Here is a 45,226-nt window from a genome sequence, read left to right on the forward strand (position 1 = left end):
TGTCGTTGCTGATCTTAAGCCTGTTTATAAGGCTATCAATCAAGAACAGGGGTATGAAAAGTTACTGGAATTTGAAGATAAATGGGGTAAAAAATATCCGCTATCAGTAAAGAGCTGGTTAGATAATTGGACGAATCTTTCTACATATTTTGAATATTCTGCAGAAATCAGAAAGGTCATTTATACCACTAATGCAATTGAAGGAATGCATCGCCAAATCCGCAAAATAACTAAAACAAAGGGTGCCTTCACTTCAGATCAGTCACTGCTAAAGCTCGTATACCTAGCCTACAGAGACTTCTCTAAAAAGTGGACTATGCCTATGTGGAACTGGGGCTTGACAATGTCACAACTACATATTAAATTTGGTGATAGATTGAAAGCCTTCGGCGACTTCTTCTTAGGTGGAGGCTGAAGGAGCCTCCACCTAAGAAGAAGTGATGTTGACACAGTTCACTTTACACTCCCTCAAAAAGAGGTATTAGTATCAATTAAAGTTAAACCAGCTTTTGATTGATACTAATACTTCTTTTGTATTTAAAGAGCTTCTATTTCTTCCATGGACAGCGCAGTAAACCCGGCAATTTTATCAATATCAAAGTTCTCTTCTTTCATTTTCCTTGCGATGGCCAGTGCAGTTTCATACTTCCCTTTTTCCATTCCCTGCGCTAAACCTTTTTCCATCCCTTGTTCCAATCCTTCTTCTCTTCCTTTTTCCGTTCCTATGCGTTCTGCAAATTTAATCCGGCCGTAATCATCTTCTTCCCGCTGTAAAATCGAGTCATGTATAAATTGTTGTTCTGGTGATAGTTTTTTCATTTCAGCGATATTAAAGATTTTTTCAAAAACACGTTTATCCAGATACTTAGGAATCTGATTCAGGCTGTGCATGTGTTTAAGCAGATAAACCCATTTGTCCAGCTCATTTTCCAGTTCATCTTCTTTCTTCTCAAACTTAGGCAGTTCCAGGAACTTAAATCCCAGTCCATTGTGGAATACTTTACCAGTACCTGTATTCATCAGTGAAATGCTTTGCAAATAATGGTCACTCAGGCAATTCCTCATATTAAAATCCAGTATTGCAACCAGGAAAACCTCTTTCAGTTTAACATCCCATTGACGGTTACCCTTTAGCTTTTGCTGATGAATCAGGCGGCTCAGATAAAAAATGCAGCGGTCCTCAAAATTATCGTGGTCTGCCCGCTGCATTTCTACAATGAACTGCTCGCCCTGGTCCCCGGTACATAACAAATCGAAGAAGACTTTTTTATGCGCCTTATCCTCCCCGGCAAGTTCAGTTGGATTGTAGACAATATCGGTAATGTGTTTTTCTCCCTCAAACAGTGCGTTTAAAAAAGCAATCATGATCTCTTTGTTAGGTTCACCGCCAAAAAGATGTTTGAATCCAAAATCTGATAATGGATCAATGTATTTATTTGTACTAGCTGACATAATTCTTAATGATTTAAAGCAAGCTACCTCTGTTTTATATTTAAAAGGTAATAAATATCGCTATTATCAATAAACAGTTTTATACAGCAAAATACTTCACAAAAAAGCCTTCTCACAATTACTCGTGAGAAGGCTTTTCCTATAAAAAATTAAAACTTAATCCGCATGCAGCACATCAGCATGTTCTTCTGGTTTATAATTCGCCTCTAATTCAGCCAATTTCTTTTTACCATAAGCCAGCTTAGTGATCAATACAAATAGTACAGGAACAATAAACAAAGCAAGAATCGTTGCCGAAAGCATACCCGCAGCTACCGTCCACCCAATAGTCATACGAGATACTGCACCAGCCCCCGAAGAGATAATCAAAGGAATAACCCCTAAAATAAATGCCAGTGAAGTCATGATAATCGGACGTAACCTTAACTTAACAGCCTCAATAGTTGCCGCAATTAATTCCATACCCCAATCCACACGTTCCTTCGCAAACTCTACAATCAGAATCGCATTCTTCGCAGATAAACCAATCAATGTAATCAGACCAACCTGCGCATAAATATTATTATCCAGTTTCGGCAGGAATATCAAAGCAAGAATTGCCCCGAATAAACCAAGTGGAACCGCTAATAAAATAGAGAAAGGAACCGACCAGCTTTCATATAATGCAGCCAATAATAAGAATACAAAGACTACGATCAAACCGAAAATAAGTGTTGTACTGTTACCAGCCTCAGTTTCCTCCAAACTCAAACCAGAGAAATTATAAGTATAACCCTGTGGTAAAGTCTGTGCAGCAACCTCTCTTAAAGCCTGTAACGCATCACCAGAACTTCTTCCAGGTTTTGCAGCTCCACCAATTTCAATCGACCTGAACATATTATAGTGATTAATAATCGACGCATTTTCAGTCATCTTGTAAGAAACAAAAGCACTTAATGGCACCGGTGTTCCAACACTATTGTTCACATAAATCTGATTTAAGTTTTCAATACTGCTACGGAAATTCGTATCTGCCTGGGAAACTACCCGGAAACTACGTCCGTATTTCGTGAAGTCATTGATATAACTACTACCCAGATAAGAAGAAATTGTACTATATACCGCTCCAATAGAAACGCCCATTCTTTTCACCTTATCACGATCAACATGAAGCTGATAATTTGGCGTTCTTGCATTAAACAGCGTATAAGCAAATCCAATTTCAGGACGCTGATTCGCAGCAGCCAGAAACTTACCTACCACACCCTCAAACTTCTTAATATCACCAGCTTGTTTTTCCTGAATCTGCATCGAGAAACCACCACTGATACCCAAACCAGGAATTGGTGGCGGTGTAACCGCAAGCACACTTCCGTCCTTATCACCAGCAAATGTTTTAGAAACCTCGCCTAAAACTGTAGCTACGTCTCTTTTACGGTCATCCCAGTTTTTCAACTGTACGAAGAACGTACCCGCATTAGACTTGAATGATCTGTTCAGAATGTTGATACCGCTAATCGAAGTGATATTTTTAACCTCAGGAATGTTTGTTTGTATAGAATCAGTAATCCTTTTGATAAACGCATTGGTACGAACTGCTGAAGCACCTTCTGGTAAGGTTACCCCCATAATAAAGATACCTGCATCCTCATTCGGAATAAATCCTGAAGGTTTTTTGATGAATAAACCAACTGTACCTACATAAATACAAGCCAGGATAATCATTACCAAAGGAGCCTTTTTCAAAGCCCATCTTACCCCATTTGAATATTTATTAGTTACTCTTGCAAACCAGCTATTGAATTTAAAGAAGAACTTGTTCAATCCTTTAGAATCTTTAGTCAGGTTCATTGGTGTTAATAACAACGAACACAATGCCGGAGTTAATGATAAAGCGATAAACGCCGAAATCAATACCGATACAGCAATCGTAATCGCAAACTGCTGATACAATTGACCAACCATACCCGGGATAAACCCTACCGGTATAAATACTGCCGCAAGAATTAATGCAATCGCAATTACCGGAGCTGTAATATCCTTCATCGCTTTACGTGTAGCATCAGGCGCAGAAAGTCCCTCATGGTCCATATAATGCTGGACCGCTTCCACCACCACAATCGCATCATCCACCACAATACCGATGGCGAGGACGAATCCAAACATCGTTAATACGTTGATCGAGAATCCTAATAACGTAAAGAAGATGAAAGTACCAATAATAGAAACCGGGATTGCCAATACAGGAATCAAGGTTGCTCTCCAGCTCTGTAAGAAGAAGAATACTACAATCGTTACTAAGATAAGTGCTTCAACCAAAGTGTGAATTACTTCACTGATCGATACTTTAATAATGGATACCGTTTCATAACTGATCTTGAAATCCAAATCCTTAGGGAAAGATTTCTTTAACTCAGCCATCGTTTCATCAATACCCGCAGCAGTTTGAACCGCATTTCCGCCCGGAGTCTGGTTAACAGCCATCAATGAAGCTACTTTACCATTTACTTTTGCAGTTGTAGAATAAGCAAACTCACCTAGCTCCACACGCGCAACATCCTTAAGATAAACCGGAGAACCATCCTGGCCAGTTTTAACCACGATATTTCTAAACTGCTCTTCCGAGTTTAAATCACCATCCATAACCACAGAGAATTCAAAAGTCTGTGAATTCTGCTGAGGCGGACCACCAACACTACCACCCGGAGCACGCGTATTCTGTTCTGCAATTGCAGCCGAAACCTGTGCAGGCGTTAAACCTAATCTCGCTAATTTACCAGCATCCAACCAAACCCGCATACTAAACGGCTGACTGAATACCTGGACATCACCCACACCCTTGATACGCAATAAAGCATCCTTTACGTATAAATTGACATAGTTTGAAATGAATTTCTGGTCGTACGTTCCATTTGGAGAATACAGACCAATAACCATCAAAATATCATTATTTGCTTTTTTAGTGGTAATACCCAAACGCTGAACCGCTTCAGGTAACCCCGGCTGCGCAATACCTACCCTGTTCTGCACATCAAGTGCAGCAATGTCGATATTCGTACCCACATCAAAAGTTACAGTAATCGCCGAACGACCATCTGATGTACTGTTTGAAGAAAGATACTTCATGCCCGGCGTACCGTTAATCTGGCTTTCTATCTGTGTAGTTACCGTTTGTTCTACCGTTTGCGCATCAGCTCCTGTATAGGTACCAGTAACGGTAACCGTAGGCGGAGCAATACTCGGATATTGACTGATCGGCAATGTGGTAATCACAATCGCCCCTATCAGTACAATTAATATGGAAATGACGATCGCCGTGACCGGTCGTTTTATAAATACATCTGAAATCATATTCTTGAAATTCTTATAATAACTATTTCTTTGGTGCAGCCGCTGCCGGTTGCTGTCCATTTGCTTCTGCTACTGAGCCTGCATGTACTACAGCACCTGGTCTTACGTTCTGAACACCATCTACAACAATAACTTCACCCTTTTTCAGACCACTTTTTACTACGATGCTCTGACCTACCTGTGTACCAACTTTAATTACCCTTGGCGCTGCTTTACTGCTGTCACCAACCACAAATACGTTGAATTCACCCAATTGTTCCGTAACTGCTTTATAAGGAATCACCAATTGATTACCAGCCGCTTTATTCAGCACTTGTAAATTCACGTTCATACCAGAAATAAGTCTGCCGCCTTCATTGGGATAGCTGATTCTTACTTTGATAGTACCTGTCTGAGGATCAACCGCACGGTCAATCGCAATAATTCTGCCCTGACGTTTGTAAATGCTGTTATCCTGAAGCTGAATACTGAAAAGTGAATCTTTAACCGCAGCTACGTTTTTCTCCAACTGAATAAAACGAGGAATTTCACCCTGATTAACAGGAATATCAACCGCAATCGGATCATTTGTAGATACTGTATTTAACAATGTAGTACCTGGGGAAGCTAAAGCACCCAGTTTTACCTGTGAAATACCGATTGTTCCGTTTAAAGGAGAAACAATAATAGAACGCTGTAAATCATTTGCAGCCGAAGCAAGATTTGCCTTTGCCGCAGCAATTTGTGATTCAGCATTCGCTAAGTCAGTTAAAGCATAATCAACACGTTGTTTAGCAATTGCTTCCTGTTGCGCTAACTTAGTATAACGATCCGCATCTTTTTTTGCTTTATCACGGTTTGCTTTCGCTACCGCTACATTAGCCTGAGCTGAATTATAAGCCGCCTGATATTTAGTACGGTCAATTTCATATAACTTCTGTCCTTTAGTTACACGCTGACCATCTTTTACATAGATCGCAGTAATATAACCACCAACCTGTGCACGAAGCTCAACCTCGTTTAAGGCGATCACTACCCCAGGGTAAGTATCCACAGTAGTTACCGGTTGTTCATCAACCGTATATGTTGTTACCGGGGTAGCCGGAGGAGGTCCTTGTTGCGGAGCAGGTTGACCACCGCAAGATGCTAATGTTACTGAACCAAGGATTAAGATGCCTAATTTTATGTATTTAATGTCCATGTCTTTTATTGGTTTACGGTGATTATACCTAATGCTTGTTTTACGTCTAGTTTTGACGAAAGGAGGTTATATAATGAATTCAGATAATTAATTTGTGCAGTACGAAGGTCAGTTTCTGATGTTGTCAGGTCCAGGTAGGTTTTAATCCCTTCATCATACTGAAGTTTGATCGTGTTGTAGACCTGTTTTGAAATTTCAACATTCGCCTTGTTCGTATTCAGATCGTTAAGATTAGCCTTATAAGTGGCAATAGCCTGCTCATATTGCGTATTGATTTTGTTTTTCGTATTCACTAAATCAAGATCAATCTTACGTTCCTGTAACTGCGACTTTCTAATTTCCTGCGTACGCTTTCCTCCAAGGAAGATTGGTACCGATAATTTCAATCCAACAACCGAACTTGGGAAGTTCTGATCATATAAATTGCTCAGCGCATTATTCTGATAATTAAATCCGTAATTGATAAAACCAGAAAGTGTAGGAGAATAAGCCCACTTATTATAACTGGTCGTAATTTTCTGCAGGCTTCTCTGTGTTTCCAGCAAACGATATTCCACCCGGTTTTGATAATTTAACAATTGAGTAGTATCAATCATGACATCATTCTCCATATCTCTTGAAGTAAAAGATAAACCGAAAGGCTTTTCAGCGCCATAACCAATTAACTCTCTTAAATAAGCATATTTATATTTCAGCAGCTCATCGGTTCTTTTTCTGTCGGCTTGAGAATTGCTTAAACTAATCTGTGCTCTTTGGAAATCTGTTTTATCAACCAGACCAGCATCATACTGGGCCTTGGCATCTTTCAATTGTTTTTCCTGTCTGGCGATATTCTCCGCAATGATATTCAGCTGCTCCTTGCTGGTCAGCACATCATAAAAGGCTTTACTGACATCAACAATCGTACTGATCTTTGTATTTTCTGTACTTTGTTTATACTGCTGTCTGTAGAACTTAGCAGATTTAGAGGCCTGGATTAATCCTGCATTTAAGAACTGCTGATCAGCCTGCAATACAAAAGATGAAGTATTCTTACCCCCGAAAGTTAGTAAAGAAGACTGTCCGTTTGTAGTCAGGATCTGAGACTGCTGCTTAAAATTATGGTTAATTGTTCCATTACCATTAATTTGAGGTAACCAACCAGATAACGCTGATTTTATATCCCGCTCTCCTATCTCTTCGTCAATCAGTGCTTGTTGTACCCCAGGCTTATTGCTCAAAGCGTAATCAATACATTCCTGCAAGGTTGCATTGCTCAGCGTCGGCTGCTCTCTAACTGTCGTCTGGGCGAATACCAGTCCTGGCAGAAGAGCTGATATGCAGACGAGCATCATTAAAATTAATTTGTGAGGTTTCATATATATATTAAGGGTATTTGTTTTACTATTATTCATGTTATTGCCTTTTAATTCCGTCCCATATGATGTTTACTACTTCCAGAATATCTTCCTTCGAAAACACAATTTGTTCCGATAACTGGAAAGTCGCAGCGGCAACAAGCGTCCCTTTGATCGTCGGGGCGAGCAGCCTCGAGTCAATATTCCTGAAGTGAGCATTTTCTATGCCATATTGAAATAATGTAATCACCTTGTCTGCAAATAGTTGACTATCACGCTCCGGGAAATTCTTGGCGAAAGGAGAACTCATATACTGTTCCAGGAAAAAAAGAGAGTTCTCATTTTCCACGTAAAAATGGAACTGATTGATCATAAAATTGAAAAACCGGTCTTTATAAGACTTTTCAGGGTCATCACCCGCAGATATTGCCAATGCCAGCTTATCCTTCACATGAACATAGAGCTCTAAAATGAGGGTTTCTTTGGAATCGAAATAGTGATATATAGTACCTGCAGCAACACCAGCGTGTTTAGCAATTAAACTCATGGGAGCGCCATGAAATCCATGCTCTTTAATCAGAGCGAGTGTACTGTTTAGGACAGCAACACGTTTTCCGGAAATATCTTCTAATTGAACGTTCATTCGGTTACAAATAAACACAAATTAAATATACCAATTTATTGTTTAACCTAATATGACAGAAAAGTGATCCAGATCACTATAAATGGGGATAAACAAAAAAGCCCTGTTCTGAAGAATCAGAACAGGGCTTAATCAAAAATTTAAAAATTTAGTTGAAGCTATATCTTGCGCCAACTTGAATCTGGTATCTTGAAGGAAGATCTGTATTCACTCTGAAAGTAGAGTTTGGCAAATCCTGACTTACTGTATAAGTAGGGATCAGGTTTGTAGGACTAACCACTCCTTTATAAGACATAAAGTTTGTTAAAGAAGGGATTTGTGTTGCACCCCATTTCTTGTTCAGCAAGTTACCAAAGTTGATAATATCAACAGAGATTTCGAATCTGCTATTAGAATTTGAACCAAATACAGTTTTAATCTGTTGTAAAATTCTGATGTCAAAACGATTTGCCCAAGGGTATTCACCACCGTTTCTTTCCGCAATCTGACCTCTGTGTTTGCTCAGATATTTATCCTGATTGATATAAGCATCTAATCTCGCCCATTGCTGATCAGCTGTCTCTGCATAAGATTTACCAGCAACAGCAGGAATATCTAATAAGCGAATATCATTACGATCTTTAGGAATGTACATTAAATCGTTAAATGTAGAGTTGTCATTGTTCACGTTTCCTGCAGTAACATAAGAGAACCTGGTGTTACCAAAAGAATCACCATAAGGAGAACCTTCATAAACTACACCAATAGAGGTAGGTAATTTAGGGATAATCGAGAAGTTGAAATTAACAGCTGCAATGATTCTGTTTTTAACTAAGAAACTGCTATAAGCCAGTACTGGTTTATTTGGATCACCAGCAACCTGGTTACCATTGAAAGCAGACGCAGCCTGTGAACCTGGAGTTGAAGTAATATCACGCGCATCACTTCTGGTATAAGCTATCATAATATCAGCGAATGATCCGAATCTTTTTTGAATCTGACCAGTTAAACTCCACGCATAACCTTTGTTTGTGTTATCAAATACAATCGCATTCGTTAAGAAAGGATTAATTCTGTTTAAGTTACCACCAGGGAAGTAAGGACGTGTATCGCCAGAACCTGTAAGGTTAGCCGTTGGGTTAACTAAATTCGCATCTCTGTGGAATACCTCGTTTAATGATTTAGTATACAAACCATCAACAGTAGCTACTAAACCGCCTGGCAATTTATAATCAACCGCTAAACTTGATCTCCAGATTTGTGGAACTTTAAAGTTATTAGAAGCCTGGTTAATTGCAAAAGTTGCAGGGTTTCCTGGATTAGCAGGAATATACTCTGCTGGATTTGGACTAAAAGGACGGTTTTTTGGATTAGTTAAGAAATCATTACCAGTTCCCAGACCTGTATTCCCAGCCTGATTAGTTAACCATACTGCAGGAACAGCACCAGTAAAGATACCAGAACCACCACGTACCTGAACAGTACCATCACCTTTAACATCCCAGTTGAAACCAACACGAGGGGAGAATAAAATCTGTGTTTTAGGTAATTTTCCAACATCCAGTTTCTCACCATCACGGAAAGTAGCCGCAGTTATCAGTGGATTAGATTGGATTGTTGAAGTATAAATTGGCATATCTAATCTTAAACCATAAGTCAGTTTAAAGTTAGGTTTGATATACCACTCATCCTGTGCATAAACTGCAACCGGCATCTGGCTGAAAGTAGCTGCTGCCGGTATTGGGTTATTTTTATCAGTCGAATAAGTTAACTGGTACAAAAGGGGATTAACTGAAGTACTACCATTTGCTGCTGCAACAAAGTCTGATACGCTTTTGTATCTGAACTGTCCGTATAAGAACTGAGCAAAGGCATTTTGAAATTTCTGGTATCCTACAGAACCACCAATAGTGATGGTATGGTTACCAGCAAAAATGTTAAAGTTTTCATTTAAAGTATATATATCCTGGTTTAAAGTATTCAAACCACTGAAAGGTTCAGTTCCTAATGAAATATAGTTTGAACCATTTCCGTCTTCAATATCCACTACAGGGAAAGGATTCCCTTTTGCTTTACGGTAATCACGGAAGCCAGTATAAACCAATTGCAGGTTGTTTGCTAACTTATCACTGAAACGCGTGTTTAATTCTGCAGTTACCGAATTAATATTGTTATACTGTGTGTAAGTCATATTATCATAAACCATCGAAGTTAGTGATGGTCCGCGTCCTGTGTTAGAGTTCGAAGTACTTACACCAGCATCTTTGAAAGATTTAAGATAATTATAACGTACAGTTAATCTGTTGGCATCATTGATATTCCAGTCTAAACGTGCAGTAACGTTATCTGCATTTTGCTGATTGCTGTATCCTGAATATACACCCGGATCATAACCGAATTTATTAAGCACAGTATTTTTTACCAGGTCTAAATCGCTGGTTAATACTCTCGACATATTTTTAGGGTCTGTCGCTTTATTTGCTACTGCATTTGGATTAGCAATAAGACTGGTCGCTGGAGAAGTACGTCTTGAAATCTCACCATTCACAAAGAAGAATAATTTATTCTGAACGATTGCTCCGCCTAATCTGAAACCAAACTGCTTATTTAAAAACGTTTGTGTTTTTTTATCAAGTTTTGTATCACCAACATCATAACCTTGTAAGTTCTGATCTTTGTAATATGTATAAACCGAACCTGAAAATTTATTTGTACCTGCTTTAGTAATGGCATTCACACCAGCACCAGTAAAACCACTTTGTTTTACATCATAAGGAGCAAGATTGACCTGTAATTCTTCCAGGGCATCTAAAGAGAAAGGCTGAGCTCCCGTTCCACCACCAGGTAATGATGATAAACCGAAAACGTTGTTCATTTGCGCACCATCTAATGTCAGTGAGTTAAACAAACTGTTTCTGCCCGCAAAAGAGAAACCATCACCTTTAGTATTAGCCTGAGGAGTTAATTTCGTTAAATCAGTAATACTTCTGGAAACTGCCGGAAGCTGTTCAATTTGTTTTTGTGACACGTTGGTCGCAGCACCGGTTCTTGAACTGTTAATGATCTTACTTTTGTTCGCTGTAATTACAACGTCGCTTAATTGCTGCGCTCCGTCTGACAAAACAACATTCAATGGATAAGAACCACCTAATTTTAGATTAAGGTTGTCATATTTAGCAGCCTGAAATCCAATAAAAGTAATGGTTACTGAGTAAGGACCACCAACACGCATGTTAGCGATTGTAAAACGACCATCGCCGTTAGTAGTTGTCGTATAAACTGAACCCGTTGGCACGTGGATAGCTTTAACGCTCGCACCAGGTAACGGTCCTTTAGCGTCTTTAACGACACCCGTCATCGCTGAGGTAGTTACCTGAGCATTCGCGGAGAAGATGGTTCCCACAACAGCCAACATGATTACTACAATTTTAAATAGTAAAGATTTCTTCATACTTTCTTTGTTAATGAATTTTGTTTTGTTTTAAACGCAATGCGTTTAGGTACATAATAGTTTACAGCCACAAAAGTATAGATAAAAAATACAACGTTTTAGCTTTCAATGTTAATAAATCATTAATTATATATGTTTTTTATCCACATTTAACATTTATAATACATGCTTAACCCACAGTTTATCAGTTCATTATTTGGAATAACCGGAAATGACGCTATTTCCTGAAAACGCGATTCCGGTCAATGCTACTTACAAATTCACGTCACAAAAATCAAATACGCTGTTTAACGAACAATTTTTTTTAATTTTGGGCTTTACTAAGTAAAGTCCCCTATTAAAAGATATGAACTACGATGTAATTATAATAGGTAGCGGTCCCGGCGGATACGTTGCTGCAATCAGAGCGTCACAATTAGGTTTAAAAACTGCAATTGTAGAACGTGAATCCTTAGGTGGAATCTGCCTTAACTGGGGCTGTATCCCAACCAAAGCTTTATTAAAAAGTGCACAGGTATTTGAATATATCAATCATGCAGCAGAATACGGTATCAAAACTGCCGAAGCTGAAGCTGATTTCGCAGCTGTGATCAAACGCAGCCGTGGTGTAGCTGAAGGAATGAGCAAAGGCGTTCAGTTTTTAATGAAAAAAAACAAAATTGACGTGGTAATGGGTACCGGTAAAGTTAAACCGGGTAATAAGGTTGAAGTTAAAGGTGCGGACGGTTCTACTTCAGAATTAACTGCAAAAAATATTATCCTTGCTACAGGCGGACGTTCAAAAGAATTGCCAAGTGTAAAACAAGATGGTAAAAAAATCATCGGCTACAGACAAGCAATGGTTTTACCTGAAATGCCTAAATCAATGGTTATCGTTGGTTCTGGAGCTATCGGAGTAGAATTTGCTTATTTCTATGCAACTATGGGAACAAAAGTGACTGTTGTTGAATTCATGGAGAACATTGTTCCTGTAGAAGACGAAGACGTTTCGAAACAATTACTGCGCAGCTTCAAAAAAGTTGGCATCGAAGTAATGACTTCATCAAGCGTTGAATCAGTTGATACAACTGGCGCAGGCTGTAAAGTTCAGGTTAAAACTGCTGCTGGTATGCAGACTATTGAATGTGACATTGTTCTTTCTGCTGCTGGTGTAGTGGCAAACCTTGAAAACATAGGTCTGGAAGAAACAGGTATCAAAACTGAAAAAGGTAAAGTAGTCGTAGACGAATTCTATAATACTTCTGTAAAAGGATATTATGCAATTGGTGATATTGTTGGCGGACAAGCCTTAGCGCATGTAGCCTCTGCTGAAGGAATTATCTGTGTAGAAAAAATCGCTGGACAGTCTCCTGAGCCATTAGATTATAACAATATTCCGGGCTGTACGTACTGTTCACCTGAAATTGCTTCTGTAGGTTATACAGAAAAGGCAGCGAAAGCAGCTGGTTACGAACTGAAAATTGGTAAATTCCCATTCTCAGCTTCAGGTAAAGCTAGTGCAGCTGGCGCGAAAGATGGTTTCATCAAAATGATTTATGACGCTAAATACGGTGAACTTTTAGGCGCGCACATGATTGGTGCTAACGTAACTGAATTAATCGCAGAAATCGTTGTTGCCCGTAAATTAGAAACTACTGGTCACGAAATGTTAAAAGCTGTCCACCCTCACCCAACAATGAGTGAAGCGATCATGGAAGCTACTGCTGATGCTTACGGAGAAGTAATTCACTTGTAAAACATCACTATATATATTACCATGTAAACCCGCTGATAACTCAGCGGGTTTCTTATTTTTACAGCATACCAAATTTTATTCAGATGAACTTACATACTATAGATACCGGATTATTTAAACTGGACGGCGGTGCGATGTTTGGCGTTGTTCCAAAATCTATCTGGCAAAAAAGTAATCCTGCAGATGCAAATAATATGTGTACCTGGGCAATGCGCTGTTTATTAGTAGAAGACGGCAACCGCCTGATATTAATAGATACTGGGATCGGTAATAAACAAAATGAAAAATTTCTGAGCCATTATTACCTGCATGGTGATGATACCATGGAGAAGTCACTCGCAGCAAAAGGGTTCAGTCCGGCTGATATTACGGACGTATTCCTCACACATTTACACTTTGACCACTGCGGCGGGGCAATTGTGCGCGAAGGTGAAAAACTGGTTCCTGCCTTTAAACAAGCTACCTACTGGAGTAATGAAAAACACTGGGACTGGGCAGTTCATCCCAATGACAGGGAAAAAGCTTCTTTTCTAAAGGATAATATCCTGCCACTTCAAGAAAGCGGTCAGTTGAAATTTATTGACGATCAGGAAGGAATTGAGTTTCAGTCTGGCTTTAAAGTACGTTTCGCATTCGGCCATACCGATGCCATGATGCTGCCTGAACTGACTTACAAAGACCATACTATTATTTATACAGCAGATTTGCTGCCTTCTACCGGGCATATTCCCCTGCCCTATGTCATGTCCTATGATATGTTTCCCTTACAGACCTTAAAAGAGAAGAAAGCATTTTTAGAAGAAGCAGCTGAAAAAAACTACATTCTTTATTTAGAGCATGATTCCATGAATGAATGCTGCACCGTACAACAGACTGAAAAAGGGATCAGATTAAAAGATACTTTGAAACTGGCAGATTTATAACCTGTTTTTGAATCAAATTTAAATATAAAGATTAAACAGGCATTGGATTATATTCCAGAATATCTCCCGGCTGACAGTCCAGTGCCTTACAAATAGCTTCCAGAGTTTCCAGACGGATCGCTTTTGCCTTTCCTGTTTTCAGGATCGAAAGATTAGATAAGGTAATTCCCACCTTTAAGCTCAATTCAGTAAGAGACACTTTGCGTTTCGCGAGCATTACATCTAAATTAATAACTATGGGCATAAGCAAATGGTTGTTGAATTTATATTGATAAAAATCGGTAAAATTGTCGGCTTTTGCAGACATCTTTTGTAAAATGATAGGATTTTAAGAAAAAATCATAAAAATCAGCGTGACAATATCAAACAATACTGACAGACATATGTTAACTGAGAAACATTTTTTTAATTAAATTATCATATTAAATCAATAAAATGCCATGAATTTTATAAAAATAATAGAACTATCTAAAAGATGAATTATTAAATAACAAGCATTTATCATCGATATGCAATAAATAATGTACATTTATCAATATAAGGCACGCAGACTGTCAAATGTACTTTGGAATAATTATTGCTATTAAATTATCGTACAAATAACCAGTGTAAAGTGTAACATTTTCAGGAATTTATGTTTTTAAATTGCCTTTTAATCCTTACTTTTGCACGTTCTAACACATAAAGAGCACCAAAGCACATAAATGAGACAACTCAAAATCACCCAATCCATAACCAATCGCGAGAGTCAATCTCTAGACAAATATCTTCATGAGATTGGTAAAGTAGATTTAATCACCGCAGAAGAAGAAGTAATCCTGGCAAGAAAGATACGTGAAGGTGATCAGGCCGCATTAGAGCGTCTGACAAAAACAAACTTACGTTTCGTTGTTTCGGTAGCTAAGCAGTATCAAAATCAGGGATTGACTTTAGGTGATTTAATTAATGAGGGTAACCTTGGACTAATCAAAGCAGCGAAACGTTTTGATGAAACTAAAGGTTTCAAATTCATTTCATATGCAGTATGGTGGATTCGTCAGTCAATTTTACAGGCTATTGCTGAACAAAGCCGTATTGTACGTCTTCCATTAAACCAGGTTGGTTCATTGAGTAAGATCAGTAAGGCATTCTCTAAATTGGAGCAGGAATTTGAACGCGAACCTTCTCCGGAAGAATTAGCTGATATTCTGGAAACTACTGTTGATAAAATTTCTGATACTTTAAGTAACTCAGGAAGACATGTATCAATGGATGCCCCTTTCGTACAAGGTGAAGAAAACACATTACTGGATGTTTTAGAAAATCATGAACCTAATACAGACAGTAGTTTAATTAACGAATCACTTTCTGAAGAGATCAAACGTTCTTTATCTACCCTAACAGAACGTGAACGCGAAATTATCGTTCTTTTCTTTGGCTTAAGCACAAATCATCCGCTTTCTCTGGAAGAAATCGGTGAGAAATTTAACTTAACCCGTGAGCGTGTCCGTCAGATCAAAGACAAAGCGCTACAACGTTTACGTCATACTTCACGTAGCAAAATATTAAAATCATACTTAGGTTAACAATTGAATTGCCGTTTAAAATTTAAATAGACAATCAGGTTAAATATCGGATAGAAAAAGATTGGGTTTCCCCCAATCTTTTTTACTTTTGTGGCACTCTAACCAAATAATCCCGATATGTTTAATAAATACCAATCCGAATTTCAGAACTGGATTGAAAAAGAGAAAAAAGCAGTTGAATTACTGAATGTTGTAGGCCAGTTATGGTTCGACAGATCTATTGAACTTGTGCTTTTTCGTAAACCATTATTCGACGTAGGCAGTAGCGAAATCCTTGCTCACCACCAGTACGCTAAAGAAATTTCAGGCCAGGACATTAACATTTATGAGACACTGGAGCTCGCAAATGAAATTGCCAAATGTAACCTTGCTCCTTCCCGTGTTGACATAGGAAGACTTGCAGCAGAGTGGCTGGATGAGAACAATGATTTTGCAACCATGCACGATTTTGTGATCAGCAAACTCAGCCGTCACATCGGCAAAGACAAAATCAGTCTTTTACCAAAGGATGTCGTGCTGTTTGGTTTCGGAAGAATTGGCAGACTGGCAGCTAGAGAACTGATCCTGCAGGCAGGTAAAGGTGAACAGCTCAGACTGCGTGCGATCGTTACCAGGACTTATAGTGATGAGGAATTAATCAAACGCGCAGAATTATTACGCACAGACTCTGTTCACGGAACTTTTAACGGAATTATTATTGAAGATTTCATCAATAAAGCACTGATCATCAATGGACAAACCATCTATTTTATTGTAGCTAACAATCCAGAGGACGTAGATTATACAACTTACGGCATTGCAGACGCTTTATTAATTGATAATACAGGCGTATTCCGTGACCGTGAAGGCCTTAGCCGTCATCTTGCAGCAAAAGGTATTGCTAAAGTATTACTGACCGCTCCGGCCAAGGGAGACATTCCGAATATTGTGGCTGGAATTAATGATGCAGATTTCGATTTCACCAAAGAAACTATTGTATCCAATGCTTCTTGTACCACCAATGCTATTGTTCCGGTACTGAAAGTTATCGATGAGGCTTTTGGTATAGAAAAAGGACACATAGAAACAATCCATTCTTACACAAACGATCAGAATTTATTAGATAACTATCATAAAAAATATCGCCGCGGCAGGTCTGCAGCTTTAAATATGGTCATCACTGAAACCGGAGCTGATAAAGCAGTGGCTAAAGTAATCCCTCATCTGGGTGGAAAACTGACAGGCAATGCAGTGCGTGTTCCTACACCAAACGTTTCATTGGCTATTCTTAACTTATCATTGAATAAAGTGACTTCCAGAGACGAGGTTATTGATATGATCAAACAGGCTTCTCTTTTCGGGGATCTGTCTGAACAAATAGAATTCTCTATTTCTAATGAACTGGTAAGTTCTGATTTAATCGGAAACAGCCATGCTTCTATTATTGATGGTCCGGCTACGATTATGGCAAAAGACAATAAGTCTGTCGTAATTTACACCTGGTATGACAATGAATACGGCTATACAAGACAAGTGATCCGCCTGGCTAAAAAACTAGCTGGTGTGGTGCGCTTAACTTATTACTAGACTCATTTAAAATCAAATCAAAAAGGCAGTTCAAATTGAACTGCCTTTTTGATTTTAGAAAATCATTACCTAGAACTCAGACAATACAGGTTTAGTTTCCATTATTCCCTCGATCTCTCCCATTACTTCCTCCGTCAATAAAGGCAGTACATTTAAAGTAGTCAGGTTTTCTTTTAACTGCTCGGTTTTTGAAGCCCCTAAAATAACTGTACTTACATTCGGATTCTTCAAGCACCATGCTAATGAAAACTTAGCCAGAGGTACATTCATAGCATCAGCTAATGTTTGTAATTTCTTAACCTTCGCCAGTTTTTCTTCTGCCAGAGAAGCTTCTTTCAGCCATTCCATCCCTTTCATATCCAAACGTGTATTTTTCGCATCCCCCGATGTGTATTTACCAGAAAGCAATCCTGAAGCTAAAGGTGACCAGACCGTAGTTCCCAATCCGTACTCTTTAAACAGCAATAAATATTCGCGCTCTAATTTATTTCGCTCAATCAGATTGTACTGCGGCTGTTCCATAGTAGGCCCGATCAGGTTATACTGACGTGTCACGCGGATAGCTTCCATAATTTCTGCTGCACTCCATTCTGAAGTTCCCCAGTATAAGATTTTACCTTGCTGCAACAAGGTATTCATTGCCCAGACAGTCTCCTCAACAGGCGTGTTCTTATCCGGGCGGTGACAAAAATATAAATCCAGGTAATCTACCTGTAACCTCTTCAGTGCGCCATGACAAGCTTCGATCACGTGCTTCCTCGATAAGCCAGTTCTGTTGGGCCCTTTATTTTCAGTTCCAAAGAAAACTTTGCTGGAAACTACGTACGATTCACGCTCCCACTGGTGTGCTTTAATGATCTTGCCCATCACTTCTTCCGACTTTCCTGCAGCATAACCCTCTGCATTATCAAAAAAGTTTACACCCGAATCGTAAGCAATCCCCATCAATTCATCCGCAACTTTATCGCTGATCTGATTTCCAAATGTTAGCCAGCTTCCCAAAGAAAGCGCACTCAACTGTAATCCTGATTTCCCTAAACGTCTGTATTCCATTTTTATATGAATTTTAATTGTCAGCCATTTTAAAATCAGAGTTTTGATCAGTAGCACCCTGATCATGGGATTACCGAATTTCCCCCTGATTAATAAGCTAAATGTATAAAATAAGAACAGGAGCCGTTTGCTTAAGTTTTTACGATAGCCCATTGATGTGTCACTAATTTGTAATATATTAGGGATATCAACATAACAACCTATTAATAAAATCCTGGCGCTATGAAATTATATCTGCTATTACCCCTGGCATTTTCTCTGGGTTGCAATGCCGTAAAAACATCCAATCAGCCTGCTCACGCTGATCAATTAATCAATGACGTTAAAGTTCTGTCTTCAGATGCCTATGAGGGCAGAAAAACAGGAACTAAAGGTGCCGAATTAGCAAGGACATATATTGCCAGGCGCTTTAAAGAAATAGGTTTGAAAGCTTATAAAGTCTGTAATGGTTACCAGCAATCCTTCACTTTTTCGGGCATTGATGATCCGAAAATCACTGGAAAAAACATGATTGGTTACATCAAAGGAACAACCAGTAAAGTGATCGTTATTTCTGCTCATTACGACCACTTAGGGGTGATTAACGGAACTATCTATAATGGTGCGGACGATAACGCTTCAGGCGTAGCCGGGCTCTTAAAAATAGCGACACACTATGCCAGGAATAAACCCATGTATACGATGATTTTCGTAGCATTTGATGCAGAAGAATTTGGCAGAAAGGGCTCTGAATACTTTGTAAACCATCCTCCGGTTGACTTGAAAAAGATCACACTAAACCTTAATCTTGATATGATCAGTCATAATGACAAAGGAGAGCTTTATGCTGCCGGGACTTATAAATATCCACAGCTCAAAAATTATATTGCGACAACTATTCCCGATTTGAAAATCCTTTTCGGACACGATAATGCAAAATTAGCAGCAGACGACTGGACCGATCAAAGTGACCAGTCTGCTTTTAATGCTAAAAACATCCCGTTTATTTACTTTGGCGTGGAAGATCATAAAGATTACCACAAATCCTCAGATAAGTTTGAAAATATCAACCAGGCATTTTTTATCGATGCTGCAAATGGTATTTTAGAGATCACTGATAACTTTGATAAGGAGCGTACTGTAGAAAAGATACTGCGTGACAGGTTACAATCTAAAAGAAGATAGACAAACTTTATAGTTCCTTCTTTCGATTAAAAAGCTTCCATCAACCTGGTTCAACCAAAGTGTCCCGCAGCAGGCGCAAAATGACAAAATGAGTTTTTAAGGCATAAAAAAGGCCGGAATTTCTTCCGGCCATGACTGGTAATTAAACCAGTTTATATTTATAAAGCTGCTGCTTATTTTTTCAGGGAGTGCCTGGTTTCAATCATTCCCACAAATTCACTGTTTGGATTAACCTTTTTCATCTGCTGACTTTTGAAATCTACGGAGTTTGCTCTTCTGGTTTCGGTATTGGCAACGCCTTGTGTAGCGGTAACTGCAGGCGCTAATACATTCAGTGCTTTAGCCAGGTAATTCTCTCTTACATCACCAAAAACATATTCAGGATCATCATATTCATCCAATACGTCAGGTACCATACCAGTATAATATCCGCCTTCATTTCTTGAATTTCTGGTTTCAAATATTGGCATATAAACCTGGTACCTGTTTTCCAGAACGATAGGAAAAAACCCAACAGGCTTACCATAGGTTGTATCCCCTACCAGTTTCACATTCATATAAGGCTTAAGACTGTTAATCACAATCTCACTTGCAGAAGCCGTATTGCGGGTCACAATAAATACAATATTATTGATTCCGCTCAAACTTCCTTTTTTACTGAAGGTAACGGTGTTGGCAGCTACAGAATAATTGTCATCCGCTGCAGTCAGTATTTTTCCATTTTGGCGTAAAATCTTTCCGTCTCCATCAAGAAGCGGCTGATTCGCCAGGATAGTCGCGTTACCAGCCTGCATCAATGGATTATAAATTTCAGTAAACATGGTTTTACCAGAAGTACCTGATGGCGCAATCAGGTTGGTCAGATAGGAAGCCGTATTTACATAGCCCCCTCCGTTGTACCTTAAATCAACAATCAGATCTGTTACTCCCTGCGCACTAAAATCTGCAAATACCGGGTCCAGACTTGCATCACTCGCTCCGGTACTGCTAGACAACCGTGCGAATCTTGCATAAGCTAAATAGCCTATTTTTTTACCTGACCTGGCAATAACTTTAGAAGTATATACTGGATTGCTTTTATAAGAAGCTCTGCTCAATGTTAAACTAAAAGGAACTTTATCAATTGAATTATAACCTTCGATAGTGACCGAAGCTGCCGAAAATGAATTAAATACAGTTTCATTCTCATTCGTATAACTAGCACCTACAGTCTTGCCATTTACCTTTGTAATTAACCAGCCCCTTTTCACCCCTGCAGTTTCGGCCGGAGAACCCGGATAAACAGCAGTAACAAATAATTCATATTTATCTGAATTTCTGAAAGTATAGAAAATAGGTCTGATCCCTACATCATAACCATTATTATCTACATCCACATTTGCAGTTTTTATGGCAGAGGTGGCATTTGGATTCGCCTGGGTCAGGTCATCAATCCTTGAATACTTAGGGTAGCCATAACCATTGTACTCATAAGGTTTACCCGTAGCAGGGTTGATTTTCAGATTACTGATCGCAAATAATTCGTCATCATAATTATCAATCGGCTTCGATTTACTGGAAAACTGTCTTGGATTAAAAGCTTCGTAAGCAGGAAGCGCATCACTCCAATAGTAAATCTGTTTAGCATATAAAAACAAAGAATCCAGCGTTAATTGGGTACGAGTACCCGTGGCTGGTCCGGTTGAAGGGTTATCTGTAATATCTGGCTTAGGACTCTTTTTACATGAACTTGAAATCACGATTAAAAGAAACAGCGTTAAAATCGCTAAACGATTGTTTGATAAATTTATCCTCATAAATAGGTGATATGAAATATGCAGTTAAGGTAAATAAAGAATAATTATCAAAGTTGATCTACAGCTAAAAATTCAATTTTATCTTCACTGACACACAGACTTTTACCAATCACTAAAACTTCTTTCTTCTTTAAATCATGCTTCAAAATAATCATGTCCAAAGTCTGTTCAAAAGTTCCGGTTTCTGCACTAAAGTAAACAATCAGAGACTGCTCTAAACCGTTCCATTCCATTTGCCTGATTTTATTTAACTGCTGTACCGGGTCACCATCTACCAATAAAAAGATAGGTTTTCCGGCTGCATGAATCTCTTTCAGAAAATCAAGAACGGGTGCAAAAAGCAATAACTTTAAAGGAAGCTTTGCATTCTGTTGCAGTAAATCAAAGTTAATGATGTATTTCTGGGGCAGATTAAACTTCACAGCTGTTTTATTAAATATATCTGCTGCACCGTCTTTCAGGTAGGTATCATTCATAAACTGCACAATTTCCTGTGCATCTATTTGCTCGCCGTACTCTATAAACTGTGCAAAAAGATAATATACCTGCAATTGATAATCCTTTACAGGATATAAAACATCATCCAGACCAAAAACAAAAGCTTGCCTTGGATTAATATGAGCTTGGTATTTCATTACGCAATTGTAAATAATGCTTGTTCCTGCGGCGCTTCATTCATATAGAAAACACCGTTTAATGTTTTTTCTTTTCCCAGTACAGCCAGTTGATCTGCCGGAACAGCTGCATAAAGCAATTCTCCTTTATCAAATACAGCCCAATTATTTTTATCCGTAATCCTTTCAGACAAATAAAGCGGGAAATGAAGCAAATCAGGTAATAAAACGTGGATATTGAACTCTTCAAATAAAACAGCCGACCTCATCACAGCCTCCAGTTCAAAACTGTAAAGTGGCAATAGGCGGTCTGCCTGCTGATCTAAACAGGCGTTCAACAGGGTATGCGCTATCGTATCGTCATTACGTTCGCCTAAACTTACAAACTGGTATTGAGCGGATACAAAAGAAGGCATGTCGCCATAATCCCCTAATAAGATTTGGTCGCCGGTAAATGCCTTTAATATTTTTTGTGCCTGGGCAGATTTGCCCCCGGTAATGAGTGTTTTCAAATTTTATACAATTAAACCATCTTTCATGGTGACAACCCTGTCGCTAATTGAGGCAAGGTCTTTATTATGGGTAACAATTACGAATGTCTGTTGGAAGTTATCACGCAGCGTGATAAAAAACTGATGTAAAGACTCAGCATTTGCTGAATCAAGGTTTCCCGATGGCTCATCGGCCAATATAATGGCAGGATTATTAATTAAAGCCCTGGCAACAGCAATACGCTGCTGCTCCCCACCGGAAAGTTGGTTTGGCTTATGGGACGCACGATCTTTTAAACCCAGCAGTGCTAAAAGTTCCAAAGCACGGGTTTCAGCTTCTCTTTTGCTCTTTTTAGCGATAAAGGCAGGGATACAAATATTTTCAAGCGCACTGAATTCCGGCAGTAAATGGTGAAACTGGAATACAAAACCGATATTCTGATTTCTGAAAACACTCATAGATTCGTCAGAAAGCTGTGCCAGTTTGGTTCCGTTTAATTCAACAGTTCCTTCGTCCGGTTTATCCAGCGTACCTAAAATATGCAGTAAAGTACTTTTACCTGCACCTGAAGCCCCGATGATACTGACAATTTCTCCTTTGGCAACTTCAAAATCTACTCCTTTTAGAATAGGCAGACTTCCATAAGCTTTTCTGATACCCGTGGCTTTTAGCATGCAACAAACTTACAAAATTTGAGATTAAATTCAATTAGCAGAAGATCTGAGGTTTTTATATCCCGGTAAAACCATGGCTGAGAGTGTATAGAAAATGTTAAGGTTTCAACATTTGCCTGCTTTCACTGAAAAATAAGCAATAAACAAGGTTATTTTATAAATTTAAACTGACTCTAAGTTTTTAAAACCAATATGAAATTGTAGATTTGGATCAAATTTTTTCAGCAAATGAATATACACGAATATCAAGGTAAAGAAATACTTAAAAGTTTTGGTGTTGCCTTACAAGAAGGCATAGTTGCCGAAACTGTTGAGCAGGCTGTAGAAGCTGCTAAAAAAATGAAAGCAGACTACAACTCTGACTGGGTAGTAATTAAAGCACAAGTACATGCTGGTGGAAGAGGAAAAGGTGGTGGTGTTAAGTTAGCTAAAAACCTTGACGAGGTTAAACAAAGAGCTACCGATATTTTAGGTATGCAATTGATCACACCTCAAACTAGTGCAGAAGGTAAAAAAGTACATAAAATTCTTGTTGCTCAGGATGTTTACTATCCAGGAGCTTCTGAAACAAAAGAATTCTATGTGAGTGTTTTATTAAACCGTGCAAGCGGAAGAAACATCATCATGTATTCTACCGAAGGTGGTATGGATATTGAAGAAGTTGCAGAACACACTCCTCACTTAATCTTCAAAGAAGAGATCGATCCTAAAGTTGGTCTTCAGGGATTCCAGGCACGTAAAATTGCTTTCAACCTTGGATTAAGCGGTGCTGCTTTTAAAGAAATGGTGAAATTTGTTACTGCGCTTTACAAAGCTTATGACAACACTGATTCTGCAATGTTTGAAATCAACCCTGTTTTGAAAACATCAGACGATAAAATTATTGCTGTTGATGCGAAAGTAGATTTAGACGAGAATGCTTTGTTCCGTCATCCTGATTATGCAGCAATGCGTGATAAACTGGAAGAAGATCCAACTGACGTTGAAGCAAGTGAATCAAACTTAAACTATGTAAAATTAGACGGAAACGTTGGTTGCATGGTTAACGGTGCTGGTTTAGCTATGGCAACTATGGATATTATCAAAATTGCAGGTGGTGAGCCGGCTAACTTCCTTGACGTAGGTGGAACAGCTAACGCACAAACTGTAAAAGCTGGTTTTAACATCATCTTAAAAGATCCTAATGTTAAAGCTATCTTAATCAACATCTTTGGTGGTATCGTTCGTTGTGACCGTGTTGCTCAGGGTGTAATTGACGCTTATAAAGAAATCGGAGATATTCCTGTTCCAATTATCTGTCGTTTACAAGGTACAAATGCTGTAGAAGCGAAAAAACTAATTGATGAGTCTGGCTTGAAAGTTTTCTCTGCAATTGCATTGAAAGATGCTGCTGCCTTAGTTACCCAGGTTTTAGCTTAGTCTATACAGAAAGAAGAAGTTCTTCGGCTCTGTTCTCAAACAGATGCTTACTATATAAGAAATGCCAATTGTGTAAAAACAGTTGGCATTTTTTTTTGCCTGCTGTTTTAAAGAGGCCGTCTTCCGGTCAGGCCTGCTCTACCAATTGTCTGAAACAAAAAAACCTCCAGCAATTACGCCAGAGGTTTTTAACCAAATATAATTTAAACGAGCAATACAAATATAGGGACTTTTACGGTAAAACAAAATATTTAAACGTTTATAATCACAATAATTAACAATTAAATCATAATTAACTGATTAATAGATATAAAAACATACATAAATTAGTTATAATTTATACTAAATTATAAAAAACATAAAATAAACACATTAATTAAACCATAAAATCATAATAAAATTAGATATAACCGTTATTTTATGATAAAAAATAGCTAAAAACTACAAAATATGATGATAAATAAAATTTTAAAGCATTTTTTTGATCTAAAATAGCCAAATATCACAAAAATTAATGCGCTTAACTTATTTTAAGCCCTGATCAGATAACCTGCAATTTCATCCCCCCCCACTAAAAACTCAAATCTTCAGGCTGAACCCTGTTATTTCTAAATGGAAATCATTATTTTTGAGCGCTCCACAAGAAAATCATGATTAAAAGAGAAAAAATAAAAAGCCTGTTAGAAACGACTGATTTTAACAGAGAAGTGACCGTAATGGGTTGGGTAAGAACGTTCCGTAACAACCAGTTTATTGCCATCAATGATGGTTCCTGCATGGGAAATATCCAGATAGTTGTTGATTTTGAAAATACAGCGGAGGAATTATTGAAAAGGATCACCACAGGCGCAGCAATCGCTGTAACTGGACAATTGGTAGAATCTTTGGGTAAAGGTCAGCGTGTTGATGTAAAAGCAGCTTCTATTGAAATCCTTGGTGATAGTGATGCAGAAAAATTCCCTTTGCAGCCAAAAAAACATAGTCTTGAATTTTTAAGAGAAATTGCGCATCTGCGTTTCCGTACCAATACTTTTAATGCCGTTTTTAAAGTGCGTCATGCGCTGGCATTTGCGATACACCAATTCTATAATGAAAGAGGGTTCGTTTATATGCACACTCCTGTAATCACGGCTTCTGATGCTGAAGGCGCGGGAGAAATGTTTAAGGTAACTACGCTTGATTTTGATAAAACACCAAGAACTGAGGATGGAAAAGTAGATTTTTCAGAAGATTTCTTTGGCCGCGCTACGAACTTAACGGTATCTGGTCAGCTGGAAGGTGAATTAGCAGCGATGGCTTTTGGTCAGATCTATACCTTCGGCCCTACTTTCAGGGCAGAAAACTCAAATACAACACGTCACCTTGCAGAATTCTGGATGGTTGAACCAGAAATTGCTTTTGCTGATCTGGAAGATAACATGCAGCTTGCAGAAGATATGATGAAATATATCATCACTTATGCGCTTGATAACTGTAAAGAAGAGATTGAATTCTTAAATAACCGTTTATTAGAAGACGAAAAAACTAAACCTCAGCAAGAACGCAGTGAATTATCATTGATCGAAAAGCTGAATTTCTGTGTAAACAATGACTTTGTACGTTTAACGTATACGGAAGCGATTGCTATTCTGCGTTCTTCTAAGCCAAATCAGAAGAAACAGTTTAAATACCTGATCAATGAGTGGGGTGCTGATTTACAATCTGAGCATGAACGCTTTTTAGTAGAGAAACACTTTAAAAAACCTGTAATCTTAACCGATTACCCGGCAGATATTAAAGCTTTCTATATGCGTCAGAATGAGCCGGATGCTGAAGGCAGAAGAACAGTTGCCGCTATGGATGTTTTATTCCCTGGTATTGGCGAAATGATCGGTGGTGCACAGCGCGAAGAAAGAATGGATAAACTGACACAACGTATGGACGAAATGAATATTCCTCAGGAAGAGTTGTGGTGGTATTTAGACACCAGAAGATTCGGTTCTGCTCCTCATGCTGGTTTTGGATTAGGTTTTGAACGTTTAGTTTTGTTCGTTACCGGTATGACGAATATCAGAGACGTGATTGCTTTCCCTCGTTTCCCGAAAAATGCAGAGTTTTAAATGCTATAAATTATTTAAAAAAAGGATGTCAGAAACGACATCCTTTTTTTTTTGCGCATTATCATGGCTATTTCTTAGTTTTAGGCATAAATTTCAAATATGAAAGCAAAAATAATTTTACCATTAGCAGGATTGGCACTGCTGGCTGCTTGTCAGAACAAAGACAAAGGCAGTAGCGCAAATAAAGAAGCCAGGACAGAATTCTTTGATAAATCTGGTATGGATACCACAGTTACACCGGGAGATAATTTCTTCCAGTATGCCAATGGTAAATGGATGAAAAACACAGAGATCCCAAAGACAGAAACTGGCTGGGGTTCTTTTTATACGTTATATAATGATAATATAAAAAATCTCGAACAGATCCTTACTGAGGCTGCTAAAACAGAACACAGCAAAGGTAGTCTGGAACAGAAGGTAGGTGATTTCTACGCAAGCGGAATGGACACTGTGACTATTGAGAAATTAGGTTACACGCCATTGAAGCCATTACTTACCCAGATTGATGGATTGAAAGATTATAAGGAAGTGATCAATTTCATTGCCGATGGTTATAAAAATGGCAACGGAGATTTATTAGACTTCCATGTAGGGCCTGATGATAAAATAAGCAATAAAAATGCAGTTAACTTCGGTCAGTCTGGCATCACCTTACCAGAACGCAGTTATTACTTCAATAACGATGCTGAAACCAAAAAAATCAGAGCAGGTTTTCTGAATTACATCACACAGCTTTTTGTACTAACGGGTTCAAAAAAAGAAGATGCAGCAAAATCTGCTGACCATATTCTTAAGTTGGAAACCAGTCTTGCAAATTCACACTCTACTCCTGTTGAATTACGTGATATTCCGAAAAACTACAACAAGTATTACCTGGCCGATTTTCAGAAACTGACTCCGGACATCGACTGGAAATCTGTACTCGGTAAATTAGAGCTTAAAACTGACACGATCATCGTAGGTCAGCCAAAATACTACCAGGCGCTGAATAATTTATTAAAATCAGAGCCAATTGCAGTCTGGAAAGAAAAATTAAAGTTTGATGCGATCAACAATGCAACAAGCGCGCTGAGCAAAGATTTCCGTACCGCCAGATTTGATTTCTTCGGTAAAACTATACAAGGACTAAAAGAACCAAAAGAACGCTGGAAAGCTATTGTAAGCAGCACAGACGGAAATATTGGTGAATTGCTTGGACAATTGTATGTAAAGGAACATTTTACGCCAGAATCGAAGAAAAGAATGCTGGAGCTGGTAGATAACCTTCAAAAAGTTTACAAATCAAGAATTGAGAAACTGGACTGGATGACTCCGGCTACGAAACAAAAAGCACTGGAGAAATTAAATGCGTTCATTAAAAAGATCGGTTATCCTGATAAATGGAAAAAATATGATGACGTAGAGATCTCTAAAAACACCTATTTCGCAAACCTTCAGTCGGCTGATAAACATGCTTACAAAGAAATGATAGAAAAAATGGGCAAACCTGTAGACAAAACAGAATGGGGAATGACACCACCAACAGTAAACGCTTATTACAATCCATCTATTAATGAGATTGTTTTCCCTGCTGGAATTCTTCAGTTCCCTTTCTTTGATGTGAATGCGGATGACGCGATCAACTATGGTGCTATCGGTGCTGTTATTGGCCACGAAATGACACATGGTTTTGATGATCAGGGTAAACAATATGATAAAGATGGTAACCTTAAAGACTGGTGGACAGCAGCAGATGCGACCAAATTCAAAGAGAAGGCCAAAAAGGTCGTAGACTTGTACAATGGTTTTACGCTACTTGATAACCAGCATGTAAACGGGGAGCTGACTTTAGGCGAAAACCTGGCAGATATTGGTGGTTTAGCGATCGCTTACCAGGCATTCAAGTTAACGCCGTATGGCAAAAGCGATAAAAAGATTGATGGTTTCACTCCTGATCAGCGTTTCTTTTTGAGCTTTGCACAGGTTTGGCGTATTAAGAGCAGAGACGAGTCTATGCGTGTTCGTTTAAAAACTGATCCGCACTCTCCTGAAATGTTCAGAGTTAACGGCGCTGTTTACAGCCTGGAAGCTTTCTACAAGGCTTTTAATATACCGGCAACTGCAAAGATGTATGTTGCGCCTGCTAACCGTGTAGGTGTTTGGTAAACCATATATTTTGATAGTAAAAAGGGGATGTATCTGTAAAGGCACATCCCCTTTTTTAGTTATGATTAAATTAGTTGTTTGATTGCTGCGTATCTGTAAATGAGTTCGCATGTGCATAATCAATTGCAGTTACCCTGTAATCTGTAGGTGCAAAGCTGGAAGAAGTACTCAAAGCCATGCCCAGTTCAAATCTTAATGGATAAGGGGTATTTAACAAGCTTCCTTCCGGAATATAAGGGAAAGTCTCCATATAAGACTGCATCACGTTCGGCGCAATCCTCCTGTTGATATAAGCCCTGCTCAATTGATAAGTATGGCGTAAACCTGCAGCACCTAAAAGCTCAACCGCGCTCGCTACCGTTAAACGGTGATAGTTAAATACACGTACCTTTTTATCTTCTACCACTAATCCTTTCATCAAACTTGGATCTTGTGTAGCAACCCCTGTCGGGCAAGTATTACTGTTACATTCCAAAGCCTGGATACACCCTAAAGCAAACATCATCGCCCTGGCAGAATTACATAAATCTGCTCCTAATGCGATATTTTTCACTAAATCAAATCCTGAAGAGACTTTACCTGAAGCAATAATCTTAATGTGTTTCTTTAAATCGAAACCTGAAAGTACATCATATACAAAAGCAACCCCTTCTCTTAAAGGCATACCTACTGCGTTTGAAAACTCCTGTGGCGAAGCACCTGTACCACCTTCACCACCGTCAACGGTAATAAAATCTACATAAGTGCCTGTTTCTACCATCGCCTTGCAAATCGCAAAGAATTCACTTTTACGGCCAATACACAGTTTAAACCCAATTGGTTTTCCACCTGATAATTCTCTCAGTTTTTTCACAAAAGCAAGCAACTCTAAAGGCGTTGAAAACGCCGAGTGTGCTGGTGGGGAAATTACGTCAAACCCTTCTTTCACCAACCTGATCCTTGCAATTTCAGGCGTTACCTTTTTTGCGGGAAGGATACCACCATGACCCGGTTTAGCACCTTGTGAAAGTTTAATCTCAATCATTTTAACCTGCTCAGTTTTTGAACGCACACCAAAAGCATCATAGTTAAATGAGCCATCATCGTTACGGCAACCGAAATATCCGGTTCCGATCTGCCAGATTAAATCACCTTTTGGAGCGGCATGGTAATCACTGATCCCTCCTTCGCCGGTGTTATGCGCAAAATTGCCCATAAAAGCACCTCCGTTTAAAGAAAGGATAGCATTCTGGCTCAGGGAACCAAAACTCATGGCAGAAATATTTAATATACTCGCAGAATAAGGCTGTGCACAATCAGGGCCACCGACCAATACTCTTGGATCTTCATTCAGCTCATGGTGACTGATCGCTGCAATACTATGGCTTAACCATTCATATCCGTTTTCATAAACGTCAAGCTGTGTACCAAATGGAATAGTATCATTTTCTTTTTTCGCACGCTGATAAATCAACGAACGGTTTAATCTGCTGAAAGGTTTCCCATTCGTGTCACTTTCTACGAAATACTGGTATACTTTAGGGCGCAGATCTTCAGCAAGATACCTTAAGCGGCCTAAAACCGGGTAGTTTCGAACAATACTATGTTTTGGCTGGTAAAGGTCATAAATGCCCAATAAAATAATGGGACCTATAAAAATAAAGGCCCAATAAAACGGTGGCCAAGCCAGGCTAATCATCAAAGTTGCCGTGACTAAAAATGCGGCAATCGCAATAAATGCTTTTCTCATATTGTTGTAATTACTAAATCAGGGGCAATAGTACGAACATTTATCAACGACTCAACCAAATTATCTGTAAATTTACATATGTTAATCAAAATATACCCGGAAAATCCGAATCCGAAAGCGATTGAACAAGTGGTTGAAGTCCTCAAAAAGGGCGGTATTATCATATATCCCACTGATACCGTGTATGGATTAGGGTGCGACATCACCAACCAGAAGGCGATTGAGCGAATTTGTCAGATCAGGGGCATAAAACCCGAAAAAGCGAACTTTTCTTTTATCTGTTCTGACCTCAGACATATCTCTGATTTTGTCAAACCAATTGACACTACTGTTTTCAGATTGTTAAAGAAAGCCCTTCCCGGCCCTTTTACTTTCATCTTTAATGCGAACAACAACGTTCCGAAATTACTGAGCTCCAATAAGAAAACTGTGGGGATCAGGGTACCGGATAACAGCATTGCAAGAGCAATTGTTGAAATGTTAGGCAACCCGATTTTGTCAACGTCCATTAAGGATGATGATGAACTGGTAGAATATTCTACAGATCCTGAGCTGATCTATGAGAAATATGAAGCATTGGTTGATGCGGTAATTGATGGCGGCTATGGCGATAACGAAGCTTCTACAGTAGTAGATTGCACACAGGGCGACTTTGAAATTATCCGTCAGGGAAAAGGAATACTGGAAAACTATTTATAATCCGTTCACCAGTATTCGCTTTATAGATTGTCATTACTTGTTTAAAAAGCGTTTATGATGTAAATTTCGTCATAAACGCTTCAATATTCTCCTCCAGGTTACCTGCTGCAATCGACTTCACAAAGGCAGTACCGATAATCCCCCCGTTTGCATATTTACAGGCTTTATCAAAGGTTTCTTTACTGCTGATTCCAAATCCAATCATTGTTGGGTTATTCAGTTTCAGGTCTGCAATCCTTGAAAAATAAGCTTCTGTAGTATCTGACACTTGCAAATTCTGTCCTGTTGTTGCTGAAGAAGATAGTAAATAGATAAATCCATTGCTTAAGGAATCAATTTTATGGATACGCTCTACTGAAGTTTGTGGCGTAACTAAAAATATGTTACTCAGTCCATATTGCAGGAAAACATCTTTGTAGAATTCTTCATATTCTACCATCGGCAAATCAGGCACGATACAACCGTCCACCCCTACCTCAGCGCAGGCTTTACAAAAACGCTCTACACCATATTGTAATACCGGGTTCACATAACCCATCAGCAGCACCGGAATAGTGACTGTTTTGCGCAGTTCTTTCAACTGTTCAAACAATAGGTTTAAATCCATTCCCTGGTCTAATGATAGCTTACTGCTGGCTTGAATCACCGGGCCGTCTGCTACCGGATCTGAATATGGAAATCCTATTTCCAGCATATCGGCTCCTGCTTTTTCCAGTGCAGCTGCAATAGCAACCGTATCACCTAAACCCGGATAACCTGCTGTATAGTATATAGATAGTATGTTGTTCTTTTTCTCTTTGAATATTTTATTAATCCTGTTCATTTGATTTGTATGCTATAATATATATAAAGGACTATTAAAAACCGAAATGCTTCATGTAGGTATCCATGTCTTTATCTCCCCTGCCGGACAAACAAACCACGACATTCTGTCCACCTTTAAATTTCATTTTCTCTAAATGGGCCAGCGCATGTGCACTTTCAATAGCAGGAATAATTCCTTCCAGCTGGGTGCAAAGCAACCCCGCATCCAATGCTTCGTCATCTGTGATCGAAACATATTCTGCCCTGGTAGTTTTGAAAAGATGTGCATGTTGCGGACCTATTCCAGGATAGTCCAATCCCGCAGAAACGGAGTGTGGTTCTACCACCTGTCCATCTGCGGTTTGCATCAGGATACTTCTGCTACCATGCAATACACCTTCTTTACCCAAAAAGGTAGTTGCTGCCGAGAATCCCGTATCTACTCCTTTACCTCCTGCTTCAATGGCAATCAACCTTACATTTTCATCATTGATAAAATGATAGAACATACCCATTGCATTACTTCCACCGCCTACACAAGCCAGTACATAATCAGGCTGGTCATTTCCGGTCTGTTCTATCAATTGCTTTTTAGTTTCTTCAGAAATGATAGACTGAAAGATAGAGACCATATCCGGGTAAGGATGCGGGCCCACTACAGATCCTATAATATAATGTGTATCTACAGGATTGTTGATCCAGTCACGCATAGCTTCATTGGTGGCATCTTTCAGCGTTTTACTTCCTGATACTGCGGAAACTACTTTAGCACCCAGCATTTTCATCCTGGCTACATTGGGAGCCTGACGCTGAATATCAATCTCTCCCATATAAACAACGCATTCCAGACCACGCAATGCACATACTGTTGCTGTAGCCACGCCATGCTGCCCGGCACCAGTTTCAGCGATAATCCGCTTTTTACCTAATTTCTCAGCCAGTAAGATCTGGCCAATGGTATTGTTTATTTTATGCGCCCCGGTATGGTTCAGATCTTCTCTTTTAAGAAAGATATTCGCATTGTATTTTTCTGATAGCCGTTTTGCAAGGTAAAGCGGAGAAGGCCTGCCTACGTAATCTTTCAGCAGTGCATGAAACTCTTTCTGAAATTCTGCATCCCCAATAATTTTGAGGTAATTTTGTCTCAGTTCTTCTACATTCGGATAAAGCATTTCGGGAATATAAGCTCCTCCAAAATCTCCGTAATAACCTTTTTCATTTACAAAATAATTCATAGTCTTATCTTTTTATAAGTTGCAATAACAACTCTGTAATTTTAAATTTTATCAAGCGCCTGTTTAAAGGTACTTAACAACACGGTATCCTTTAATCCTGGTGAAAGTTCAAATTTGCTGTTGACATCTACTGCATATAACCTTTCGTCTTTGATCATTTCCAGTTCAGCAAGCTGATCAATTCCTATTCCACCGCTCAGGAAATAGGGTTTCTCTTTTTTATAATTTCCCAGGAGTTGCCAGCTAAAAGTTTTGCCTGAGCCCCCATGATCCGGAGTTTGTGTATCAAAAAGGAAGTAGTCTACAGCCGCCTGGTATTCATCCAAAGTATCAAAATCAAAGTTTTCATCAATTCCGAAAGCTTTGATTACTTCTGCATGTCCCTTCAGCACTTCGCAATAAGCTGCACTTTCCTGACCGTGTAACTGAACAGCTTTCAGGCGATAAGTTACGATCGCACTTTTCACAGTTTCCAATTCCTCGTTCACAAATACACCTGTAGCTTTTATAGTTGCAGGTATATTTTTAATCAGCGAAGGATCAAGGTCACCAATAAATCTTTTAGAACCGGGATAAAAGATAAAGCCAATATAGCCGGGCTGTAAAGCAACTACCTCTGCTACATTAGCTGGTATTTTCATTCCGCAGATTTTCAGTTTGTATTTCATCCGATTAAGTTTTGGAAACTTTTCAGGGCCATTCCACCAACCAGTGAAGATTCTGCTTCATAAAAACAATCTGCAAAAGATTGTTCTGGCTTGATGGTCTGAATTGCAATTGCCGCATTACATAACACTACATTATTTTGCGGATCAGTACCTGTGCCTTGTAATACACTGGTAAAGATATGAGCTGATGATTTGATCGTGTCACCGCCAACGATTTCATGTACATCAAATTCCTCAAAACCAAGATCACTCACTTTAACTAAAGCTTCTCCGTTTTTACTGAATGTTTTAAAATCACAAGTGAGCGACACTTCATCAAAGCCATCCACCGCATGTATAATAGTATAGTTTTTATCGGTATCCTGATACAAATAAGCATATAAGCGGGCAAGTTCAAGACTGAATACCCCTACAATCTGGTTTTTCGGCTGCGCCGGATTAACCATTGGCCCCAGCATATTGAAAAAGGTTTTAACACCTAAGTCCTTGCGAATAGGGGCTACAATTTTCATTGCAGGGTTGAATAATGGAGCGTGAATAAAACAAATTCCTGCCCGGTCCAGGCTTCTTTTCAATTCATCCTGATCTGCTGTGAAAGTATAACCCAGGTATTCCATTACATTTGAAGAACCGCAGCCTGAGGATACTCCGTAATTACCGTGTTTGGCTACTTTATACCCTGCTCCTGCTACTACAAAAGAAGCCAGCGTTGAAATATTAAAAGTGTCTTTTCCATCACCGCCGGTACCACAAAGATCGACAAGTTCGTAATTTGAAAGATCTACTTTTACACAAAGATCAAGCATTGCATCCCGGAATCCCTGCAGCTCTGCGACAGTTATATTACGCATCCCGAAGGCCGTAATAAACGCTGCAATCTGCGAAGTATTAAATTCCCCTGAGGCAATTGCTATCAAAATCCGCTGGGCTTCTTCCCTGCTAAAAGACTTGTTTTCGAATAAGTGGTTGAGTATTTTCTTCATGGGGGGTCAAAAAAAAGGGCTGCTTAAAAAGCAACCCTCAAAATATTGTATATAAAATAAAACGTACAAAATAGGGTTACACTACGCTATCGCGTTGTGCCACCACCAAATGTTAAGTCCGTTTGTTTGTATCATTGTAAAACAAATATGGAATTGTTTTTGGAAAAGAACAACTATTTGTTGAAATATTTTTTTGAGAAGACAAATTACTTATTTACAATTACATTCGCTTAGTAACAAAAACTATAATTTATAGGAGCAAACACAACTCCGGGTCAATTAACGGAAAGTCCGGAGGGTTATACTGCTGTTTAATGTGGTAAATGGTCTTTGAATCTTCCGTACACCCAGGTCCCCCCGATCGCACTGATCAGGGTAATACTGATAACGGTTGCGCCTGTGCCTATTTGTGCAAATAAAGGCCCCGGACAAGCACCTGTAATCGCCCAGCCAAATCCGAAAATGAGCCCTCCGTAAATCTGGCCTTTGTTGAAAGTTTTCGGTGTAAAGGTAATCGTTTCCCCATGAATCGTTTTGATATTAAACTTTTTAATGAGCCAGACAGAGAGCATCCCCACTGCGATTGCACTGCCAATTACGCCAAACATATGGAAAGATTGCAAGCGGAACATTTCCTGGATACGGAACCAGCTGATCACTTCGGCCTTGACGAAAACAACACCAAATGCAATCCCTACTATCAGATATTTTAGATTGTTCTTCATCATTAGCCGAGTAAAAGAATATATGGAAGGATATAGTTAGCCATGATAAAACCACCGGCCATAAAGCAGCAGGTAGCGACCAGAGAAGGCCATTGTAAGGTTGAAATGCCCATAATAGCGTGTCCGCTTGTACATCCGCCGGCATAGCGTGTGCCAAAACCAACCAAAAAACCACCACCAACCATCATGATAAGCCCGCGCAATGTGAAAAGTGATGACCAGTTGAAGAGTTGCGCAGGAACCATGGAATGATAATCTGTGATACCATAGCCTGATAATTCAGTTATCAATTTAGGGTTCAACAGGATATTTGAAGGATTCCAGAGTAAGGATGCTGCAATAAAACCACCTAAAAATATACCGGCGACAAAAAACAGGTTCCAGGCTTCTTTTTTCCAGTCGTATTGGAAGAAAGGGATTTTAGCCGGAATACAGGCTGCACAGATATGACGTAAAGAAGAACTGATGCCAAATGCTTTGTTACCGAGCAGCAACAATACAGGTACGGTCATTCCGATCAGCGGGCCGGCAACGTACCATGGCCACGGTTGCTTTATAAATTCAAGGATACTCATGTCTCTGGGTTATCGAGTTGGTAAGTTCCGTTATTTATTCGGCATTATAAAAAAAATGGCTGAAGGCTCTTGTTAAACAAGAACCTTCAGCCAGCTATGAAATAGTTAAAGCGATGGTTATTGCGCTACTTTAATTTCTACTCTACGGTTTAATTCTTTACCAGCTTCAGTGGTGTTATTGTCAATTGGTTTGGTTGCACCAAATCCTTTTACTGATAAGTTATTACCACTGACACCTGCATTCACTAAATAAGATTTTACTGAGTTTGCTCTGTCTACTGATAATGACATATTGTGCTCAGGCGTACCTTCAGCTGAAGAGTTTCCGTTCAGAACAAATTTAACTGAAGGATCTTTTTTCATTTCTTTAGCTGCATTATCCAAAATCTGGAAAGAAGCAGTTTTCAATACGTCAGAGTTAAATTCAAACTGAACATTAGAGAAATTGAAATCCGGTTTCTCTGGTACAGGAGTTTCTGCTTTTTCTTCTACAGGTGCTTTTTCAACTGGCTTTTCTACTGGTTTTTCAACTGCTACTGGCGGATTCGGCTTCGCAACAATTTTCTTCGTTTTACAAGCTTGAAGAGAAAATGCGAATAATCCGATACTGGCTAATAGTAAGTGTGTTTTTTGAAATCTCATTTTTGTGTTTGTTTCTTATTAAAGGTTAAAATTTGTGAATTGTAAACATAAATAAATTTCAATAGATAGGTAGTAAATTATTAATTGCGTTTTAAAAAATCCAGTATGAAGCCATAAAGCTGATTGCTGCCAAATACCATTTGCGAAATCATCCCTACGTGCTTCTTTTTAGGGATCACGTGTAATTCAGAAGATACGTGAGCATTTACAAGCAATTTATTCAGTCTTTCGGACTGGATTTGTATTGCGGGATAAGTTTTCGCACCGTAAAAGATCAGATGCGCATTTTTACTATTTTCAACATAGTGCAAAGGAGAACCTTTTTCCCATACTACAGGGTCTTTAGAAAAGGTTCGCAGAAAATCATAGTAACTGTTATCTTTTTCCGCATTGGTGATGTATTCTTTCATATCCAGACCAAAGGCATCATTCAAAATTACTCCTTTCACAGGATTGGTTATACCGGCCTGTTTAAAGTAAACCGGATCCACATTAATCAGCTCTGCAAGGTGTCCTCCGGCAGAATGCCCCATCAGAAAGATCCTTTCCGGGTTCCCTCCGTATTCATTCACATGTTCTTTTACCCATTTCACGGCTTGTGCACAATCTTCAGCCATGCGCTCAAACTTGTAAGCCGGCGACAGTCCGTAATTGATATTTACTGTCACGACCCCTTTACGGGCCAGGTTTCTTCCCAGCCACCAGTATATATCTTTTTTCCCACTGCTCCATGAACCCCCATGGATAAAAACTACGACATCTTTAGCCTTTGTTATATCTTTCTGATAAAAGACATCGAGTTGTCTGAACTTATCATTTACTGCAGTGTAATTAATATTCTTCTCTACTTTTACTTTAGCCGTTAAAGCGAAGAACTGTCCCAGAAAGGCAAATAACATCAGTAGCTTTTTTACGTGGGTCATTCCTTATTTAATTAAGGCATTCTTCTCTTTTGTAAAGTGATTAAACACCAGTTTATCGGCCAGTGCCGGAAACAGTTTATTGAGCCATACGGTTAATTTACCTTGCCCGGTCATGATCAGTGTACGTTTACGCGCAGCAATTCCATTCACTATATTCACTGCAACTTCTGCTGAGGACATCATTTTGCCTTCTTCCATACTGGTTTCTCCATGTGAGGTACCATCTTTTGCCAGTGCTGCCACCCGGATATTCGAAGTGGTAAAACCCGGACAAGCGACCATCACATGTACCCCGGTATGCAGAATCTCTGTTCTCAGTGCTTCCATAAATCCATTCATCGCGAATTTGGATGCTGAATAACCTGTTCTGCCGGGTAAACCACGATAGCCTGCAATAGAAGAAACGCCAATTATACTCCCTTTAGTCTTCAGGATTTCAGGTAATGCGTATTTAGTGCAGTAAACTGTACCCCAGAAATTGACATCCATCAGGTTTTTAAGGACTGATAAATCCAGTTCATTAAAGAGCGCACGCATGGATAAACCTGCGTTGTTCACTAGAATATCGACCTGATTAAAGGTTAACAGGGCTTGATTGATCAGTTCTTTACAGTCTGTTTCTTTGCTGACATCGGCTTGTACGGCCAGCGCTTTAATTCCATATCTTTTTTCCAGATCGGCAGTAACCTCGCATAAAGTCACAAATTGTCTGGCTGCCAATACCAGGTTTGCACCGCGTTTAGCAAATTCTTCCGCACATGATTTTCCTATACCTGATGAAGCACCGGTAATAATGACTACTTTATTCTTAAAATCCATCGTGATTTATTTGGTTATTGAATTGACATAGGGCACCCTGGTAACAATTGAGCGGCCTAAAGTGATTTCATCTGCATACTCCAGTTCACCGCCAAAAGCGATTCCCCGGGCAATAGTGGTAATTGGTATTTGAAAGTCTTTGAGTCTTTTGTAAAGATAAAAGAGCGTTGTATCTCCTTCCATGGTTGCGCTTAAGGCTAAAATAACTTCTTTAACGGGTGTTGTCGCAACACGCTGAACCAGAGAGTCAATAAACAGGTCGGATGGCCCGATTCCATCCATTGGAGAAATTAAACCGCCTAATACGTGGTAAACGCCAAAATATTGAGAGGTATTTTCTACAGCCATGACATCACGCGTGTCTTCTACCACACAAATTATTTCTTTTTCCCGTTTAGGGGAAGCGCAAATCCCGCAAATTGGCAGGTCTGATATATTATGACAGATGCTACAGTGCTTAATATCTTTTCTCAACCTGATGATGGAGTTTCCGAAAGTATCTACTTCCTCTTGTTCCTTGTTCAATAAGTGCAGTACCAAGCGCAATGCGGTCTTTTGTCCTACACCAGGTAGTTTAGAAAATTCGTTAACAGCGTCTTCGAGTAGCTTGGAAGAAAAATTCATCTTACAAATTTATATTTTTAGAAGATGATTTTCTTACATTTAGCTCCTAAAGTATAATTATATATGACTCCCGCCATACTTTTATCCTTTCTGTTAGGATATTTTGCCCTTTTAATAGGAGTAGCCTATTTCACCTCCAGGAACTCATCTGACAATGCCTCCTTTTTTATTGCGAACCGCAATTCAAAATGGTACCTGGTAGCTTTTGGAATGATTGGAACTGCCCTTTCCGGGGTAACTTTTATCTCTGTGCCCGGCGCAGTTGGCAAAGGTGAATTCGGATATTTCCAGTTTGTACTGGGGAACGCCGTAGGCTTTATCATTGTAGCCACCGTCCTTTTGCCCCTTTATTACCGGATGAACCTGATCTCCATTTATACGTACCTGGAAAAAAGATTAGGTGCTTACAGTTATAAAACCGGAGCAGTTATTTTCCTGATTTCCAGAACTATAGGATCTTCATTCAGGTTATATTTGGTGGCCATCGTATTACAAAAATTCATTTTTGATGCCTGGAATATCCCATTCTGGTTAACTATCGTACTATGTTTAGTATTAATCTGGGTTTACACGCATAAAGGCGGCCTTAAAACTATTATCATCACAGATACTTTGCAAACGGTGTTTCTATTGTTATCAGTTGTTCTCTCTATTATATTTATTGCAAAATCACTGCATCTGGATATAGCGGGAACTTTTGAAGCGGTAAAAAATAGCAGTTACTCCAAAATATTCTTCTGGGAAGATTTCCTGGGCAGCAAGTCTCACTTCCTGAAACAGTTTTTAGGAGGTATTTTTGTTACTGTAGCAATGGTAGGGCTGGATCAGGATTTGATGCAAAAGAACCTGAGCATGAAAAGTATTGGAGAAGCACAAAAAAACATGTTCACTTTTACAGGGGTATTTGTAGTAATGAATATCTTTTTTCTGAGTGTGGGCGCATTGTTATACCTGTATGCGGCAAAAAATGGCATAGCTGTTGCTGACTTAAAAACGCCGGATCATCTTTATCCTGAAATTGCTTTAAATCATTTAAATATCATTCCAGGGATTATTTTCATGCTGGGTTTAACGGCTGCGACTTTTGCGACTACGGATTCTGCACTGACTGCCCTTACGACTTCCTTTTGCATGGACTTCCTGCATTTTGATAAAAAAGAAGATCAGAACGACCCTAAACTGGTGACGCAGCGACACTGGGTACATATCGGGTTTTCGGTCGTTATGGTTGCTGTTATCCTGGTGTTTAAAGCGATTAATGATGATTCTGTGGTCAATTCGATATTTACCGCAGCAGGTTATACTTATGGCCCGCTGTTAGGTTTATTTGCTTTCGGGATGCTGACAAAGAAAGCAGTTGCAGATAAATTAGTACCTTATCTGTGTATTGCATCCCCTGTGTTGTGTTTTGTGATCAATACACACAGTATAAAATGGTTTGGCTATGCAATGAGCTTTGAGCTGATTGTGCTAAACGGTTTGATTACATTTTTACTACTTTGGGTTACCGGAAGAAATACGGCTGACCAAACTAAATTTTAAAATATAAATAAGCATAATAATGACGAGTGAAGAGAAAATAAGAAGCGCGTTTGAAAACAAAAACTGGCAGGAGATCAAAGTAACTGATTCGTGGCAGATCTTTAAAATAATGGCTGAATTTGTAGATGGCTTTGAGAAGCTGGCTAAAATCGGCCCCTGTGTATCAATTTTTGGTTCTGCAAGAACTGCTGAAACGAATAAATACTACCAAATGGCAGTGGATTGCGGTAAGTTACTGACAGATCGCGGTTATGGTGTAATTACAGGTGGTGGCCCTGGTATCATGGAAGCCGGTAATAAAGGTGCCCATACCAATGGCGGAAAATCTGTAGGATTGAATATTGACCTGCCTTTTGAGCAGTTCCACAATAAATATGTTGACCACAACAAATTACTGCAATTCGATTACTTCTTTGTAAGAAAAGTAATGTTCATGAAATACTCACAGGGATTTATCGTATTACCTGGTGGAATGGGAACAATGGATGAGTTGTTTGAAGCGATTACGTTAATCCAAACCGGTAAAATTGCCCGTTTCCCTATTGTATTGTTAGGTAAGGATTATTGGGGTGGATTAATCGACTGGATCAAAAACACGATGTTAGAGAAAGAGCATAATATCCATGCAGAAGATTTAAACCTGTTCAGATTAGCGGATACTGCTGAGGAAGCAACAGAACATATCTTCAGATTCTATGACAAATACGTTCTGAAACCTAATTTCTAGGCTGATATTTAGCAGGGGTTAGATATGACTAACCCCTCCTGATACAACTAATTTCATCGCATCGGCAGCATTCATTTTCAATTCTTTGATCTTATCTTTAGATACGACACAAACTTGTCCGGCAAAGGAGTAAGAGAAAGGAAAATAAACAACACAATCTCCGGGTAAGCCAATTGAAGACAGATCACTCTGTGTCATAAAACCAATTCTCTTAATATCTGCGGTCATTTCTACCAGAACAGGATGATTAAATTTCTTTTCATCCCCAACAAATGCTTCAGTAAGATCTTTAATGGAAGAATAAATAAAATTCAGTCCGGGTAACCTGTTCATCCAGCGGTTGAACCAGTTATACATTGGTTCGGTTACAAAATTGGTTACAAATATCCCTGCAGTCAGGATCAGCGCAATAACCAGCGCAAGCCCTAAGCCAGGAATATTCCTGCTTTCTCCTGTTCTTGGGTCAACTCCCAGGATATTATTGACATTCAGCCAGCTATCTACTGTAGTCACTGCCCATATCACAATGTAAATACTTAAAGCTATAGGCAATACAATCAATAACCCTTTAATCAGGTAATTTAACAGCGCCTTCCCAATCCTATTCATAACACAAAACTACTCATAAAAATAGATGCGTTTTACCCTTTGAGAGATATTTGTTAAAATCTCATAGGGAATAGTATCAATTTGCTTCGCTAAATCGTCAACCGTTAGCTCATTATTGAAAATAATGACTTCATCGCCGGTTTTAGCGTCAAGTCCGGTTACATCGAGCATACACATGTCCATGGCGATAGTACCGATTACAGGAGCAAATTTACCGTTCACGAGCATCTTCCCTACCCCATTGCCAAACGATCTGCGGTAGCCATCTGCATAACCTATTTTAACAGTTGCTGTAGTCCCCCCTTCAGGCAAAACTCCCCAGCGGCCATAACCGATAGTATCCTTCGGCCCCACTGTTTTAATTTGAGTGATCGTGGTTTTTAAAACCGCCACAGTACGGAGTCCGCTTTTATCTTCCAGCCCACTATCAAAGCCATATAAACCTATACCTATTCTGACCATGTCCAATTGTGCTTCCGGATGCCTGGTGATCGCCGAGGTATTGGAAATATGCTGTATAAAATCATAACCCAATCCTTTGTGCAGTGCTCCGCTAAGGTGCAGATAGGTTTTCAGCTGATAACCTGTAAATTCATCGTGCTGCGGGTCCTCACTTGCTGCAAGATGAGAAAATGCAGAAACTACTTTGAGCTTTTTGGTCTGGTTTAGCAGCGGCAATAATCCGGGCAGGTCTGGTTCCTCAAATCCTAGTCTGTGCATCCCGGTATCGATTTTAATATGCACTGGATAAGCGGTTTGCGTATCCGGTAAAAAAGCGATAAATGCTTTCAGAATATCAAGGTTATAAAGTTCAGGTTCCAGTTTATATTTCAAGATCGCCTCAAAAGCAAATGGCTCAGGGCTCATCACCATGATAGGTAAGGTAATTCCTGCCTTTCTTAATGCAATTCCTTCATCGGTATAGGCTACAGCAAGGTAATCTACTTTATGATATTGCAGTAAGTTGGCAATTTCGAAGCTTCCGCTGCCGTAAGAGAAGGCTTTTACCATCGCCATCACTTTCACGCCGGGTGCTAATTTTGCTTTATAGAATTTAAGGTTGCTGGCTAATGCGTTTAAATCAATCTCCATCACTGTTCCATGAACTTTTTGTGTCAGGAGTTTGCTGATCCGTTCAAATTCAAATTTCCTTGCTCCTTTAACCAGGATTGTTTCACTGTTAAAAGTTATTTCAGCAAATTTCCGGATGAATTCTTCGGTACTTTCATAGAAAGAAGTTGATAAGTCAAAAAGTGAGGCGGATTTACTGATATGTGGCCCAATACCGATCAGCCTGTTTACTTGTTTTTGTTTAAGTAAGGCTGCAATTTCAGTGTAGAGTTCCGGATCTGTTTTTCCGGTTTCTGGTAAGTCTGATAGAATCAGCGTTTTTAATGGATGCTGATTTTGTTGATTCAGAAAATCAAGGGCTATAGCCAATGAAGAAATGTCAGCGCTATAAGAATCATCAATGATGGAACATTGATTGATCCCATTTTTTAATTCCAGACGCATATTTACCGCCGTCAGACGCTCTAAACGAATATCAGCCTGCTCTGGAGTATATCCGAGAGCTAATAAAGCAGCCCAGCAGATAATTCCGTTTTCTACCGATGCCCGGTCCCCAAAAGGAAGCAAACATTCGATTTCTTCTTCTTTATAAAGTGCCTTGATATAGCTTTTGCCATTGATGGGTTCCACAAACAAGATGGACAAGTCTGCTTCAGTTTTTGTACTCCAGGAGAATTTTTTCTCACCTGGCAGTTCATCTGCAGCTATATTTCCGGTATAATCAGGGCTGTAAATAAAAAGTTTAACGTCTTTAAAGAGTTTTAGTTTCTCTTTTAGTTTTTCCTCTGAAGAGTTAAATCCTTCGGCATGGGCCTCCCCTATATTCGTCAGGATACCAATTGTTGGCTGTATAATTTCAGCAAGCTGCTGCATTTCTCCATTTTTAGAAATACCTGCTTCAAAGATTCCAAGCGTATGTTCTTTTTGAATTTGCCAGACAGAAAGTGGTACGCCCAACTGCGAGTTAAAGCTTTTTGGGCTCCTGACAATATGGAAGTCTGCTGACAGCAATTGATATAACCATTCTTTAACGATAGTTTTTCCGTTGCTACCTGTAATTGCGATTACTTCAAGCTCAAATGCGCTGCGATGATTTGCCGCGATAATTTGCAGGGCTGCCTGCACGTCGGCCACTAAAAGAAAATTAGCGTCAGGAAATTTCTCTTGATACCCGGTTTTGCTAACGACAAAGTTTTTAATGCCGTTGGCATAGGCTTCCGCAATAAATTCATGTCCGTCTCTGGCTGCTGAAAGGGCAAAGAACAAAGAGGTTTCCGGGCTGATCACCACACGGCTGTCTATAAGCAGGCTATTAATTAAAGCGGGATGATTTAATTCGAAGGATTTTATATTTAAAAGTTCAGCCAACTGCTGAATGGTATAGTTTATTTCACTCATTGATCCGAATACTAGAATGGGATAAAGTTAAACTTTTCTAAGAATCTGTTTGGCCTGGTTTATCGCTTATTTGTAGACAGGCTGTAATAATAATGCGGATATTTGCAGTATCAGCTATTTAAAACTGTAATTCGTATTGGAAAAAGAATATTCAAAACCCGCACTGGATAAAAGGACTGCTTTAGTTAAAGCAGAAAGTTACTGCGCCTATCAGGAGCGTGCACAACAGGAAGTCAGAAATAAGCTTTATGATTGGGGATTGAGGCATGATGAGGTCGAAGAAGTGATCACAGAACTTATCCTGAATAATTTTCTGAATGAGGAAAGGTTTGCAATGGCGTATGTGTCCGGCAAGTTCAATATCAAGAAATGGGGTAAGATTAAGATCAAACAAGGGCTTAAATTGAAAAAGATTCCGGAAAAAATGATTTTAAAAGCATTAAATGCTATTGATTATGATGATTATTTAAAAACTATTCTCGCTGCTGCTGAAAAAAAATCAGCAGTATTAATAGAGAAAGATGCCTATAAAAGGAAATACAAGCTGATTACTTACCTTATGGGGAAGGGCTTTGAAAATAATTTGATTTCTGAAGTACTGAAGGACAATAACTTAAGCTAATACCTGTTTTTTTTATTAAAAATAACTTGACAGTAATATAAAAGTCCTTATATTTGCAATCCCAAACGGAAACAAGGTATACAGTTTTAAGCCTTGCCAATGTGACGGAAACATCGGATGATGTTGATAAAACCAATGCGAAAGTAGCTCAGTTGGTAGAGCACGACCTTGCCAAGGTCGGGGTCGCGAGTTCGAATCTCGTCTTTCGCTCTAA

The 45,226-nt window shown here is 39.1% G+C and carries 38 protein-coding genes and 1 tRNA gene; 14 read left to right on the forward strand and 25 right to left on the reverse strand.

Features of this window, described 5'->3' with window-relative positions; translation table 11 throughout:
* On the forward strand, window positions 1-415 hold a 415-nt coding region (locus tag LY11_RS24365; protein ID WP_146610914.1), incomplete at its 5' end, for a transposase.
* Between the two features lie 122 nt (window positions 416-537).
* Here LY11_RS24365 and LY11_RS24370 read toward each other — a convergent pair.
* From LY11_RS24370 to LY11_RS24395, 6 genes are all read right to left on the reverse strand, one after another.
* On the reverse strand, window positions 538-1,452 hold the full coding sequence (locus tag LY11_RS24370; RefSeq protein ID WP_111636213.1) for an Rpn family recombination-promoting nuclease/putative transposase: 915 nt from the start codon (window positions 1,450-1,452) through the stop codon (window positions 538-540).
* Window positions 1,453-1,608: 156 nt separating this feature from the next.
* The gene (locus LY11_RS24375; protein WP_111636214.1) at window positions 1,609-4,782 is read right to left on the reverse strand and encodes an efflux RND transporter permease subunit; all 3,174 of its coding nucleotides are present in this window, start codon (window positions 4,780-4,782) and stop codon (window positions 1,609-1,611) included.
* Between the two features lie 22 nt (window positions 4,783-4,804).
* A complete protein-coding gene (locus LY11_RS24380; RefSeq protein WP_111636215.1) occupies window positions 4,805-5,962 on the reverse strand; it encodes an efflux RND transporter periplasmic adaptor subunit in 1,158 nt (385 codons plus the stop codon).
* A 5-nt stretch (window positions 5,963-5,967) separates the two neighbouring features.
* Entirely contained in the window at window positions 5,968-7,320 is a 1,353-nt protein-coding gene (locus tag LY11_RS24385; RefSeq protein WP_111636241.1) for a TolC family protein, read from the reverse strand.
* Between the two features lie 37 nt (window positions 7,321-7,357).
* Window positions 7,358-7,942 carry a TetR/AcrR family transcriptional regulator gene (locus LY11_RS24390; RefSeq protein WP_111636216.1) on the reverse strand — a complete coding sequence of 195 codons (585 nt, stop codon included), beginning with the start codon at window positions 7,940-7,942 and terminating at the stop codon, window positions 7,358-7,360.
* 148 nt (window positions 7,943-8,090) lie between these two features.
* Complete coding sequence (locus tag LY11_RS24395) at window positions 8,091-11,372, reverse strand: TonB-dependent receptor (RefSeq protein WP_111636217.1); 3,282 nt, start codon at window positions 11,370-11,372, stop codon at window positions 8,091-8,093.
* A gap of 346 nt (window positions 11,373-11,718) precedes the next feature.
* On the opposite strand from LY11_RS24395, the gene lpdA reads away from it, so the two are divergent.
* The gene (lpdA, locus tag LY11_RS24400) at window positions 11,719-13,107 is read left to right on the forward strand and encodes a dihydrolipoyl dehydrogenase (RefSeq protein ID WP_068395555.1); all 1,389 of its coding nucleotides are present in this window, start codon (window positions 11,719-11,721) and stop codon (window positions 13,105-13,107) included.
* An 83-nt stretch (window positions 13,108-13,190) separates the two neighbouring features.
* Entirely contained in the window at window positions 13,191-14,030 is an 840-nt protein-coding gene (locus LY11_RS24405; protein WP_111636218.1) for an MBL fold metallo-hydrolase, read from the forward strand.
* 31 nt (window positions 14,031-14,061) lie between these two features.
* On the opposite strand, the gene LY11_RS24410 is transcribed toward LY11_RS24405, so the two are convergent.
* On the reverse strand, window positions 14,062-14,274 hold the full coding sequence (locus tag LY11_RS24410) for a helix-turn-helix domain-containing protein (protein WP_111636242.1): 213 nt from the start codon (window positions 14,272-14,274) through the stop codon (window positions 14,062-14,064).
* A 460-nt stretch (window positions 14,275-14,734) separates the two neighbouring features.
* On the opposite strand from LY11_RS24410, the gene LY11_RS24415 reads away from it, so the two are divergent.
* Both LY11_RS24415 and LY11_RS24420 read left to right on the forward strand, forming a co-directional pair.
* Window positions 14,735-15,595: a sigma-70 family RNA polymerase sigma factor gene (locus tag LY11_RS24415; RefSeq protein WP_062547391.1), complete on the forward strand. Its 861-nt coding sequence runs from the start codon at window positions 14,735-14,737 to the stop codon at window positions 15,593-15,595.
* A 117-nt stretch (window positions 15,596-15,712) separates the two neighbouring features.
* Entirely contained in the window at window positions 15,713-17,161 is a 1,449-nt protein-coding gene (locus LY11_RS24420) for a glyceraldehyde-3-phosphate dehydrogenase (RefSeq protein ID WP_111636219.1), read from the forward strand.
* A 69-nt stretch (window positions 17,162-17,230) separates the two neighbouring features.
* Here the strand turns inward: LY11_RS24420 and LY11_RS24425 are convergent, their stop codons facing one another.
* Window positions 17,231-18,214: a potassium channel beta subunit family protein gene (locus tag LY11_RS24425; protein ID WP_111636243.1), complete on the reverse strand. Its 984-nt coding sequence runs from the start codon at window positions 18,212-18,214 to the stop codon at window positions 17,231-17,233.
* A gap of 222 nt (window positions 18,215-18,436) precedes the next feature.
* On the opposite strand from LY11_RS24425, the gene LY11_RS24430 reads away from it, so the two are divergent.
* Window positions 18,437-19,378: a M28 family peptidase gene (locus LY11_RS24430; protein WP_111636220.1), complete on the forward strand. Its 942-nt coding sequence runs from the start codon at window positions 18,437-18,439 to the stop codon at window positions 19,376-19,378.
* A gap of 173 nt (window positions 19,379-19,551) precedes the next feature.
* On the opposite strand, the gene LY11_RS24435 is transcribed toward LY11_RS24430, so the two are convergent.
* From LY11_RS24435 to LY11_RS24450, 4 genes are read right to left on the reverse strand one after another with little or no spacing between them, the layout of a single operon-like run.
* The gene (locus tag LY11_RS24435) at window positions 19,552-21,174 is read right to left on the reverse strand and encodes a S41 family peptidase (protein ID WP_111636221.1); all 1,623 of its coding nucleotides are present in this window, start codon (window positions 21,172-21,174) and stop codon (window positions 19,552-19,554) included.
* Window positions 21,175-21,221: 47 nt separating this feature from the next.
* The gene (locus LY11_RS24440) at window positions 21,222-21,809 is read right to left on the reverse strand and encodes an HAD family hydrolase (RefSeq protein WP_111636222.1); all 588 of its coding nucleotides are present in this window, start codon (window positions 21,807-21,809) and stop codon (window positions 21,222-21,224) included.
* A complete protein-coding gene (locus LY11_RS24445) occupies window positions 21,809-22,300 on the reverse strand; it encodes an ATP-grasp domain-containing protein (protein WP_111636223.1) in 492 nt (163 codons plus the stop codon). The genes LY11_RS24440 and LY11_RS24445 overlap by 1 nt, the downstream gene beginning before the upstream one ends.
* Before the next feature lie 3 nt (window positions 22,301-22,303).
* The gene (locus LY11_RS24450) at window positions 22,304-22,954 is read right to left on the reverse strand and encodes an ABC transporter ATP-binding protein (protein ID WP_111636224.1); all 651 of its coding nucleotides are present in this window, start codon (window positions 22,952-22,954) and stop codon (window positions 22,304-22,306) included.
* 228 nt (window positions 22,955-23,182) lie between these two features.
* Here LY11_RS24450 and sucC point away from each other — a divergent pair, with 228 nt between their 5' ends.
* The 3 genes from sucC to LY11_RS24465 all read left to right on the forward strand — a co-directional run bounded on the left by sucC (window position 23,183) and on the right by LY11_RS24465 (window position 28,617).
* Entirely contained in the window at window positions 23,183-24,373 is a 1,191-nt protein-coding gene (gene sucC / locus LY11_RS24455) for an ADP-forming succinate--CoA ligase subunit beta (RefSeq protein ID WP_111636225.1), read from the forward strand.
* Between the two features lie 650 nt (window positions 24,374-25,023).
* The gene (gene asnS / locus LY11_RS24460; protein WP_111636226.1) at window positions 25,024-26,472 is read left to right on the forward strand and encodes an asparagine--tRNA ligase; all 1,449 of its coding nucleotides are present in this window, start codon (window positions 25,024-25,026) and stop codon (window positions 26,470-26,472) included.
* Window positions 26,473-26,571: 99 nt separating this feature from the next.
* A complete protein-coding gene (locus LY11_RS24465) occupies window positions 26,572-28,617 on the forward strand; it encodes a M13 family metallopeptidase (protein WP_111636227.1) in 2,046 nt (681 codons plus the stop codon).
* A gap of 70 nt (window positions 28,618-28,687) precedes the next feature.
* On the opposite strand, the gene LY11_RS24470 is transcribed toward LY11_RS24465, so the two are convergent.
* Complete coding sequence (locus LY11_RS24470; RefSeq protein WP_111636228.1) at window positions 28,688-30,346, reverse strand: FMN-binding glutamate synthase family protein; 1,659 nt, start codon at window positions 30,344-30,346, stop codon at window positions 28,688-28,690.
* A gap of 78 nt (window positions 30,347-30,424) precedes the next feature.
* Between LY11_RS24470 and LY11_RS24475 the strand changes: the two genes are divergently transcribed.
* Complete coding sequence (locus LY11_RS24475) at window positions 30,425-31,045, forward strand: L-threonylcarbamoyladenylate synthase (RefSeq protein WP_068395532.1); 621 nt, start codon at window positions 30,425-30,427, stop codon at window positions 31,043-31,045.
* Window positions 31,046-31,097: 52 nt separating this feature from the next.
* On the opposite strand, the gene trpA is transcribed toward LY11_RS24475, so the two are convergent.
* The 10 genes from trpA to recR form a co-directional block, all read right to left on the reverse strand.
* Window positions 31,098-31,868: a tryptophan synthase subunit alpha gene (gene trpA / locus LY11_RS24480; protein ID WP_111636229.1), complete on the reverse strand. Its 771-nt coding sequence runs from the start codon at window positions 31,866-31,868 to the stop codon at window positions 31,098-31,100.
* Between the two features lie 34 nt (window positions 31,869-31,902).
* The gene (gene trpB / locus LY11_RS24485) at window positions 31,903-33,084 is read right to left on the reverse strand and encodes a tryptophan synthase subunit beta (RefSeq protein ID WP_111636230.1); all 1,182 of its coding nucleotides are present in this window, start codon (window positions 33,082-33,084) and stop codon (window positions 31,903-31,905) included.
* A gap of 41 nt (window positions 33,085-33,125) precedes the next feature.
* Entirely contained in the window at window positions 33,126-33,752 is a 627-nt protein-coding gene (locus tag LY11_RS24490) for a phosphoribosylanthranilate isomerase (RefSeq protein ID WP_111636231.1), read from the reverse strand.
* On the reverse strand, window positions 33,749-34,735 hold the full coding sequence (trpD, locus tag LY11_RS24495) for an anthranilate phosphoribosyltransferase (protein ID WP_111636232.1): 987 nt from the start codon (window positions 34,733-34,735) through the stop codon (window positions 33,749-33,751). Before trpD ends, LY11_RS24490 begins: the two co-directional genes overlap by 4 nt.
* A gap of 311 nt (window positions 34,736-35,046) precedes the next feature.
* On the reverse strand, window positions 35,047-35,460 hold the full coding sequence (locus tag LY11_RS24500; RefSeq protein ID WP_211321651.1) for a DUF6691 family protein: 414 nt from the start codon (window positions 35,458-35,460) through the stop codon (window positions 35,047-35,049).
* Window positions 35,461-35,462: 2 nt separating this feature from the next.
* Complete coding sequence (locus tag LY11_RS24505; RefSeq protein ID WP_245952881.1) at window positions 35,463-36,035, reverse strand: YeeE/YedE family protein; 573 nt, start codon at window positions 36,033-36,035, stop codon at window positions 35,463-35,465.
* A gap of 117 nt (window positions 36,036-36,152) precedes the next feature.
* On the reverse strand, window positions 36,153-36,677 hold the full coding sequence (locus tag LY11_RS24510) for an OmpA family protein (protein ID WP_111636234.1): 525 nt from the start codon (window positions 36,675-36,677) through the stop codon (window positions 36,153-36,155).
* A gap of 80 nt (window positions 36,678-36,757) precedes the next feature.
* Window positions 36,758-37,600 (reverse strand): alpha/beta hydrolase, encoded by an 843-nt coding sequence (locus tag LY11_RS24515; RefSeq protein ID WP_245952882.1) that lies wholly within the window; start codon window positions 37,598-37,600, stop codon window positions 36,758-36,760.
* A 3-nt stretch (window positions 37,601-37,603) separates the two neighbouring features.
* Window positions 37,604-38,419, reverse strand: a complete 816-nt coding sequence (locus LY11_RS24520) for an SDR family oxidoreductase (RefSeq protein WP_111636235.1) — start codon at window positions 38,417-38,419, stop codon at window positions 37,604-37,606.
* A 6-nt stretch (window positions 38,420-38,425) separates the two neighbouring features.
* On the reverse strand, window positions 38,426-39,043 hold the full coding sequence (gene recR / locus LY11_RS24525) for a recombination mediator RecR (RefSeq protein ID WP_111636236.1): 618 nt from the start codon (window positions 39,041-39,043) through the stop codon (window positions 38,426-38,428).
* Between the two features lie 63 nt (window positions 39,044-39,106).
* Between recR and LY11_RS24530 the strand changes: the two genes are divergently transcribed.
* Both LY11_RS24530 and LY11_RS24535 read left to right on the forward strand, forming a co-directional pair.
* On the forward strand, window positions 39,107-40,585 hold the full coding sequence (locus tag LY11_RS24530; protein WP_111636237.1) for a sodium:solute symporter: 1,479 nt from the start codon (window positions 39,107-39,109) through the stop codon (window positions 40,583-40,585).
* A gap of 19 nt (window positions 40,586-40,604) precedes the next feature.
* Window positions 40,605-41,312 carry an LOG family protein gene (locus tag LY11_RS24535; protein WP_041884462.1) on the forward strand — a complete coding sequence of 236 codons (708 nt, stop codon included), beginning with the start codon at window positions 40,605-40,607 and terminating at the stop codon, window positions 41,310-41,312.
* Between the two features lie 18 nt (window positions 41,313-41,330).
* On the opposite strand, the gene LY11_RS24540 is transcribed toward LY11_RS24535, so the two are convergent.
* Both LY11_RS24540 and LY11_RS24545 read right to left on the reverse strand, forming a co-directional pair.
* Window positions 41,331-41,921 carry a DUF502 domain-containing protein gene (locus LY11_RS24540; protein WP_111636238.1) on the reverse strand — a complete coding sequence of 197 codons (591 nt, stop codon included), beginning with the start codon at window positions 41,919-41,921 and terminating at the stop codon, window positions 41,331-41,333.
* Between the two features lie 9 nt (window positions 41,922-41,930).
* Window positions 41,931-44,390, reverse strand: a complete 2,460-nt coding sequence (locus tag LY11_RS24545; RefSeq protein ID WP_111636239.1) for a bifunctional UDP-N-acetylmuramoyl-tripeptide:D-alanyl-D-alanine ligase/alanine racemase — start codon at window positions 44,388-44,390, stop codon at window positions 41,931-41,933.
* 136 nt (window positions 44,391-44,526) lie between these two features.
* Here LY11_RS24545 and LY11_RS24550 point away from each other — a divergent pair, with 136 nt between their 5' ends.
* Entirely contained in the window at window positions 44,527-45,012 is a 486-nt protein-coding gene (locus LY11_RS24550) for a regulatory protein RecX (protein ID WP_111636240.1), read from the forward strand.
* 137 nt (window positions 45,013-45,149) lie between these two features.
* Window positions 45,150-45,222 (forward strand) — tRNA-Gly (locus tag LY11_RS24555).
* Window positions 45,223-45,226 lie beyond the last annotated feature (4 nt).

It is taken from the genome of Pedobacter cryoconitis (genome assembly GCF_003259615.1).
Taxonomy (GTDB): domain Bacteria; phylum Bacteroidota; class Bacteroidia; order Sphingobacteriales; family Sphingobacteriaceae; genus Pedobacter; species Pedobacter cryoconitis.

Bases quoted from the DNA above. Each gene is read 5' to 3' on its own strand.
- LY11_RS24515 (WP_245952882.1), bottom strand. From the start codon at position 37,600: ATGACCCACGTAAAAAAGCTACTGATGTTATTTGCCTTTCTGGGACAG.
- sucC (WP_111636225.1), top strand. From the start codon at position 23,183: ATGAATATACACGAATATCAAGGTAAAGAAATACTTAAAAGTTTTGGT.
- LY11_RS24465 (WP_111636227.1), top strand. From the start codon at position 26,572: ATGAAAGCAAAAATAATTTTACCATTAGCAGGATTGGCACTGCTGGCT.
- trpB (WP_111636230.1), bottom strand. From the start codon at position 33,084: ATGAATTATTTTGTAAATGAAAAAGGTTATTACGGAGATTTTGGAGGA.
- LY11_RS24435 (WP_111636221.1), bottom strand. From the start codon at position 21,174: ATGAGGATAAATTTATCAAACAATCGTTTAGCGATTTTAACGCTGTTT.
- LY11_RS24425 (WP_111636243.1), bottom strand. From the start codon at position 18,214: ATGGAATACAGACGTTTAGGGAAATCAGGATTACAGTTGAGTGCGCTT.
- lpdA (WP_068395555.1), top strand. From the start codon at position 11,719: ATGAACTACGATGTAATTATAATAGGTAGCGGTCCCGGCGGATACGTT.
- LY11_RS24530 (WP_111636237.1), top strand. From the start codon at position 39,107: ATGACTCCCGCCATACTTTTATCCTTTCTGTTAGGATATTTTGCCCTT.
- LY11_RS24395 (WP_111636217.1), bottom strand. From the start codon at position 11,372: ATGAAGAAATCTTTACTATTTAAAATTGTAGTAATCATGTTGGCTGTT.
- trpD (WP_111636232.1), bottom strand. From the start codon at position 34,735: ATGAAGAAAATACTCAACCACTTATTCGAAAACAAGTCTTTTAGCAGG.
- trpA (WP_111636229.1), bottom strand. From the start codon at position 31,868: ATGAACAGGATTAATAAAATATTCAAAGAGAAAAAGAACAACATACTA.
- LY11_RS24415 (WP_062547391.1), top strand. From the start codon at position 14,735: ATGAGACAACTCAAAATCACCCAATCCATAACCAATCGCGAGAGTCAA.
- LY11_RS24430 (WP_111636220.1), top strand. From the start codon at position 18,437: ATGAAATTATATCTGCTATTACCCCTGGCATTTTCTCTGGGTTGCAAT.
- LY11_RS24500 (WP_211321651.1), bottom strand. From the start codon at position 35,460: ATGAAGAACAATCTAAAATATCTGATAGTAGGGATTGCATTTGGTGTT.
- LY11_RS24505 (WP_245952881.1), bottom strand. From the start codon at position 36,035: ATGAGTATCCTTGAATTTATAAAGCAACCGTGGCCATGGTACGTTGCC.
- LY11_RS24510 (WP_111636234.1), bottom strand. From the start codon at position 36,677: ATGAGATTTCAAAAAACACACTTACTATTAGCCAGTATCGGATTATTC.
- LY11_RS24380 (WP_111636215.1), bottom strand. From the start codon at position 5,962: ATGGACATTAAATACATAAAATTAGGCATCTTAATCCTTGGTTCAGTA.
- LY11_RS24390 (WP_111636216.1), bottom strand. From the start codon at position 7,942: ATGAACGTTCAATTAGAAGATATTTCCGGAAAACGTGTTGCTGTCCTA.
- LY11_RS24535 (WP_041884462.1), top strand. From the start codon at position 40,605: ATGACGAGTGAAGAGAAAATAAGAAGCGCGTTTGAAAACAAAAACTGG.
- LY11_RS24520 (WP_111636235.1), bottom strand. From the start codon at position 38,419: ATGGATTTTAAGAATAAAGTAGTCATTATTACCGGTGCTTCATCAGGT.
- LY11_RS24450 (WP_111636224.1), bottom strand. From the start codon at position 22,954: ATGCTAAAAGCCACGGGTATCAGAAAAGCTTATGGAAGTCTGCCTATT.
- LY11_RS24440 (WP_111636222.1), bottom strand. From the start codon at position 21,809: ATGAAATACCAAGCTCATATTAATCCAAGGCAAGCTTTTGTTTTTGGT.
- LY11_RS24420 (WP_111636219.1), top strand. From the start codon at position 15,713: ATGTTTAATAAATACCAATCCGAATTTCAGAACTGGATTGAAAAAGAG.
- LY11_RS24410 (WP_111636242.1), bottom strand. From the start codon at position 14,274: ATGCCCATAGTTATTAATTTAGATGTAATGCTCGCGAAACGCAAAGTG.
- recR (WP_111636236.1), bottom strand. From the start codon at position 39,043: ATGAATTTTTCTTCCAAGCTACTCGAAGACGCTGTTAACGAATTTTCT.
- LY11_RS24385 (WP_111636241.1), bottom strand. From the start codon at position 7,320: ATGAAACCTCACAAATTAATTTTAATGATGCTCGTCTGCATATCAGCT.
- LY11_RS24540 (WP_111636238.1), bottom strand. From the start codon at position 41,921: ATGAATAGGATTGGGAAGGCGCTGTTAAATTACCTGATTAAAGGGTTA.
- asnS (WP_111636226.1), top strand. From the start codon at position 25,024: ATGATTAAAAGAGAAAAAATAAAAAGCCTGTTAGAAACGACTGATTTT.
- LY11_RS24490 (WP_111636231.1), bottom strand. From the start codon at position 33,752: ATGAAATACAAACTGAAAATCTGCGGAATGAAAATACCAGCTAATGTA.
- LY11_RS24475 (WP_068395532.1), top strand. From the start codon at position 30,425: ATGTTAATCAAAATATACCCGGAAAATCCGAATCCGAAAGCGATTGAA.
- LY11_RS24405 (WP_111636218.1), top strand. From the start codon at position 13,191: ATGAACTTACATACTATAGATACCGGATTATTTAAACTGGACGGCGGT.
- LY11_RS24545 (WP_111636239.1), bottom strand. From the start codon at position 44,390: ATGAGTGAAATAAACTATACCATTCAGCAGTTGGCTGAACTTTTAAAT.
- LY11_RS24470 (WP_111636228.1), bottom strand. From the start codon at position 30,346: ATGAGAAAAGCATTTATTGCGATTGCCGCATTTTTAGTCACGGCAACT.
- LY11_RS24375 (WP_111636214.1), bottom strand. From the start codon at position 4,782: ATGATTTCAGATGTATTTATAAAACGACCGGTCACGGCGATCGTCATT.
- LY11_RS24370 (WP_111636213.1), bottom strand. From the start codon at position 1,452: ATGTCAGCTAGTACAAATAAATACATTGATCCATTATCAGATTTTGGA.